This is a genomic window from Paenibacillus sp. JGP012 (assembly GCF_014203995.1).
Taxonomy (GTDB): Bacteria; Bacillota; Bacilli; order Paenibacillales; family Paenibacillaceae; genus Paenibacillus; species Paenibacillus silvae.
Map to the genome: position 1 here is coordinate 1 of NZ_JACHKG010000004.1, position 57,671 is coordinate 57,671.

Consider the following 57,671-nt stretch of genomic DNA (forward strand, 5'->3'; position numbering starts at 1 on the left):
TGCACGCAAGCGGTTGAACCGCCGTATACCGAACGGTACGTACGGTGGTGTGAGAGGTCGGCTACTCAACTAATGGGTAGCCTCCTACTCGATTCATGTTCAACTCTATTTACTTATCGTTAGAAGAGGAGTCCGAGCTAAATCGTTCAGAGATGCTCTTCTTGATCTTGCGCCGCCGCAACCAGCGTTTAAGCACACCTTCCTCTTTGCGTTCCTGCAATGTTTCCTTCATGCCCTGAATCATAAACTCGGATCGGCGCCTGTCGTCACGGCTAATTCTACGCAATTCTTTAATAAATTTGTCATCCATCATATTATGCCTCGCTCATTCAGTGTATTATCGCCATTATACCGAACATACGTTCCTTTATCAAGTTTTTCCATATAAATAATCCATATGACCCTTTTAGTGAAAAGAAGCACAGGGTTTTATTTTCAATTATGAGAAAATAGGATTGGAATTAAATAAAAGAGGGGAGCACTTCATGATGACAACACATCGTTCGGAAAAATCATACGTGCTTGCAGTAATGCATGGCTTGCTGGGGATTGGAGCTGTCGCTGGCGGACTAATGCTGGTGATTTATCCATCCGGAAAATGGTTGAATATGCCTGATTCTCTACTGAAGAATGCACCCTTTACTGATTTTTTGATTCCGGGAATGATACTGCTGCTGCTTCTTGGTGTGCTCCCTATTTATATTTGTATCTCTCTCTTGTACAGGTGCAAGTGGGTGCTAGGTGAGAAGTTGAACCTTTATCCCGAACGCTACTGGGCCTGGAGTTTTTCCTTGTATACAGGGCATGTTTTGCTTATCTGGATCGTTTTGCAGATGTTCTGGATTCAGAATGTTTCGCTCATTCATTTGTTCTATTTTGCCTGGGGGCTCGGTATCCAAACGGTAACTTTGCTGCCGGACATCCAACGGAGATATACCATACGGTGACGGTTCAAGACACTTTCTCAGAATAGTTGGCGCTTTTTCTATATTGACAAGGATATATGATGTCTGCATACTTACGATATAATCTTTATAAAGTATATTTATTAATGTCACTAAAGTACTGCATCAAGAAAGGAGAAATCCTGTTGGCAACCTGGTTTTTATTGATCATCTATTTGGCGTTTATCAGTCTGGGTCTCCTGGACTTTTGCATGAAACGCCCTCCCGCTTCGGTAAAGGAAATGCAGCAAGACTCATGGGGTATCAAATGGCTGTTGCCTATACAGGAACTACACTTCTTCCGCCGCTTTTTGGATTGCTCGCATCGAAAACAGGCATGTCATCTTTTCCCGGCGTAGTGCTATTGCTGCTGATACTTATGCTGATCTGTGCAGAAATGGTCAATCGTCCACTAATGAAACCACATAAATGAAGGAGGTGTGAGGCATGGCATACGTCATTATGGCTCTGATCATCTGGGCAGGTGTTTATGTACATATGACTTTGTGCAAGCAACCAATGGATGTTCAACCTGTCAAATCTATAGACGATCTGTTTGAATGAACATCATGCGTTGAAGCAATGTATTATGTTATGATTGAAGCACGATAACATGAATACGATTGCTTTGGTTATTGAACCGGGGTAGAAACGAGAGGCTTATGAAAAAAGCGAACGCTACAATGATGAAACACATTAACATGAATATTGTGCGTGAAGTCATGCAGCAGATTGAAACGGCAACGAAACCGCAGCTTGCTTCCCTAACGAATCTTAGCGTAGTGACCATTAATGCGCTCATTCAGGAGCTGTGTGAGGACGGTGAGCTGCTTCAGGATAAAATCGTTCCATCGAATGGAGGACGCCCTGCCCAGGCTTATCGATATAATTATAACTATAGGCTTGCTTTGGTTCTGTCCTTGAAAGAGATGAAAGGTCAGGAGCTGATCACGGCAGTAGTGATCAATCTGGAGAATGAAGTTCTGTTAAAAGAAGAGAGCCTTCTGAGCGTTTTAAATAAACAGCATGTGCTCGAGTTGATCGAGCGTTGTATTGCGGCGTATCCTTCCATTCATATGATCGGAATAGGTATCCCCGGACAGGTTGTGGATGGAGACATTATCGTAAGCAGCCATGACGAACTTATCCACTCTCATTTGATTCAGGAGATCGAAAGCAAGTCTGGATTGCAAGTTATTGTGGAGAATGATGTGAATTCAGCGATTAGCGGATATTGTAGCTTACATGAGGATACGAAGGAGAAGAGTGTGGCAGGCATTTATTTTCCCAATCGTTATCCGCCCGGGATGGGCATGATGCTGAACGGACACATTATACGTGGTAAAAACGGGATGTTTGGCGAGATCAAGTATCTCCCTGGTTCTCCTGATTGGAAAGGGGATATAAGTAACTCGGATTTCATAGAACAGGTATGCCGGATTTTGCATACAGTCAATGCCGTTGCTGCGCCGCACGAGATTGTGATTTATCAAGAGAGGGTGCACAGGGAAGAACTGCATTCGGCATGGGAACAATATGTGCAGGAACAGTCTATGCCCGCTCTGCCTGAGATCGTACATCAGAACTCATTTCAGCAAGATTTTGATGCAGGGTTAAGAGACATGGTTCTTGAAGCATTGAAGGTTTCCATATTATCCGAAGTTAAATAATCCGCAGAACAGGTTCTGTGGATTTTTACTTTTGAAGGGAGCAGAAGATCTGATCGAAACTTTGTATTGACATGAAACCAGTTACACGAAGTACGATCATGTGGAGGAGAGGATGGATTGCAGACACTTCATAAACAATATTAATAAAGATTATTTAATAAGTTTGATGCAGCATAGTGATCCATCGTCCTTTAATTTCCCTAAATAAATTCCTAATGGAGGCACTCAGCATGATTAAACTTGTTGTAACCGATCTGGATGGAACGTTTCTGAACAGTCAAGGCTCATTTGACATGCAATTGTTTAAAGAAGTTCATGAAGTGATGAAACATAAAGGTGTTACTTTTGTAGCGTGTACCGGAAAGCAGTGCGAACGTGTGGAGAAATTATTCGGTGAACATGGCAAAGGTGTTTGGATTCTTGGGGACAGTGCAGCCAGAATCAAGAAGGACGGGCAGGTAGTTCGAGAGTTTAGTATGGAGCGCACATTGGCATTGCAGGCCATCGAGGAGATTCAGTTGTTTGATCCTCAGATGACGATCATCGTATGTGCAAGTGATGCAGCTTATGTGCATACTTCCATTTCGGATGAGATGTATGACGTTGTGAAAAGCTCGTATGAGCAGGTTATCAAAACGGACTCTTTTGCAGGCATTAGCACTTCCTTTATAAAAATTACGGTATTCGATCCACACGGACGCTGTACAGCACTGCGAAAACATGTAGAACAGACCATGGAAGGGCAAATCTATATTGTTGATTCTGAACACCGATGGCTGGATATAACGGCGCTGCATACGCATAAAGGTGAAACGGTCAAAACATTGCAGAAGATGCTGGGAGTAACTTTCGACGAGACGATGTCTTTTGGTGATGGAGAAAATGATGTTGAGCTGATGGGGATTGCCAGATACAGCTTTGCAATGAGCAATGCCTGTGAGAATACGAAACGCGCAGCTCAGTTTATAACCAAATCCAATGACGAAAACGGTGTGCTGGTCACGATCCAGGCCATGATGGATTTACAGGAAGTGTATAGATGAGGGGGAGTCGCGATGCGTGAAGAAGAAAGAATCCTGAGAGGTATGCTGTTTAATCCGGGTGATCCGGAACTGAAGGAAATCAAGAGGAAAGCTCATCATCTCAGTCAGCGTTATAGCCAATCCTTTGAAGAACAGACGGAGGAAAGAGGGCAAATATTACAACAGTTACTGGGTGAGCTGGGGGAAGGCGGATTTATGCAGGGTCCCATTTTCTTTCACTATGGTGTGCATACCCGGATCGGCCACCACTTTTTTGCGAATTATAACCTGACCATACAGGATGATGCACAAGTGACGATTGGTGACTATACCAGCTTTGGCCCGAATGTCACCATCGTAACTCCCGTGCATCCCTTGATTGCAAGTGAACGGAGACAGATGGTGAATCAGCATGGTGAATTGAAGGCACTTTGTTATGCCAAACCCGTTACGATTGGCAATGATGTATGGCTATCTGCCAATGTTACAGTGTGCGGTGGGGTTACAATCGGGGACGGATGTGTCATTGGAGCAGGAAGTGTCGTTACACGTGATATCCCTCCGAACACACTCGCAGCCGGCGTGCCATGTAGAGTGATCCGCAGCATTACAGAGGCGGATAGCATGAGGCACTATCCAGACATTTTGGCAGATTGCCAAGTGCCAGAATGAAATAACGGGAAAAAGGCTGTCACCGATGGATCTGCATGATCCTGGTGACAGCCTTTTCGTTCAGAAGTTTATTTTGACGCGTGATAGTTGCTCAGAAATTCCTTCACTTTGGCTGGATCAGCCTTGAGTTCATTGCCTGTTTGCACAAGCGGGCTTACGGTAGAGTATGCTTTGATTTTGTTGTTTTTGTAAAATTGCAGAATCTCATCCTGATTAATGGAATACAGCACTGCTTTTCTCAGATCACTGCTCTTGGCCACTTCACGATTGGCTGTGTTGAACAGCAGATACGATACGGCATTGCTTGGAATGCTTTGCAGCTGCAATTTGCTGTCATTCTGGATAATGTCATATTTCGTCTCAGGCACCCCGTAATACAGGTGGATTTCACTGCTGCGAAGTGCAGAGAGGGCACTGTCGGCATCCGCGATGAAACGCACGTTTACCTGATCAATCTTCGGCGCGAAGTCAGAACCTTTGCGGTATCCCGGATTTTTCAGGAAGACACCCTCGTAGTCATTTTTATAAGAAAGAATGTAAGGGCCACTGGTATACAGCGTGTTGTTATAGCTTGCACCCTCGGTTACGGTGTTTTGATCCCCATAAGGGATATCCTTGTTCACATCGAAGGATGCGACATCATACGTATTGATGCTTTCCACTTGTTTCTTGGATACGATACCCGCCGATTGGTGTGCCAGATAATTCAGCACTTGCGGGAACGGTTCAGTGGTGGTTACCTTAACGACCTGGTATTTGCCTGCACCGTTATCAGCCTGATTTTTATCGCTCACAAGCTCTTTGATATCACTGTCCAGTCCTTGATTCAGCGCCTCAAGCACGGTTCCGCTGCCCCCGGATTGTTTCACGGCCTCCAGTGAGCTCAAGTCTGTGACCAGTTCCGCCTGCTTGATATGCTCATGCAGACTGTATGTGCGGTGGTCCGGCACCGAATCTTTATTTTTGGCACGGTCGAGGGAGAAGATGACGTCATCTGCACCTACACGCTCACCCGTATCAACAGCCTTTTTGTTCTCGATCTTGGCAAAATTGATGTCGTCACGAAGCACAAAATAATACTCCGAATTGCCATCTGCAATCGTAAAGTTACGGGATAGTGAACCATCCGCTGTCAGCTGGTCGTCATCCGTCAGGTTGACGAGACGTACATACATGTTCGTATTAATCTGGTTGATTGAACCGTCGTTTCCTTTGATCGGGTCAAGGGAAGTCAGCACCGACATAGCTTGTGTCAAAATCAACGGATCTTTACTGTTTTTGGAACTGTCCTTGAACTCAATCGGCTCCCACGCCAGCGCACGGGATTTGGACAGGCGAACGGTATCGACATTCAGAATGTCCTTGTTTACAGCCTGGCTTTTCAGAGAGATATAGAGTGGAGCGATATACGCCTGGTCTGTAACCAGACGGTCCTCCAGCTGTTTGTACGTTGCTTTGTATTCGTCTGGTGTCTGTGTTGCGGCCTGATCAATCAGCTTGTCAATCTCTTGGTCCGCAAGGATGCTGTAATCTCCACCTGTTTTGAAAAGAGAGCGAACCGCATAATCCGGGTTGCCCGTTACCGTTGTCCAGCTGGACACGGCGATATCATAATTCCCTGCGTCCTGCTGGGATTTAAAGCTGCCGTAATCCGGCTGCAGATTCAGCTTTACATTGAAGCCGTTTTTGGTCAGCTGATCGCGGATAATGTTGACATCATTCTCGGATGAGCTCATAGCGAGCAGCTCAATATCGACTGCTTTGGTTGACGTTTCCGAAGTGTCGGAAGGTTTGTTCTCTTCCTGGGATTCGGTCTTTGTTTTCACATTGCAGCCAGAGATCACAAGCACGAGAATGAGCAGCAAGGCGACAAGTGTACGTTTTTTCATGATAATCCCCTCCAATATGTTAATAGATGTGATGTATGATTTTTTTTTGAACTATTTCATTTACACAAAAAACGGAGAGGACAGAAAAAACCTGGAAAAGCGGAGCGGTCGCCTTTATCACCGGATTTTCCCCTTTAGAAAGGGGAATCAAAAAAATCTGGGGATAACAGCGATTGGAAGGTTATTCTGTCATCGGAGTGTCCCGTGTAAATTACTTTTTTAGTTCAACTGAATAAATCCATCTGTCACGCCTTCTCCAGCTTGGGATCAAGTGCATCCCGCAATCCGTCACCGAGAAAGTTAAACGAAAGCACAAGCAGAATGATCGCCAGTCCGGGGTAGATCGCCAGATACGAATGAGTCTCCAGATAGGTGCTGCCCAGCTTCAGAATGTTGCCCCATTCCGGAATGTGCGGCTCTACACCAAGTCCAAGGTAACTCAAGCTGCTGGTTGCAATGACGGCCCCGCCGATCGTGAGTGTGGATTTGATAATCATCGGTGCGAGTGCATTGGGAATGATGTGTTTGAAAATAATCGTACGATTGTTGTACCCAAGCGCACGCGCCGCCTCAACAAACTCAAACGTGGATACATAAAGCACGCTGGCCCGCATCGTTCTTGCATACGTCGGGATGGAGCCCAGACTCAGCGCTATAATCAGATTCACCGTGTTTGCACCGAAAGCGGCAATGATTGCGATGGCGAGCAGAATGCCCGGAATGGCATACAGAATATCCAGCAGGCGCATGATGATATTATCCGTGTGTCTTCCATAGAAACCAGAGAAGGCCCCTAGCGCCCCGCCAATCACGACCGGAATCAGTGTTGACATAAAACCGACAATCAAGGAAATCCGGGCCCCGAAGACGATTCTTGAAAACAAACATCGGCCGAAATCATCCGTTCCCAGAGGATAAGCCAGAGAAGGCGGCTGAAGCAGAGCTCCATAGTTGTTTTCCACAGCCATGCTGTAGTCGAACGTAAAGAAACTGCAGATCGAGATGGAAAACAGGAAGATGATGAAAAAAAGTCCGGACATCGCTGTCATATTTGGAGCAAGCCGCTCCCACAGATCATTCCAGAAATTTGTTCCCTGCTGCCCCTGTCTGCGCAACCAACGAAGGATCGATATGCCAAGCAGCAGAGCGAACAGATTGCCTGTAATCACGCTAATGATCATCACCAAACCTACAACCGTCATCCAGCGAGGGAGAGGTGAGGCCGCATCATAACGGGATATAATCATCAGTACAAGCAGATCAATCACCAGCATACACAGGAGCACCGCCATGGATGGCAGAAAGGTATCGGCAACATAAGGCTTGAACACGTTGAGCGCCGATACACCGATCACAAACAGCTGGGTTAACAGGGTGTATACGGCAAACGTGTATTCAATGCTCGTTCGCTTCCGAATCAAATGCAGGGCCGCGGTGGCGATAAAAATATTGCCTGTAAAAGCAGCCAGCGTTTGCACCCAGGCCAGCCTGCGTGTCAAAGCTGCTATTGCGCCATGATGTATCAGGTTATGTCTGATTCGAATGACGAGCAGACTTTGCATCAACGTGAAGAACAGATATACACCAGCCATCCCTGCTACTAAAGGCTGGATGGCCTGCTCGCTCCAGTCATAACTGTTGATCAGCAGCAGCAGAGTCAGCAGCACCGAAGTAATGCATGCAAAGCTGGCTTGACTGTATTGTTGCGAGGACTTGAGCCTGAAACGTGTTTCCTGTGTGAAGGAGTCTGATTTTGTCATAGTACACCTGCTTTAATATTGTTTCATTTTGGAGCGGACCCTTGGATCAATAAACGCGTAAAACAGGTCAACCACAACGTTCACAATAGAGATCGTGATTGCTGTGTAGATCACTCCGCCCATAATACTCGGAATATCAGGAATGAATTGTTTATCTACAATGTAGCTGCCGAGTCCGCTAATGTTGAATACCTTTTCTGTTACCGCTGCCCCGCCCAGCATAGCTCCGAATTGAAGCCCCACGACCGTAATAATCGGAATCAGTGCGTTGCGTACCGCATGTTTCAGCATGACGTGACGTTCACTTAACCCTTTGGCCCGAGCAGTCATGACATAATCCTCATGAATGACCTCCAGCGTGGAGGAGCGGGTCATTCGGGCCACCGCAGCCGTGAGTCCTGTACCAAGCACGATGACCGGCATAATCATGGACAGCCAGTTCTGCGGATTAAAGGTGGCGGGAAGCCATTGCATTTTAATTGAGAAATTCAGGATAAAAATGAGTCCCTGCCAGAAGTTCGGAATCGACAATCCAATCAGGGCGATGAACATAAACGTGTAGTCAAACCAGGAATTAGGCCTGATCGCCGATATAATTCCGATAGGTAAAGCAATAACCAGTGCCAGCAGCAGCGAGATCACGGCAAGAGTCAGTGTGATGGGAAACTTCCGGGCAATCGTGGCTGTTACATTTTCATTTCCCGCAAAAGATTTGCCGAGATCAAACGTGGCGACACCTTTGATGTTGTTCCACAGCTGTGTCAGATAAGGCTGATCGAGGCCATATACATGATTAAAGGCTGCAATCTGCTCCTGAGTCGCCGTTACGCCAAGAATATTGGCTGCCGGATTAAACGGAGACAGGTACAAAATCGTAAATACAAGTGTGGCTACACCCAGAATGACAAAGATTGTCATGAGCACTCTTTCAAATATGTACTTGAGATACGCATTGCCATACAGAAACAGGATGAGGTACATGAGACAGCCTGGAAGGATAGACAAAGTCAAAAACCAGGGCTTGGCAATCCACTGACCAAATGTATCATGCATTTCCAGGCGGTATCGCCCCTGTTTCTCCAGTTCGCGCGCCGTTCGTTCCTGCAGTTCCTTCTGAAGCGTTTCCTCAAGCCAGCTGTGAAGCTGCTGATTGAACGCTGCCTCACTGACCTCCTGTTTGAAGAACCGATGCTTTCGTCTTAATTGCTCTTCAAGCTCCAACCGCTTGACCTCAAGGGTGGAAGTGCTTCGCAGCTCCTGTTCAATCTGCTGTCTGACAGCGTCCCATTGATCCTGCTTTCGATCAGAGCGCCAGAGCAGATAAATGATCAGATTTATCGGTAACCCCAAAATCAGCAGTACATATCGGTACACGGGATGAAGCAGCATTTTGCCATAAATGAAGCTCAGATGTGCTGCCAAACGTGAGGTGCTTTGGCTTTGTACTCCATCAGTCAAACGATAATACCTCCTTTCACCGAAGGTTAATTGCATTATTCCGATCAATATAGTATATATTAGGTAGGGTATGTTTAAATGTCAAGGTATGGAATTGTATACATATAAACTGGTCGAATGGGCAAGAAAGGAAGGCTGTACACGTGGAGACTTTACTTCGAGTGAATGATTTGTCGGTCTCTTTTTACACAGGAGAGAGTGAATTTCAGGCGGTCAAGCAGGTAAGCTTTGAACTTCGGAAAGGGGAAACGTTAGGCATTGTCGGGGAATCGGGCAGCGGTAAAAGTGTAACCGCACGTTCCATTATGCGACTGCTTGCCTCGCCTCCTTCACAGATGAAATCGGGTGAAATTTGGTTTAAAGGTGTTGATCTTGCCGGGAAATCACAAAAGGAAATGGAACACATTCGCGGCCGCGACATCGGCATGATCTTCCAGGACCCGATGAGCTCGCTTAATCCGACCATCAAGGTGGGTCAACAAATCTCGGAGAGCCTGATCAAACATCAGAAGCTATCCAAAAGGGAAGCCAAAAAACAGGCCATTGCCATGATGGAACGGGTTGGCATCAAACAAAGCGCTATACGCTACAACCAATACCCACATGAATTTTCCGGGGGCATGCGTCAGCGGGTAATGATTGGTATTGCTCTTGCATGTCGCCCTGAATTGCTGATTGCGGATGAACCGACAACGGCTCTGGATGTGACCATTCAGGCACAAATCCTGAATCTGATGAAGGATATGCAGGATCAGCTTGGCACATCCATTATTCTCATTACACATGATCTGGGTGTCGTCGCGGGCATGTGTGACCGTGTTGTCGTGATGAAAGAAGGAGAGATTGTCGAGACGGGAACCACGGAGCAGATATTTGCTAATCCAAAGCATCCGTATACGATCCGTTTGCTGAACGCGCTGCCGCGTCTGGACGAGAAGAAAAAGCCGAAACCGGCTTCTCTGGTTCAACAAGAAGTACATGACGCCCAGCCCTTATTGGAAGTCAAATCCCTTAAACAATATTTCAATCTCGGCAAAGGCAATACATTAAAAGCCGTGAATGATATCAGCTTTCATATCCGTCAAGGGGAGACACTTGGTGTTGTAGGTGAATCAGGCAGTGGGAAATCAACCACGGGGCGAGCGATTTTGCGTTTGCATGAGCCGACAGGAGGAGATGTGCTCTTTAAAGGCATTCCGCTGCAGCGCCTCACACCTGCCGAGATGAAAACGATGCGAAGACACATGCAGATTATTTTCCAGGACCCGTATGCTTCCCTTAATCCTAAAATGAGAATTATGGATATCATCGGCGAAGCCCTGGATATTCATCAGCTTGCGGGCACTGCCCAGCAACGGCAAAAACGGGTGGAGGAGCTGCTGGACATGGTGGGTCTTGATCCATCCCATGCACAGCGGTACCCGCATGAGTTCTCGGGTGGACAGCGCCAGCGAATCGGTATTGCGAGAGCTCTGGCCGTGGAGCCGGAGTTTATTGTCTGCGACGAGCCGTTGTCGGCACTGGATGTCTCCATTCAGGCGCAAATCGTGCAATTACTCGAAGAGCTGCAGCAGCGTCTGGGACTGACATATCTGTTTATCGCACATGATCTGTCGATGGTGAAACATATCAGTGATCGTGTTGCGGTGATGTATAACGGCAAAATTGTAGAGCTGGCCGAGAGTGAAGAGCTGTACACCAATCCGCAGCACCCGTATACCAAAGCGTTGCTGTCAGCTATTCCGGTTCCTGATCCGGCCGTGGAGAAGAATAAACCACGTGTCGCTGCAGGGGAGCAAGACAAGGAAGGTGTGGACACAGGAGACCGATATCATCTGGAGCATTCCCGATGGGTTGAGGTGAAAGAAGGGCATTGGGTAGCCTTGTCAGGTTAAGTGATTGTTATTGTACAAAAAAACAAAGAGCCCCGGCGTGATCGGTTTGCATCATTCGCCGGGGCTCCTTGTTTTTATTTGAATTGAACCGACTTTTTAATGTTGTCGATCTCGGATTTGGTTTGTTCATCCATGTACGTGAAAATAAAGTTAAACGCATATCCCTCAATGATGGTGCTGTAATAATCCTGGGTAATCGTTGTTCCGTCGCCTGCATCCATCGTAATCTGCATCAGATCCATCTCTTTTCCACCAATGGTTTCTTTGGTGAAATCTTTGTATTTATAGGGAAAGCTGTTGTCTTCCATGAACTTTTTGGTGGCTTTCAGATAGTCTTTCCCTGTAAGAATGCCTTGCAGCAAGCTGACTTTCTCGGCAATAGCCATCGCGGAAGGGCCAACCTTGCTGCCATCGAGCGGGTATTGTGATGCCATAAGCAGATTCAGCGTTTTGGCTTGAGATAACTCCATCTGTTTCTTCTTCGTTGCATCGTCACCAGCAATCACTTCGGAAGTAGCGCTGGTCAGTTCATTCATGCCCTCCGCATCCTGGAACTGCCAAGCTTCAGGGAATTTCAATGATACGCCGAAATAATCATTGGTGTAAGAACCTTTCTGAGTTGTACCCAGCTCTACTTTTGACGTATCGTCGGATGCATTGCTCTCTTCGCTGGAAGTGTCAGTACTGTCTGTGCCAGTCTCGCTGGTTTTGTCCGTATCATCGGTTTTGGATGCAGCGTCATCGGTGCCTGCAGTCGTCGATGACGCTGCAGTGGAATTGTTGGATTTTGCATTGTTATCTGCCTTGTCTCCACAAGCAGCGATTATAAGCATTACCATAATGAGCATAGCGAATAAAGATGTTTTTTTCATAATAGACATACAAGCCCTCCTGAAAAGATGTGTGTGATTTTTTCTTTGTTGTGCGCAACAAAAGTGTGGCACATCCGTTCTCTATTTCCACCTATTAGGAAACTATAGGCGTCTCCTATAAATAAGACAATTGTACAGCCATTGAAACAGCTTCAGCGCTGGATTAAGCAGGTTATCCAATCGTTTTAATCACGTTGCCTTCCTGATCCTTAATCTGTGTTGGCACAATTTCGATCTGAAGCTTGTCCAGTGAAGGAAGCTCAAAGGAACTGGCCTGAGGACGAAGCTGACCTGCAAGCTCATCGACGGCCTGCTGATTTACAGTCAGCCTCACTTCTCGTTCGGTTTCAACGACAGATGGCTGGTCCCCGGCTTCAAAGACGATATTGACTTCAGGTCCGATCAGGGACAAAGTCGCTTTTTTGGCGATTCGACTGCGGAGAATGCTGCTCAGAAGTGTGGCCTGCTGGGCGCCCAATACAAGCTTGGCAGGCACATTTTTCTGTAACAGTTTTTTGCGTGCAGGTTCCCAGCTTAGTTGTTGTATGAATAAAAAGGCTGTGCTTGAACCGTCCACCTCAATGCCGCGCTGCGTTGCCTGAATCACGGAAGGAATATCTGCGTAGGAGTTTCTCATCAAATCCGTGACATACTTGGGCATATAGCTCTCACAGGCAGCCAGAAAACCACGGGTATTCCAGCTCTGGATCATCTCCAGTTCCCGACAGGTTATGCCGACCATTTGAATGAATTGCACAGCGCCGTTAGGTGTCATCCGTTCAGGCAAATCCGGGTCTGCTACGAAGGCAAGTGCAGTCAGCAGTGTATCGGAGTTCAGACAGATGGGACCATTAGCATCAAGATAATCACCAGGCTGGAACAGATTTCCGCTGTTAAACACATATCGTCCCATGTTCTGCAGCAGGTTTAGCGCCCATGCCGGGGGCTCCGTTTCATCCTCTGTGCGTGTCAGACGAAACGTCAGCTCGAATCCATATCCACTGCGAGACGTATCCTCAGCTTCTTTGTCATAGAGTTCCGAGAAGCCATACGTAACAAAATGCCAGTGCGGCATCGGTGTATCGACCGCGTAGGCGCTAATGCCATCCAAGGGATCAGGCCCGCCAAGCATATAGGGGATTGCTGTGCCGTAATGTTTAGGCTCTTGTTCTCCATATATTTGCTGCATCGCCTGGTCAATAGCATCCCAGCCGGAGGTATTTTCTTCATGTGACATCATCATTTCATTCCTTCCTGATTGTTCTTTGGCCTGAAGATCATTTAAAATTAAGTGTAACTGTTACAATAATGGCTGCAAGGAGCTTAAGGCTGAATTATATGAGATAGGACCTGAGGGGCACATCTCCCAAGAAGGGCAGGAATGTTACATGAGTATGAAAGATAGTTATTCATCTGTATTTAAACAGGAGCAATGGGACTCCTTCGCGCAGCTGTTTGACGAATGGTATACTCGGGTGCCGAACGAATGGAAAGAAGACGCACGAAAAAAAGGAATTCCAGATGATATAAGCAAGGTGCTCTTATGTGAAATGGAGGACTATGCGTTCAAGTGGATGGATAAGAAGGTTCCGGCTCTAGGGGACCAAAGTCCTGCAAGTTATCTGGAAACGGTAGAAGGAGCTAACGCGCTTAGGGCAGCGATTATGCAAATGCCGCGTTAATATGACTTGTTAGATGAGGTTGAATGCGGTCTGAAGCGACTTATTTTGATGGATTTGATTTTACAAAATAAATGTGTTACGCTTACATTACAAGAGCAAAACAACAGAATATGTTATAACATCTTTTGATGGATTGTAACTGTGAAGACAGGCAAAACCTAAACTGATGGTGAAATGTAGGCCCTTTTTTTCTGGTGCCATTTTACCCTGAGTTTAGGTTTTTCTTGTTTTCTGCTCTGTTTTGAGCCTGCTCTTGAACGATGAAAGACCAAAAACTATTTCGAAAAGAGGTTGTTATGATGACCACGGCAAAAAAAGGATTCCCTGAAAACTTCCTGTGGGGCGGTGCTACCGCTGCAAACCAACTGGAGGGCGCATTCGATAAGGACGGTAAAGGTCTATCCACAGCGGACATGATCGCTCATGTGCCAAAAGAAAAGCGTACGGGTGGACATGCCATGGAAATTTCCTCTTCCCGAATCGAAGAGATTCTCTCTGGCAAAATTGAAGAACGTTTTCCGAAACGCTTTGGCATTGATTTTTACCACCGTTTCAGAGAAGATATCGCACTGTTTGCTGAGATGGGCTTCAAAGTATTCCGTTTGTCCATTCACTGGGCACGTATTTTCCCGAACGGTTATGACCAGGAGCCAAATGAAGCAGGCTTGAAATTCTATGATGAAGTATTTGATGAGCTGCATAAATACGGTATTGAACCGCTTGTTACACTGTCTCACTATGAGACTCCGCTTGGCTTGACGCAAAAATATAACGGCTGGGCAAGCCGTGAAGTGATCGGACACTATGTTCGTTACGCAGAAACCGTATTTAAACGTTACAAAGATAAAGTGAAATATTGGCTGACGTTCAATGAGATTAATGTGATGGTGTTCAGTCCGTACACGGGCGGCGGCATTCTGATTGATAAAGTAGACAATAAGTTGCAAACAACGTATCAAGCACTACATCATCAATTTGTAGCAAGTGCGATGGTGACGAAGCTTGCACATGAGATTATCCCTGGCTCCCAAGTGGGCTGTATGCTTGCACGTATGGAAACCTATCCGGCGACTTGTAATCCGGTTGATGTTCAACTGGCTCAGCATGAGAATCAGCTTAACCTCTTCTTCACAGATATGCACGCTCGTGGTAAATACCCGAACTACATGGCGCGTTATTTTGACGAGAATAACATTGTCATTCAAAAAGAAGCAGGCGATGATGAGATTCTGCTGAACAACACCGTAGATTTCATCTCTTTCAGTTATTACATGTCCGTGACCAAATCGGCTTCTGCGGACGCTGCTGAAACTACAGGTAATCTGACGGGTGGTGTGAAAAACCCTTATCTGGAAGCTTCCGACTGGGGTTGGGAGATCGACCCGATCGGTCTGCGCGTAACGTTGAACAATTTCTGGGATCGTTATCAGAAGCCGCTCTTTATCGTAGAGAACGGTCTGGGTGCGTATGACAAAGTGGAAGAGGATGGTTCCATTCATGACTCTTACCGTGTCGACTATCTCAAGAAACACATTGAACAGATGAAAGAAGCAATCAAGGATGGGGTTGAGCTCATCGGATTTACCGCATGGGGCCCAATTGACCTTGTGAGTATGTCTACATCCGAAATGTCCAAGCGTTATGGCTTCATCTATGTGGATCTGGACGATGAAGGCAACGGAACTCTGGCACGCTCCAAAAAGGATTCATTTGAATGGTACAAAAATGTCATTGCGAGCAATGGTGAGCAACTGTAATTCTTTCGCTCTGGATGACACCTTTTCGAGTGCATGAGTGAGTAGATACACATCCGAAATAAACACCTGAAATATAGAGATATTCAGTGATGACATTCTTAGGATTGTTACCGCACAGGAGCGGGCAAAACCTGACTTAAAAGTGTGATATGAGCTTTCGCTTCATACAACCCTTTTGGTTGGCGCTTGTCCGCTTTTTACTTTGCAATCAACCATCATATGAGCTGGAGGGGTTCTTTTTGAAAAAGTGGAACAGAGGCGTTAAACATGTTTCTTGTATGTTGGCATTAACGCTAAGTCTGAGTATGATCTGGCCTGGGACAACAGGTGCAGAAAGCGCACAAGTGACGCAAATTCAGGCGAATACGTTTGTTGGTGATCCGGGTGAAATGGTCGAATCTTTTGACATTACGGTTGCAGACGTGGAAAAATACAAAAATCTGAAGGCGTCGGACTTCGATATTACAGGGAATTATGATGGATATCCGTTAAATGCTGCGGGAGAAATTGTGCAGGACAATTACGAAGATGATGGCATCACACTGTCCATTAAGGATGATACAATCCATATGGCCGTGAAACCTTTCAAATATCCTGGAGGTCTGAAATCCGAGTTTGCCGTAACCAGCAAAACCTATCCAGAGCTTTCTTTTGATCAAAAAAGTGTGAATCAGGTGAAAACACGTACGGTAGATGAGTTTGAAAAGGCACAATTTACAGCCAGCAACGGTGTAACGCTATCCTATAACCTGAAGCGCAGTCCTTCCAAAGAAGCGAAGCCGCTGATGGTTTGGCTCCACGGCGGAGGTGAAGTTGGAACGGACGGACGGAATCATCTGACTGCAAATCGCGGTACAGTAGTCTGGACGGAATCGGGGTATGATACTTCTGTACTAGCGGTGCAATATCCTGAGAACTACAAATTCAAAATTTACAACAATGCAGAGCAGTTGCCAATTATGCAGGCCTACTTTGAAGCTCAGGTTGAGTTGATCCAAAAGCTTGTTGCTGAAGGTGAAGTAGACCCTGACCGTATTTATCTGTCTGGTGTATCTAGTGGCGGCGGAGGTGCATTCCGCTTCCTGATGCAGTATCCTGATCTGTTTGCCGGAGCAATCATCGTTGCTGCCAAAGATACCGTTGCGGATTATACAGGTTCCGTTGACGCGTTCAAGAAAGAACTGAAAGGCATTGTGGATGTGCCAATGTGGATTATGCACGCTCAAAATGATCCAACAACGGATAGTCGTACCAGCTCACTTGCGTATCAGGCTTTGACAGAGATGGGAGCGAAGCAGGTACACTTAACGTTATATGATGATGCGTACATGGATAGCCAGAGGTTTTACGGTGGTTTGAAACACTGGTCCTGGGTACCTGCGTTCAACAACAAAGAGGTTATCGCTAGTTTGTTCAAATTTCATAAAGGAACGAATGAAGAGCAGGGCACAGGTTCATCCGAGCATGGTGTGCAACCGTCTGAAGCTGTAACCCGCGCACAGATCGCTGTGATACTGGCTGATGCTTTACAGCTTTCGGAAGGAACTGAGGATTATCCTTATGTGGACAGAGCTCCCGTCTGGGCTGCTCAAGCTGTTGCGAAGGTGACCAAGGCAGGACTAATGAAAGGCATCGGCAACCAACAGTTTGCCCCAGAGAGGGAAGTAACACGTGCGCAGATGGCAGTCATTGTAGACCATATCTTGGCTAATCAGGATTGGAAGCCTGCTGCTGATTCGGTGGAACGGGTGTTTGGCGATGTCAACAGCAAACACTGGGCATATGAAGCAATTCAGAATAGCGCCCGTGCAGGTGTAATGACGGGAGTGAGCAAAGGGAAGTTTGATATGAAACAAACCGTAACAGGTGCACAGCTAGAGCAAATCATGCAACGTCTCGAGCAAGTGGGGACAAAATAAAGCTCTGAACGGATAGATAATCAATGTTGAGAGGATGAATTCAAATGACAACACCATTTCCGAAGGATTTCCTGTGGGGCGGCGCAGTAGCGGCGAACCAACTTGAGGGAGCATATAATGTTGACGGCAAAGGTTTGTCTGTGCAGGACGTTATGCCGCATGGCATTACAACACCAAGAACAGAAGGCCCTACCGAAGATAACTTGAAATTGATCGGTATTGATTTTTATAACCGCTACAAAGAGGACGTTAAACTGTTTGCCGAGATGGGCTTCAAGGTGTTCCGAACATCGATTGCCTGGTCTCGCATTTTCCCCAAAGGTGACGAACTGGAGCCAAACGAGAAGGGTCTGCAGTTTTATGATGATCTGTTTGACGAGTGTCACAAGTACGGTATTGAGCCGCTCGTAACGATCTCTCACTATGAGACACCATTGCATCTGTCCAAAACCTATGATGGCTGGGTTAATCGCAAAATGATCGAGTTTTATGAACGTTATGTTACGGTGCTGTTCAATCGTTTCAAAGGAAAAGTGAAGTATTGGCTCACATTCAACGAGATCAACTCTATTTTGGAAGAGCCTTTCATGAGCGGGGGCATCTATACGCCAAAAGAAAAACTGTCCAAGCAGGATCTGTATCAAGCGATCCATCATGAATTAGTAGCAAGTGCGCTTGCCGTTAAACTGGGCCATGAAATTATGCCGGAAGCGAAAATCGGGTGTATGGTGCTGAGTATGCCAACGTATCCGCTCACACCTAATCCGGATGATGTGGTTGCGGCTATGCATGCGGAGCAAAGAAATGATATTTTTGCCGATATTCATGCACGTGGTTATTATCCGAAATATATTAATCGTTATTTCAAAGCCAACAATATCAATATCAAGTTTGAAGACGGAGACGCGGACATTCTTAAACATACGGTAGACTTCATCTCCTTCAGTTATTATGTAAGTATTTGCGAGACGGGTGACCCCGAGAAACGAAAAGAAGGCAAAGGAAACCTGTTTGCAGGTGTGCCAAATCCGTATTTGAAAGCAAGTGATTGGGGCTGGCAGATTGATCCGCAGGGGCTGCGTGTAACCCTCAATAAATACTGGGACCGTTATCAGAAACCGTTGTTTATTGTCGAAAATGGTTTGGGTGCCGTTGATGAACTCATTACGGATGAAAACGGAAATAAAACAGTGAATGATGACTACCGCATTCAATACTTGAACGACCATCTGGTACAAGTAGGGGAAGCTCTTGAAGATGGTGTAGAAGTGATGGGGTATACGTCCTGGGGATGTATTGACCTGGTAAGTGCATCAACCGCGGAGATGAAGAAACGTTATGGATTTATCTATGTAGACCGCAACAATGACGGTTCGGGCTCACTGGAGCGTTACAAGAAAAAGTCCTTCCACTGGTACAAGGAAGTTATTAGTACCAATGGAGCAAGTCTTCAAAAATAATGAAGTAATGATCAGAATGCCAAAATCACCTTGGATGAGCGCCTTTTATTTTGCACAGATGCACATTAACCGCTTTCAGAAAAACGTTGTCATTTGCAAGCTTGTATGGTAAGATAGACCTAAGGCTATTGAATACTGGATTGTTACTGTTCAATCAGGCAAAACCAGAGGCAGGTACACATTGTAACCTGTTTTGGGTTTTGCCTTTTACTACTTTGGCGGTGCAAGGTGATGTGGAGAAAATGAAAATTGAGAAGGTACTCAACAACAATGTGGTCACTGTAATAGACCCGGAAGGTAATGAACTGGTCGTTATGGGACGCGGAATTGCCTTCAAGAAGCATACTGGTGAATTGATCGACGAAAGTCTCGTCGAAAAAATATTTTCGCTCGAAAGCAAGGAAGTATCCCAGAAGTTGAAGACACTTCTGTCCGATATCCCGGTTGAATATGTGGAGTGCTCGGATGAAATTATTCGTTACGCCGAGACGGTACTTGGTGAGAAGCTTCATGAGAGCATTTACATTTCACTGACCGATCATATTCATTTCGCCATTGATCGGCATCGTCAAGGATTACAGATTCGTAATGCGCTGTTTTGGGAGATCAAGCGGATGTACCGCAAGGAATATGCGATTGGCCTCAAGGCATTGCAGATTATTGAAGAAACGCTGGGTGTGCTGCTTCCCGAGGACGAATGCGCCTTTATCGCGATGCATCTGGTTAATGCCCAGATGAATGGTGAGATGAGGGAAACGATCAGTATTATGAATATCGTGAAGGATATTTTGAATATTGTTCGGCGCAGCTTTGTCATCGAACTCGATGAAGATTCACTGAGCTATTACCGATTCCTGACCCATCTGAAGTTTTTTGCTCAGCGTGTACTGCAAGGTACGGCGATTGAGGACAAGGAAGAGGACAACCCGCTTCATGACCTGGTGAGCAAGCAATATCCGGAAGCACATGCATGTGCCGTCAAGATTAACGATTATACGCGCAAAATATATCATCGGGTCTTGTCCAAGGAAGAAGTGCTGTATCTCACCATTCACATTGAACGTGTTGTACGAAATGAACAAACAATTGAATAAATTTGGGATTGTTACTGCAAAAAAGGCAAAACCTAAACGTTGATTAATGATAAGCTTTTAAAGCTTGCATCATTATTCGGTGTTTAGGTTTTTTTTTAACCTTTCAATACACATAAAAGGAGCAAAACACAATGGATAAACAACAATTGTCCAAAGATATTCTGAAGCTTGTTGGTGGCGAAGAGAACATTGATCAAGTGACCCACTGTATGACAAGACTCAGATTTAATCTGAATGACAACAAAAAAGCGGACAAAGCAACGCTTAAAAATACACCAGGTGTTATGGGAGTAATGGAGAATGGCGGTCAGTTTCAGGTGATTATCGGAAACGATGTGCCTGTAGTTTACAATGCACTGGTAGGCAATATGTCCAAATCTCCGAATGCAGATGCATCGTCAGGTGCTACAAGCGGTGAGAAGAAAAAAAGAAATCCGATAAGTGCTTTGTTTGATTTTATCTCAGGTATTTTTACTCCAATCCTGCCAGCGATCACGGGTGCAGGTATGATCAAAGGGATTGTAGCCATTCTGGTCGCTCTGGGATGGTTATCCGATAAAAGCTCGACATACACTATTTTATCTGCCATTGGTGATGGTGCATTCTACTTCCTGCCAATCATTCTGGCAATCAGTGCAGCGCGTAAGCTGGGCAGCAATATGTTTATCGCGGCTGCACTCGCAGCCGGTATTATGCATCCAACAATTACGGCGCTGCTCGCTCAAGGAGACACAACGTTTATCGGCATTAAAGTGATTGCGGCAACCTACTCATCAACCGTAATTCCAATTATTCTTGCCGTGTGGATTGCGTCTTATGTGGAAAAAGCCGTTGATCGTATTACACACGCTTCGCTGAAGCTGTTAGTTGTACCAACAGTTACATTGCTGATTATGGTTCCTGTTACATTGATGACTGTAGGCCCATTGGGTACGGTACTTGGTAACGGATTGTCCGGCGGAATCTCATGGTTGTTTGACAACATGTCTATCTTTGCAAGTATTCTGATTGGCGGTACAATGTCGCTACTGATTATTACAGGTATGCACTATGCGCTGCTGCCAATCGTTGTTGGTTCGATGACAACACTGGGTTATGACTTCATCATTCCGCTGATGTTTGCAGCTAACCTTGCACAAGGGGGCGCAGCATTTGGTGTAGGTTTGAGATCGAAAAATAGCAAAACGAAGTCTCTGGCCTATTCTACAGGACTTACAGCGGTCATGGGGATCACAGAGCCTGCTATGTACGGGATTAACATGAAGTTCAAAAAACCGTTTATTGCAGCCCTGATCGGGGGCGCTATTGCGGGTGCGTTTATGGGTATCTTCAATGTAAAATCGTATGTTATCACTGGTCTTGCAGGTCTGCCAAGCATTGCCGCGTTTATCAGCCCGGCCATCAGCACACTGCTGTATGCACTGGCGGGTGGCGCAATTGCAATCGCGGCTGCAGCTGTACTGACGTACATTCTTGGTTTCCAGGAAGAAGAGGCTTCTGCCCCGGTAGCTGAGACTGCAGCACCTGTAGCAGAACCAGTCAAAGAAGCTGCTCCAATTGTAACAGAAGAAACAAAAGCACAAGATGAGCAAGTATTCAGCCCGATCACGGGTGAAGTTCGTCCGCTTAGCGAAGTCCCCGACCCTGCGTTCTCGGAAGAAATTATGGGTAAAGGTTTTGCAATTCAACCGACGGAAGGCCGTGTTGTTTCTCCAATCAACGGAACGGTATTCTCATTATCGAAGAGTGGACATGCCATCGGTCTGGTTAGTGATACCGGAGCTGAGATGCTGATTCATATCGGGATTGATACGGTGAAGCTAAAAGGTCAATTCTTCTCACCAAAAGTTCAGGCAGGAGCCAAGGTTTCTGTAGGGGATGTGCTGATGGAGTTTGACCGCGAAGAGATCGAAAAAGCAGGTTACACAACGATTACTCCAGTCATTATCACGAATATGCATCAGTATGCATCCATCGAATCTGCTGGCCGTACAGCTGTGAAGGAACAAGAACTGCTGTTCACTGCCAAAGCATAAAGCCATATAAGTTGAACTAAAGATTTTACACAGTCCACTCCGATGACAGAATAACCTTCCAATCGCTGTTATCCTGAAAACGACAAAGCAGCTGTTTCCTCGGATCATGTCTGGGGAAGCATCTGCTTTTTTGTGTTTGGACAAATTAGGTTTGAAGACAGACTATTAATGGAGAAATCTATATATTGTTATGTATATAGTAAAATTTGCAGCTAAAAATGATGGTCTCTTATCTCACTACAATTTTACCTTGACCTGCCAGCATACGCATCTCTCTGGACCATCGGTCCTGGGTTTCCTTTTCGACTTCAAGCTGCACGCCATAGTGCCATAATGTGTTTTTTTCCAACCCCCACCGGAGAGTACCTTCAACATACAACAAATCCTCAGAAAGTTTGAGATTAATTGCGATGCGTATGTCGTTATTTTCTACAGGCAGAGACAGCGGAAAAGCAATTTGGCAACCGGACCGGCTGATGTCGCACAATTCGGCCTGAATGGGCTTGGGTGGACCGTCCATACCGTTAATGCTCAAAATATAAATTTCGAAGGACATCGGTTCCTTCAGAGTATAGCGAAAAGGTTCTTTCCTATTGTTAATCGACATAGATTCCTCCATCAAATTTAAAAAAATTCAGTTATCGTTATATCGACAGTTTTGAACGAGAAATGAAGAGTGCTGCGACATAGATGGTTCAAGAGTTGCATTTAACGGGTGTTGTCGGATTGTTATAATGGAATGAAGAGAGGGTGGATGAGCATGCAAGGAAACTTTCACATGGATACCGATACAGCTACGCTGTGCTGCTATGACCTTGCAGCATTGGAGCATCGTCTGGAGGATACAGCGGACTGGTGGTCCATCCCTGAGGATGAACTGCAGGAGGTTAATGCAGGCAACTGTCTGTTTCTGAATCTGGGGGATGATGGATTATACGAAGTGCAGTGGCGTGTGCAGGAAGCGCCGTTGAAGTCGGAGCAAGGAATGTGCTTTTATTTTCAGGCTCCTTCGGGCAACGTTTATTTAGGCTCGGCAGATGATGTAAGCGGCGGGGAACTGGAACCGGATGAGCTGTCCCAAGGGATCTTTTTGCAACTAAAGCCTGGGAATTATGCCTGTACTGTATTCAAACAGGAGAAGCAGATCACGGTTACACTCTCGCCAAGTGTTCAGGGTCAGAACAGGTTACACGATTTGATTCGCATATAATAGATGAGTTAGCTTACATAGCGGATTACTGCAGGAAGGAGGATGTATATGCGGGACTGGTTAGGTACAGCGATGGTAGATGCATCTGTTTTGCATGAGCGGATGCGGGTATTGGCTGCATTGGATATCATTCTGTCCGAGGAAGCATGGCTTCGCGTACATCGCTATCGCTATAATATATTCCAACCGGATATGGCTTGGGGAAGTGTGGATAACGGTGCAGGAGATCATCTGCATGTGTTGTTTGCGAATACAGGCACGTTAATCAAAGGATTTGATCACGAATCACCCCTAAGCCCGCATAATCGCGAAGATGGTGAGATCTATCCAGGAATGTACGACGAGGTGCCGGAGAGCTTCATGAAGGTTTTACGGGAGCACGAGGATGCACTGAATCGGGAGGACGTTACGTTTTGTTTCTGGCAGGAGGGGCGAGCTCCGGGTTGGAAGGCAGGCAGCTGGATAGAGCTTGCCATGGCGGAAGAAGACGAAGAGTATGCCAGTGGCGGGTTTGAGTTTCTGCTGGGTTATATCGAGGCAACACCTGAAGGGTATATCGATTGGGCTGAAGGGTACTACGATATTCAGGAGATGTCTTTGACTGCTGTAACTGAAATATATAATAATACACCAGTCACTGCCGACTTGATTCGAAGACTGAATCCGAAGCGTGACGTGTTAGCTGCGATAAATGAATTGCAGCAATGTGGATGCACTGTGGAGCGAAGGGGAACGGATTGAAACAGAAGAGAAGGGAAGAGAAAAGTGGAATGAAATGAAATGAGCTGTCCCCAAGACGTTTGAGAGGGAGTGTATCTATGGGGTGGTTTGAATTGTGATAGCGTGTATGAATAACACAGGAAGGGAAGGGATTTTTTGTGGCGAGAACATCCAAAAGCCAAATCCCGGTACTTCTGTACCGATATGAAGGCCCGGCGAGGAATATCGGTTTTACCTTTTCCCCCTTATATTTGAATGAAGATACGTCCCAAGTTAGGCAGGAAGACATGCTGTTTATTTATGACGAGGATTTTGAGCATATACGGCCAGCGATCAGTCGTGTTTTTCCGTTAACAGACCCGTGGAGCGGAGAGATTCATGTTTCTTTTGATCCATGCTGGAGCAATCCGATTGTGAAAGAAACGTGGGATACGATTGTTGCGGACTTGAAGCAGGTGAACTGCGCTGATCCGGATTTGCAGGCATTTTTGGATAAACTCACCGTCTGGATTCGAAAGGTTCTGGATCATGCTGACGGCATTGAAGTGACAGGCAATCTGTAAATCATAGCAAAATTAAATAAATACAAAAAAGATGGGATACGTTCACGCGTGAAGTGTGACAGGATCTCATCTTTTATTTTTTCACGATATCTGACCTGCTGTTGCAAAAAAGATAAAATTATTGTCTTTTTGCAAGGATTGTATTGTCACAATGCAGGTTACAAGCTATAATCGAGTTGTTTTAAGGAACAAATTATAAAGGATGGTGATATTTTGAAGAAATTTTCTTTGCTTTTGCTCGCTGTTACATTATTGCTGTTGACCGTGTCCACGGCTCCTGCTACTTATGGTGCAGCCAGCTATCCGAACACAGGCACGAACGGTCTGACGGGTTTTGCAGGTAATGCCAAGAATGAGAATGGTGTATCCAAGGCGGCTACAACAGGCGGTCGTAATGGTCAAGTGGTGTATGTCAGTAATCTGAATGATCTGAGAACTCATATGGCGGGCTCCACGGCCAAGATTGTTGTGGTTGAACAAAATATTTTTTCCTCCAGCTTGCAAAAAGTTGAATTTGGTTCCAACAAAACATTGGTCGGTTCTTTTAACAATCACACATTAACAAACATTCACTTCAGATCCACATCAGGATCAAGCAACGTTATTTTTCAAAACCTGACCTTTAATCATTCAGCTAATATCAATGCGAACGATGATATCCAGATGTACATCACTTCCGGATCAAACTATTGGATTGACCATGTGACCTTCTCCGGCCACAGCTACAGTTCTGGCGGCAGCGATCTGGACAAGCTCTTGTATATCGGTGACCGGGCAGATTATATTACGATCAGCAATTCCAAATTTGCCAATCATAAATACGGTATTATTCTGGGACATCCGAATGATGGCAACAGCAGCTACAACGGTGTACCTCATGTGACGATGTCCAACAACTATTTCGAAAACCTGTATGTACGCGGTCCAGGGCTTATGCGTTACGGATACTTCCATATCAAAAACAATTATGCAAACAACTTCAACCAAGCAATCACAATCGGGGAGAAGGCCCGGATTTACTCGGAAAATAACTATTTTGGTGCAGGAGCCGAAAAAGGCGGCATTCTGGATGATAAGGGCAAGGGAGAGTTCACAGATACAGGCAGTACACCTGCTTTGAACAGCCCGATTTCGCCAAAAACGAATTGGAGACCAAGCTCCAATTACAGTTATCAGGTGGAGAGCGCAGCGTATGCACGTGAATTTGTTACGAAATACGCCGGATCATCCAATACTACATTGGTATTTGGTAAATAATAGAGGCAGGACCATTTGTCTCTAATTCGAAGAAAAGCAGAGTCTGTGTCATGCGAACTTACGCATGAACAGGCTCTTTTTTTCGGACGTTATATAGTATATGAACATAATATTATTTAAAATATTATATTCATTTGTATCATTTCCGACCGATATATATTTAAGTAGTCTGCTTTCATGTTTATGAAACTGGCAGCCTGCATTTGTTTGAACTTACATAAAAGGCGGGGTACGTATGAATCGTATTGACGAAATTATCTGGAAAAGAAACAAATTGATTACGATGATGTTATGGATTGTAGTGATATTTGGAATGGCGATTGCTTTTACAGCCCCCAAGTTGTTTGCTTCCAATGCAATTGTGATTATGTATGGCATCTGGCTGACTTATGCCAATGTCAAGAAAAAACATATTCATCTAATTCCGTGGATAAACGTTGCTCTAATCACCGCATGCGGCATTTTTGCCGGCTGGGGAACTGTGGATTCACTCACAGCTATAGTTATATCGGCTCTAATGCTTGTGTATCCGGATAAGCGCATATTTCTTAGCGGATTCTCGGTTTTGCTTGCAAACAGCATTTTACAGCTTATTATTGTATCTACAGCTACCCGGGGGCAGTTTATTGAGAACATTACTAATGTGGCCCTTTTTGCCGTGGCGGGGGTTATTTTAGGGGTAGTTTCTACATTGAATCAGAAGTTGTTTCAAGAGAGTGAGAAGAGATGGGATGAGGTAGAGAATTCGCGGAAGCGTGTAGAAGAAATGCTGGAACATGTAAAAAAATCGGTGACTGGACTTTCGGGGTATACTGAACAGCTCAAGCAAAAGGTTGATGCTACAGGCTCTATAACGAATGAAGTGACGCTTGGATTCAGCGAAGTTGCCAAAGGAGTTGAGTTTCAGGCGACAAGTATTGCTGAAATTTCCGAATCCCTTTCCTTGTCTGACCGTCATATTCAAGATGTGGCCGCCTATTCCCAGCAGATGAAGGAGCTGTCTGCGAGCATGGCCTCAAGCACACAGACAGGCAGTGAACAGATGGATGAGTTGAATGTGCAAATGCGGGATTTGTATACAGCTATTCATACAACCGCTGATGATATGCAGAAGTTCAATGAACAGAGTGAATCCATGACGATGATGCTGAACAGCATCTCCGATATTGCAACGCAAACGAACCTGCTTGCACTGAACGCGGCAATCGAAGCAGCGCGTGCAGGTGAGCATGGACGGGGATTCGCTGTAGTGTCGGAGGAAGTGCGCAAACTGGCTGAAAGCTCAGGTCAATCTGCCCATGAGATTACATCGATATTAACAGGTCTGAGAACACAAACACAGGCATTGACAAGCCGATTTGAAGGAATTCGTCAATCCCTGCAGCAAGGAAGAGAAAGCGTACAGACCGCGGGTGAAGTGTTCCAGTCCATTAATCATAGTTCGCAGGATGTGCTGGGTCAGGCCACCGAGATTGAGACAAGCTCGGCAACGATGAAGGCGTCCTCAACCCGGGTAGTGAATGAGGTTTCCGAAATCTCGAGTGTGACGCAGCAGTCGAGTGCGGCCACGGAGGAGATTTTGGCGAGCATGGAGGAACAGCGTAATCTGACACAGAATATGGTGGAGAGCTTTGGAGGGCTGGAGAGGCTGATCGTGGATTTAAGTGCATTGGTATCAGATCATCAGAGAGCCAGTGCAGCCGCGGTAAAAGAAGCCAAGCTCCGAAAAAAATCGGCAGAAGCCAAGGTCAGTCTGGAACCCAGGTCAGCCTGAGTTCAAGTCAGGTTGCAGAGCTTGTAAAGGAAACGAGCAAGTTTAATTTAATTCAGACAAGCTGGAAAGGAGTCCGCAAGTGCGCAAAGATGCTGCACTATGCGGGCTTTTTCTGGCGTCCAAAGGTCCCTTGTAGCGCTCTGTCTTTTTCGATAGAGTGAGGGTAGTGAGATACAAGATGAAGAAACGAGGGGAAGGACCCATGAATTGGACTGAGATCAGTAAATCCAAACATATTGAATATGTAAGCGAGGTCATCGCTTCATCTGCATTAGACCTGAATGAACGGGATGAGCGTGGACGCACACCGCTTATGCTTTTTCTGACCAATCGTATGCCGCTGGAAGGGATTCGCTGTCTGCTTCAGGCTGAACCCGATCTGGAATTGGAAGACAAGCTGGGGGATACGGCTTTGAAGAAAGCAGTCAAGTTCAAGCAGCCCGAAGCAATACGTTTGCTGCTTGAGTATGGTGCCAGACTGGATTCTCCTCACGGCATTTTGGCGACAGCCTGGAATCTGGCAAGAAAACACAATCCGAATCTTGCTGAACTGCTGCTGGATACACCGGGAGCCGTTCGTTTGAAGCTAACGGCTGAGGAGCAGCAGATCGTAGATGATATTATATATGAGGAGTCCTCAGCCAAGGCGTGTGAACGAATCCAAACGCTGGATTCGGCAGTGCTGATCCATGCCGTGGTGAGCGGATTTAATTGGGATGACAGCCCTGAGCCGATGGTTGAAGCGGCCAAGCATCCGAATTGTGTGGATATAACCCGGCTGGATATGATTGAACTAATGGAGGCGGATTACTGGCTGGAAATGGACTTGGCAGAAGTGAACAGCAGAGTGCACGGTCCAACCTATCGACATCTTGCGGAATTTTTAACCGGGAGAAAGGGGGGAATGGATCATGACACGTGAATCGTTTTACGAGCAGGTCCGAATCGTCGAGCAGCTGCAGCAGAAGTTAAGGGCAGACCATATTGAGCACTTTTATATCACTGAGCCTTCACAATGGAAGAGCCAGCAATTGGTTCTGGCAGGCAGCTTTGACTTTACCTATTATCACAATGTAGAAATTACATTTACGGGAGTGGAGTTTATTCTATGCCCGGGGGCGATATTCAGCGTGGACCAGTTTCGGCTTGCAACCGAAGAGGAGATTGTTCAGCTACATCCAGTGATGTATGGCTATGAACGAAACGGTATCGTGTTTTGCCTGGAAAATGAATTTGAGCATCAGCGCTTTTATATCGTTGCAAAACAGATGACCTATCACTTCGGTATGGTTTATTATTATGATCGTGCGAATCTGCAAGCAGGTGAGCGGATTGCTGATTTTGTGAAACACAGAGGAAGGATTCAGGAATAGGCCGATATGGAGGAAAAAAGAGTGATACATACACAGGTCACCTTCTATGATCGCGATTCAATCCAGGATATGACCTGGCCCGATACTACAGATGCGAAATACGCTCAGGCGTATCTTGAACCGATGATGATGCATGGAACCATTGAATATATGACGAATGTTCATACGACGCTGCTTCTTGCCCGTATGAATGAGCTTGTGCTTCCGGTGACTGTTAATGAAGAAGAGTATGATAACGCATATGTCTGTTCACCTTATACTCATTACGTCACGTATGCCAAGCAGGAACTGATCATGCTCCAGAAACCGATGCTGGAAAAAGGACTTTCCATGCTGCTCGGTATCCTCGGCCGGGGCATGAAAAAAGCGAAAATCAACAAGGTTGTACATGTGAACAACTGGCTGTTATCGACCAATCTGTATCCCGCCATGACTGGCGAACAGGCCGTTTGTATTCTTGAAGCCGTCAAGCAGCGATATCCCGGGCATACGGTGATCTTTCGTTCCCTGAGTGAACGGCTGCATTCGGATATTCTCAGAGAGCTTCAGGGCTCAGGCTGCCGTTCCATACCTAGCAGGCAAATTTATCTGTATGAGGCGAGTGACCCCAACTTTGGCAATGCCAAGTCTCGGTGGCTGCTCAAGCGAGATAAAGCGCTGCTGGACAAGCATGGTTATGAGCTGATTGCCGAAGCTGAAATGACAGATGCAGACATTCCACGGATTGTGGAGCTGTACCGAATGTTATATCTGGACAAGTATTCCTACGACAATCCCCGGTTCAGCGAACGTTTTATTGCTGCAGCAAAAGCGAGCGGAGCATTAAGGATCTACGGCTTGCGCAAGCAGGGGCGAATCGATGCTGTTATGGGTTATTTTTGCCGGAACGGCATGATGACCACGCCATTGTTCGGATATGATACAGACATTCCACAATCCGTAGGCCTGTACCGCATGCTGTCGGCCTGTCTCATTGAACAAGCTCGTGACAACGGTGTTCTGCTGCATGAGAGTGCAGGTGCAGCCCAGTTCAAGCGCAATCGCGGCGCGGAAGCGGATTTCGAATATTCCGCCGTGTATGACCGCCATCTGCCGCTGCACAGACGGTGGTGCTGGGCACTGCTGGATCATCTGCTGAATCGTATAGGTGTGCCGCTGATGCGGCGCATGAAGCTGTAAGCAACGCTGCGCTGCTCCGGCCATGTGAGTACGCTCATATGTATATCTTATTCCAGATGCTCGGCAAGCTGTACCTCGAACCCGTCCGGGTCTGCAATGTAAATAAAACGCAGGCGGGAGTTGGGCTGCACAGGTCCGCGAAGCAGGGGGATATGCATTTCTGCCAGGCGCTCCATTGCGATATCGAGGTCCGCGACTTCATATCCTATAGATATGCCGGCTTCAGGTTGAAGCACCTGCTCACTTCCTTCAATTAACTCCAGCAGGGTTTCGCTATTTAGCCCCAGGCCAAGCATGGCGATCTGCCGCCCGCGGCTTTCGAATCGGCGCTGCACGAGCATACCAAGCAGATGGTGATAGAAGTGAATCGATGCGTCCAGATTACGTACGCGCAGTGTAATCCAGTTGAGTTTGGTCAACATAATGGATCTCCTTTTTGGCATGGTTGGTGTCGGTTCATGTTTATTATACGCGAAGAAAGTAGAGTAGGCTAAAATATTGAAAAAATTTACAAATATATATATGTAAGCGTTATTTCATAGAGTATAATGTAAAAAACGAGAGGAGGCATTTAATGAATACGTTTAAAAAATGGAGTTCCACCGTGCTGGCAGCAACGCTGGTTATGACTATGCTGCCTGTCCAGCAGCCTGTATTTGCACAAGAACAGCAGACAGAGCAGACATTCAACCCGGGGGCTGCAGCAACGGTCAAACAGAATGGTAGTCCGTTTAACGCCGACTTTGAGGATGGCACACTTCAAGGCTGGGTTCCTCGTATCGGCAGCGAGAAGCTGACGGTCACACAGCAGGCAGCACACCAAGGTACATACAGCATGCTGGTTACGAATCGCGAACGTTCCTATTATGGGCCGAGTTTGCCGATGAAAGATCTGTTGAAGCCCAATACAACGTATAACATATCGGTGTATGTCCGACTTACGGAGAAGCCTGCTGCAGATCAAACGATTCAACTCACAGCCTACAAGAAAAACGGGGCAGAGAGCTGGAATATGCTGGACAAGGTGACCATTCCTAAAGACGAGTGGCAGCAGTGGCATAACATTACCGCAACGTTTCAATACAGTGACAATCCGCAGGAATTGAATCTGTTTATTGAAACGCCATATGTTTCCGAAGATGCGGTAGATACCTTGTCCTTTTATGTGGATGATGTGAAGATTGAGGAAGCGGGAGAGCTGGCTATTGAGACTGATATTGCTTCTTTGCAGGACTTGTACCAGAATGAGTTCCCAATCGGGGCTGCTGTGTATCGCTGGCAGCTCGAAGGGGCATATGGGCAATTGTTATCCAAACATTTTAACAGCTTGACGGCAACGTATGAGATGAAGCCCAAATTCGTATCCCCTTCGAAGGGAGTGTATGATTTCCAGGCTTCAGATGAATATGTGCAATTTGCAGAACAGCATAATATGGGCCTGCGTGGACATGCCTTGCTGTGGCATATTGATGCAGCGGAGTGGATGTTCAAGGATGATCAGGGTAATCCCGCAAGCAGAGACCTGCTTCTCAGCCGCATTCAGAACTATGTGGATACGGTCATGAAACGATATAAAGGCAAAATATATGCCTGGGATGTTGTGAATGAAGCGATTGCGGACAGCAACGGGGATGCCAACGGGATGCGCAAAAGCCCGTTCTATGAATTGATCGGTCCGGATTATGTTGAGAAAACGTTCGAATTTGCCCGAGCCGCCGACCCGGATGCGAAATTATATTATAACGAGTATTTTACAGAGGTTCCTGAGAAAAGAGAGCATATGTACCAATTGGTGAAAAGGTTAAAGGATAAAGGATTGATTGACGGTGTAGGTCTGCAATCTCACTATAACCTGGAATCTCCTCCAATTGCCGAAATTGAGAAAACGATTAATCTGTTCGCCGGGCTCGGACTGGATATCCAGATTACCGAGCTGGATGTAGACAGCGGTATTCCTTTTGGAGAGAAGCTGCCTCAGGACGTTGCAGTGAAGCAAGCCTATCGGTATAAGGAATTGTTCGACCTGTATCAAAAGCATAGTGATGTGATATCCTCCGTGACCTTATGGGGACTGCAGGATGAGAAATCGTATAACAATCAAGCCTTCCTGTTTGACTCGGCTTTGCAATCCAAACCGGCCTATTGGGGACTGGCGGATGCATCAAGCCTTCCTGTTTTGACGAATCGGGCCGTTACATTGTCCGGAACACCAAATATCAAAGCACCCAAGCAGGATGCGGTCTGGAACAAGGCCGTTGCTACAGCCTTAAAAGGCAATTCGGGTGCAGGAGCAACGGCGTTCCGAACGCTGTGGGATAACAACAATTTGTATGTTTTAATTGATGTGCAGGACACAACGAAAAATCCGCAGGACAAGGTAGAGCTGTTTGTTGATCTCAATAATGGTAAAACTCCTGTTTATGAAGCGGATGATCGTCATATCACGATAACTCGTGCAGGTACAGCGACAGGGGCACAGCCGAATACGTATCATGTGCGAAAGGTTGCGAACGGATATCAGGTGGAGGTATCCATTCCGTGGGCTAATGCACCAGCGGTACTGTCCCGTGAAATAGGGCTGGATGTGCGGGTGACAGATGCCGGAACAGGGGGAACGAATGCACACCAGATGTTGTACTGGAATGATCGTACATTATCTCAGCATTCGGATACGAGCAAATACGGCGTCATTCAGCTGGCCAATATGCCTAAATCTGCTAAAGCTCTGCAAGGAACCGTCACGATTGATGGTGAGAAGGATGCCAAGTGGAATAAAGCTGATCCATTCCAGATTATGCCTCTCAATCCAGGCGGGGGAGCCTTTGCGGAAGCTCGTGCAATGTGGTCCGGTCAAGACCTGTATCTGTTCATTGATGTAACCGATCCGAACATTATTACAAACGCCACCGATCCGTGGGATCAGGATTCGGTTGAAATTTTCCTGGATGAGAATCATCAGCGCACTCCTTTTTACCAGTATGATGATGCCCAGTTCCGAATCAGTGCAGATAATATGGCTACTTTTGCAGGCAGCGCTTCCCCAGGACGTCTCCAAAGTGCTGTGAAGAAAACGGCGAAGGGATATCAGGTGGAGGCGAAGATCAGACTGCAATCTCTTACGCCTAAGGCAGGGGATGTTATAGGATTCGAGCTTCAGGTTAACGATAATCAAGGGAATAATAACAAAAGTACAGCAAAATGGAATGACCTGACCAATGACAGCTGGAAGAATACTTCCCAGTATGGCATTGTGACGTTCTCCAAGTAAATATAAGCGTAACAGGATACAAGATTAAGATACGATTCTAAGTGATTGAACCTCGGGCATAAGCCCCAAAAAGCTGCGAGATGATCTCGGCAGCTTTTTGGGGTTGGAAATTAACGAGCCGGCTTGTTCTATTGGATCAGATCCACAGCGCCTTGTGGCACAAAAGCATCGACACCGTTGTACACAATAACACCTTCAAGTGCTGTCTTCTTGCCGTTTACAAGTGCCACGTTTTTGTAGATTTGCAATTCAAGCCTGGTGCTGCCTTTCGTAACGACAATTTTGGGATTTTTAACATCCGTCAAATCGAGCTTGTACGCTGCACCTTTCGCTGTAAATGCCTGTTTGGCTGGTACGAACAGCTGCTTGCTCACACTGTCCAGATCGAGATCGAGTACACGGGCCATGTATTTCGCTACATCTGTGTTATCAATAACCCCGAACGGGCGGTCATTGTTAGGTGCATAAGTATACAGCACAACGTCTCCGCCTGTGTGTCCGCCGGTTGTCCAGCCGATGCCTGCACGTTTGCTGATCATTGGGCCGACAACATAGTTCAGGCTGCCCGGTTCAGCGGCTTTGATCGCAGCAATTTCTTCAGAAGTCAGGTCCGAAATGCCGTAGTACTGCTTCATCACCGCTTTGATGTTGGTGCGTTTGGCATCCAGTTTGGCTTCCACGCCCTCACCTGTCAGCTTTGCTTTTTTCAGAGGTCCGATAAAGGTAGACAATGGCTCTTTATCATACGTGCCTGTAGTCGCAGCATTGCCAATCGTGAGGCCGCCGTTCTGATGGTCGGAGACGGCAACAACAGCGGTTTGTCCGTCGGCTTTGGCAAAATCCATGGCAACCTTGACGGCATCATCAAAAGCAAGCACGTCACTGATAATGCCAATCGGGTCATTGGCATGTGCGGCCCAGTCCACTTTGCTGCCTTCAACCATCAGGAAGAAGCCTTTTTCATTTTTGGAGAGCACGTCAATGGCTTTGGAGGTCATCTGCGCAAGACTTGGCTGTTTGGCAGGATCACGGTCCATATTGTAGGACAGCCCTGCTGGAGCAAACATGCCCCACAGCTTGTTTGAAGTAGAGGCTTTCATCGCTGCAGGTGTAGTTACATAATCGTAGCCGAGCGCTTTGATGGAGGCGACAAGGTTGTCACCGTCTTTGCGTCCTGCTGGCTCCAGATATTTGCTGCCGCCGCCCAAAACAACGTCCATGCCATTGAACACCTGCTGCTTGCTGAGTGCATCATAGTTTTTACGATCAGGATAATGAGCGGAGAAGTCTGCTGGGGTGGCGTGCATAATTTCAGATGTAGCTACAATTCCAGTTGATTTGCCTGCAAGTCTGGAAGCCTCCAGCACGGAAGCAACCGGTTTCTTCTCATCACCGGCAGCAATGGCCTTTTGCCCGGGCATAGTCGCTTTATCAGGTAATACACCAACATAACCCGTATGAGATTTGTGACCTGTTGCAAAGGCAGTTCCCGCAGGGGCAGAGTCCGCAATCGGCGCATCTGCGGAATGTGTACGAACCATACCGCTTGCCATGGAATCTATGGTCAGGGATGAGCCCTTATACCAACGAGTCAGGGCGGTAGCGTCATTTGCCATACCGTCAGGAATCAGAATGATAACATTTTTAATTGGTGAACCCGAAGTCGTTGACGTACTGTCTTCCACGGCCCAGGCTGCACTACTGCCTCCCAGCGTAGCTGTAACAATGGTGGTAACCGCGAGCATCATTTTGGCTGCACGGGTACTGAAGCGATTTAACATGAACATCCTCCTAATAGACGTGTATAGTGTAGTATCCAGAACCCAGTGTATACAACAATTGCTAAATGAGAGTTAGCATTGGGTTAATTAAATGTAAAAATTACGATTAAATACAAGGGTTGACATATAAGACTTGACATATATTGCTTGACATGCAGACAAACTGGACAAAATGATGAGCACTCTTGTATGTTAAGGATTAAATCAGACATGCGGGAATAAAGTCCAATGATTGTTTTGAGGTGATAAAGGATGAATGAATGGTCAGAAGCCGTTCACTGGTGGAATACACATCAGGTGAAGCTTATGGATATTCGCCATATGGTGCTCCAGCCGGGACAAGAGCTTAAGCCTTATATTTTCCCTGCCCGAGCTTTTGTGATTATTCGTAAAGGGGAGTTCGACATTCAGTTTGGCATGCAGAGGTTCACCTCGGTACAGCCTCTTGTTTTACATGGTGACAAAGGCATGACGCTCTGTATCCGTTGTTTGCAGCAGCCAGTGGAATATGATCTGATCCTATATAAACCTCAACCGGTTCCTATTATTCGTTCCAATACGAGTAATGGTGCCAGCGATGAAGCGAGCCTTATGGAAAACGATGTCTCCCAACCACCTGCTGCATATCACTTTGCGGTCACCTACCCAATGACGCTTCTGGCTATTGTAGAAAAAATGGCAGATTCCTGGAACAGCAGCAGGGAGCTGGACCGATTGCAGGTTACGGGGCTGTTCTATCAATGGGTACATGAACAGTTTCGGCAATGGGAGATGGCGCGCCTGCACCCGGTTGAAGCACTTGATCTGGCGGAGCAGATCGAAGCCTACATCCAGGAGCACTATACACACTCGATCGCAATGGAGAATATGGCTGCTCATTTCCATTACAGCACGCATTATCTGGCACGAGTATTCAAACGGAAGTATGGCTGCAGCCCGATGGATTATATTATTCAAACACGGATCAAACGAGCTCAAACCCTGCTGGCCGAGACGGACGCTCAGATTCGTGAGGTAGCTGAGAGCGTAGGTTACAAGGATCTGTATTACTTCAGCCGCATATTTAAACGAACGACAGGAGAGACTCCGGCACAGTATAAAATGCACAGTCATCGGCTCAAAGGTTCAAATCGTACGAACAAGAGGTTGGAATCGTTCATTGCTGACGGGAATGTGCGTCGTTATATTGATAATAACGATAATCATTATCAATACGACAGATGGAGTGTGAACGATTTGAATTTTGGTTTTAAGCCTTCAATGGCTGTCAGTTTATTGTTTAGTTTGTCTTTGCTGCTTGCAGCATGCGGGGCAGGTACAGATTCCCCGTCTGCATCGGGTACAGAGCCAGCTCAGGAATCGGTTCGCACGTATACAGATGCTTCTAATCGTCAGGTTGAGATTCCAGCGAAGCCTTCCAAACCTGTAGTCATTACATATGGTGGATATCTGTTGCCGCTGGGAATGAAACCGGCTGGAGTGAATACGGAGACACTGGAGCTGTATCCAGAAGAAATGGCCGGTGTACAGGATATTGGGTCAGGCAATGGCAATGTTGAGATAATCTCAAACCTGGAGCCGGATCTGATCATCGTGCCCGACTACACCAGCAAGGAAATCGTAGGGACCTACGAGAAGATTGCCCCGACTATAACGGTTGCCTGGGGCGGAGACCCGGATGTAGTGAATACGCTCAGAACGATGGGCGATATTATGGATCGCAAGCAAGAAGCAGAACAGTGGATTACAACGTTTGAAGATAAATTGAAGAGTATTCGCAGTGAATTAAACATCAATATTAAGCCTGGAACAACAGCGATGTCATTTGTTATCTATAATAAAGAGGTTTTACTCGGCGGTGAAGGCGGTACCCTTGGCAAGCTGATTTACGAGGATTTTGGCTTTTCGATGCCTGAGCAGTATAAACAATATTCGGATGGCGGAACGGTGCTCTCTCTGGAAAAGCTGGCTGACAAACCAGCCGATTACTTCTTTACCCAGATGGAAGACGATGAGATGGATCAGATGATGGAACTGTTTGAGGAACCTGTATATCAGAGTATACCTGCGATTAAAAATAATCGAATTATCAACGTCTCTCGCAACTATTGGAACTACGGTCCATATCTGGCCGATAAGGGCCTGGACAGCTTGATCGAGCAAGTTAAAAAGCTGCAGGAGTAACATTGACGTACCGAAATTTAAGTGTGAAAAAATATTGCTAACGCTTTCATTGTGTGTTAATATCACGATAATAACAGGATTGTAACCGTATTCAGGGCAAGACCTGTTCCAGTTCAAAACCTCATTATGCTCAGGGTTGTTACGAAATTGCAGGCAAAACCTGAATTGAGGGCGGAAGACCATGTTTTAGCGCGGTCTGATTGCCTTTGATTCAGGTTTTTTTATATTCTAAATCGCCTGAGGTCATGACCGAAATTGAAGTGCTCGTACATTTTTAACCGGAAGGAGGGTCATATTTTCGTTAGGCTGTTATAGAGAAATAGAAAACTCCAAACATTGGCATACTGTGCGAAGAGTATAACGGTGCCAATGCAGTCCTTTGAATCATACACGATTAGACAGCGAGGAGAATGAACCGATGAAAAAAATGAAGCGTTCTATTGCAATAGCAGCGATCCTAAGCTTGTGTGTGTCGGGTTTTCCGGCATATGCAGCAGGTAATACAAGTTCAGTGGTGTCTCCGGCCGTAGACAAGCTGATTCAGGCAGAGCTTATTCGAGGCAACGGTCAGGGGGTAAATGCAGCCTATTTGAATAAAAAAGCGACTCGTATTCAGGCTGCTGTGCTGTACCTGCGTTTGTCGGGATTGGAAAAAGAAGCACTCGCTTATCAGGGCACAGAAACATATAAAGATGCTGCGCAAGCTGGTAAAGTGCTCGGACCGGTGGTTGGTTATTTGAAGCAGCATCCTTACTTGGCTGGGCTGGCTGCGGATACAGAACATTTTGATCCTAACGCTCCGCTGACGGCAGAAGAATACGCGGTGCTGTTGCTCAAGGTCCTTGGTTATGACTCAGGTACAGATTACAAGTCGGGAGAAGCTTCTGCGTTTGCAGCAAGCCAGGGGATCCAATCTCTTCAAGGTAAAGAAAAATCGCCACTAACCAATCGCCTGATGGCAGAAGCGACTGCACAGGCACTACAAGCCCGGCTCAAAAACGGTACAGGAACGCTGGAGCAGCTCTGGTCGAAGCATTCACAGAATGGAGCGTTCAAACCTCAGACACTGCAGCAAACCAAATACGGTGCCATTGATGGTAAAACGTATGAGCAATTCGGTACACTTGGCTGGCTGGGCGTTCCATACGCTGCACCTCCTGTAGGCGAGTTGCGCTGGAAGGCACCACAGGAGCCGAAAGCATGGACGGGTACGAGAGAGGCGAAGGAATTTGCGGCTAACAGCTTGCAAATTTCCGGTAAAAGTACAGCAGGCAGTGAAGATTCTCTATATTTGAACATCTGGCGGCCAAACACAAGCAGTACAAAACTGCCAGTTATGGTTTTCCTGCACGGCGGCGGTAACATGACAGGATCAGGCAAGGATTTTCAGGGGGAACAGCTTGCCCGGAATACCAACAGCATCATCATCTCGGTAAACTATCGCCTAGGAGCCCTTGGCTTCTTCCAGAATGCTGCGCTGAAAACAGGCAATTCGCTTGACGATTCCGGCAACTATGGTCTGCTGGATGCCTTCCGTGCATTAGCGTGGGTTCAGGATAACATTGAAGGTTTTGGTGGAGACAAAGGAAATGTTACCCTTGCCGGACAATCAGCCGGCGCGCGTGATGTGCTGGCCACACTGATCTCTCCGCTGAGTAAAGGATTGTATCAGAAAGCTATTGCTTTCAGTGGAGGCTTGACCACCGCCTCGCCTGAAGAAGGGGAGCAGAAATCCGAGGATGCCATTGTGAAAATTCTCGTGCAGGATGGCAAAGCAGCGAATGCTGACGAAGCCAAAGCATGGATCGCCAAGCAGACACCGGCACAGCTCGAAACATATCTGCGCGCACTTCCTGCGGACAAACTGGTGACTGCATTTGGCGCAACGGCCATTCGGATGCAGCCATTCCCGCATCTGTTCCGGGATGGTACAGTGATTCCAAAAGAAGGTTTTGATGCGATTAACAATGGCAAATATGCCAAAGTTCCTGTGCTGCTGGGCAGTCTGGAAACGGAATTTTCGGGATTTGCTTTCGGTGATCCGAACTTCGCACCATCCATCAATGATGGAACGCTGTTTACGGATCAGACAAAAGCAGCGCAGTATGCAGCAGCACTCCAATATGGTAGCGAAGCGTACGCAGGCTTTAATGCGGAGCGTGTAGCGGAGAAACTGACCAGCGCAGCAGGTCAGCCGCCAGTGTATGCATATCGTTTTGCGTGGGGCACACAGCCTGGAGTCATCTCGGAACGTCTGCTGACACTGCTTGGTGCGCCGCATGGTGCAGACATGGACTTCTATACTGGACATGCGGATGGAATCGCAGCTTATTTCCCGGAAGGTTACTTCAGTGATGAGAACAAGCCTGGACGTGAGCAGTTGTCTGCTGCGATGGCAGCTTACCTGAAGCAGTTCTTATATACTGGCAATCCGGGTACAGGCGGATCGGCAGCCCTTGCTGCATGGACGCCTTGGACGAAGGATACGAAGGCACCGATCATGCGTCTGGATGCCAATAACACCACGGCCGAGATTGGCATGTCCTCTCAATATAATCAGGGCAAAGAAGCCGTGATGGCGAAGATGAAAAAGGAACTGCCTGAAGATACGTATAAACTGCTGACCGAAAAAGTGTTTGCAGGTCGTTTCTTCTGGGAGTAGGTCTGAATGAACAGGTAAATATACAAGACTAGTTGAACCGTCCAGAGAGCATCATTTCTGGGCGGTTTCTGATGTAAAGGGTTGAAAGGATTAGATAAACTAAGCTAAGATTGTAGATGAGAACTATTCTCAACGATTTTAAATCTAAATCCTTTCTAGGATTACGACCTATACAGGTGAGGTGAACATCATGCGCACTGACCATGCTTTAGCAGCAGTCTATCAGCATTATTTGACGATGGAACCTTTCAGTCAGCGGGATGAACATACATATCAGCTTTCAGCCAGAGCAGGTAGCGGGCAGATCAAAAGGGTAACGACCTACAGCGGAATTGAGATTTTATTCTCACAGGTTGAATATCATCAACCGTATCCTACGTATTTTGCCTCGGAGACTCCCATCGTGGAATTACAATTTGCTTTGTCAGGGGAGCGACATGTGGATATATCCGGTCAGGATTATTCATTATCCATAGGACAAGGTGCCCTTATTTTCATGCATGATTTTGAAGCGTGGTTCCATCCTCCTGCCAATGAGCTTTACACCTCCTTTTCGCTAGGAATTCCAGTTCCCCTATTTAATTATGCTGCCTCACAGCTCAGCACGATGAATTCCATTGGTTTTAAGCAGGTTTTAGGAGATCAGGTGTTCAAGCCCATCGTTTTTCAACTGGACAGCAGAATACAATGGATGATCGACAGTCTGATAGCGGCATTGAACAACAACGACAGATCATGCTTGCTAATGGAAGCTGCGGCCTTGGAAATATTAAACCGATTTATGATTCAACTGTTTGATCTTGCGCCGATTCCAGCAGGCTTTTCCAGAGAAGATATACGAAAACTGTATCTTGCTCGAGAGATTATGGAGGCCTCTATGGTGGACCCTCCATCGTTACTGTGCTTATCCAAACAGGTCGGTCTTAATGATTTTAAGTTAAAAAAAGGGTTCAAGGCACTTTTCGGAAGCACTGTATTCGAATATTTGCGTCAAGTTAGGCTCAATCATGCCATGAAACTGCTGCTTAATCAGGGGAATAACGTTACCGAGGCAGCTGTCACGGTTGGTTATAACAATATCAGCGCATTTTCACAGCAATTTCATCGTAAATTCGGGGTCAAGCCCTCAGAGGTTAAAAAAATATATTAATAATCCGTCTTGCGATAAACTGTTCCGTATGGAGGCAGTCTGAGTTCCCCCACACCATGTATACTTCAAGTGCAGTGGATACTGTACTGAATATACAGAGGAGTGTACAAGCATGAACAGGATCAAAGGAAGTATTTTTTTTAGTGTATTTGCCGCCATGCTGGGTTTGATGCTTATTGCTCCCATTATGCCGCCGCTTATTCGTGAGCTCGGGATGAGAGAAAGTCATTCTGGACTTATTATTTCGCTGGGCTCGATTGCTATGGCTTTGATGGCTCCGGTGTGGGGCAGAACCAGTGATATGAAAGGCAGGAAGCCCGTTATATTAATTGGCTTTATCGGCATGTCCATAAGTTGTACATTATTTGCAGTGACATTGTATGGTGGATTAAATGAGTGGATTACAGGTGGAGTTCTGCTTATCTTGCTAATAGTGATGCGCAGTCTGATCGGTATGTTCATTCCGGCTGTGCTTTCCTCTGCGCAGGCATATATGGGGGATGTTACAGAGGGCAAAGAGCGGAGCAGCGGAATGGCAATCATTAGTGCAGCGAATGGGCTTGGGCTTGTATTTGGTCCTGCCATTGCAGGTGCTTTCACCATTATTGGGCTGCTGTGGCCGCTATATTTTGGCATCGTTATGGCGGTGGCTGCATTTATCATCGCCCTGTGGTTTATGCCGGCAGCTAAACCTGTCATTCAGGAGAAACCAGCAAAGGTGACTCCCTTCCAACGGGGATTAGCGGTGTACCTTGCTGCCGGTTTAGTCACGATGGTTGGCATCATGACGTTACAAGTCATTGGCGGATTTTATTTTCAGGATCAACTCGCTTTATCCCCAGCTGCTACGGCCAGAATGGTATCGTTTGGACTTATGTTTTCAGGAGCAGCAATGCTGATTATGCAGCTTATCCAGATGAAGTGGCTGAAATGGCAACCACGCTCCATGATTTTGATTGGCTCGCTGTTTCTGCTTGTAAGCATGCTTTTGTTTCTCGTCTACAACCGACTATTCGTCTATTATTTCTCATTTTTCCTGTTTGGTATAGGTTCTGGCCTGATGATGCCAGGGTTTATGGCAGGTGCTTCATTGGCAGTCAGTAAGGAGCAGCAGGGTGGAGCCGCCGGATTGGTCGCAGGAGTTCAGGGGATATCTGCAGTCATTACCCCTATACTAACCACCACGCTGTATCAGGTGGATAAACATATTCCGTTTATGCTTGTAGCCGTACTGGTGGCTATCATGAGCGTCATGCTGTGGGGGAGTAGGAATAATCAATCCCGTGAAGCAGAAAAATCCGTTTCGTCATAGTCAGAGAAAGTCAGAAATAGGATAGATGCTGACATCCTTCCATGACGGGGGACGAATATGAAAGCAGGCAGGAACATCGGTAATCGAGTTTCTGCCTGCTCTTTTGTTATACATAATCTAACTACTCTTGACTTTCCCCTGCACGGGAGACTGTATACTCACATTAAGCTTTATGGATTGGAGATGATATCTTGTTCAAAATCAGTATGTTTGCAAAGCTCAGCAAGCTCTCTCTGAAAACGCTGCGCTATTATGACCAGATCGGTATCCTCAAACCGCGTAAGGTTGATCATGATACGGGATACCGATACTATGCAGCAGATCAATTGCTTGAATTGAATCGCATTCTGATCTACAAGGAACTGGGATTTACGCTGCCGCAGATCGCGCAGCTGCTTCAGGAAGACATATCGCATGAGCAGATTCAGGGCATGTTGAGGCTGAAAAGAAGTGAGATTCAGCACATGATTGACTTGGAGCAAGCGAGGCTTGCTCGTATTGAGGAGCGCATCCAGCTTATGGAGCAGGACCGGCAATGGGAGACAGCTCAGGAGATTCGAATCAAGGCCGAGGCAGCTCAAACGTTCTTGTTCTATAACGCAAGCGGTGGAGAAGAGCGTATTCCAGAGCTGCTGTGCCACCTGGAATCGTTGCTGACCAAAGACATATGTCAATGGATTCAAGGCCCACAGGTTGTTTTATGGCGAGATATGCATGGAAAAGAGGACGAGTTCGAGTATGAAATAGGCTACTACTTAACAGGTGAACCTGCTGTTATTCCCGAGCCGTTTCAGCTGAGAAATCTGCCGCCTGAACCGGTGATGGCTTCCATGGCGTTTCATTCGCATTCGAATTTTGATGTGGCGGCTTGTGTACATTTGGCGCGATGGATCGAGAAAAACAATTATCAGATCAAGGAGAACGAATCGGGTAGAGAATTATACTTGCCTTTATCCCCTCAAGAGGATGCACAGTACATTGAAATTCAGATCCCTATTATATGCTCGTAACGAGAGGACATGAACGGAAAACATATAGAAGATGGAGTGAGAACGTTTGAACAATAAAGGCACGATTTATATTCTGGCACTGGCTGTGTTTTTGATCGGCACGATTGAATACATTATTACGGGAATCATTGAGATGATGGCTGCAGAGCTCGGCGTATCCACGGCGGAAGCAGGGATGCTCGTCACGGTATTTGCTCTTGCAGCAGCTATCGCCGCACCGATACTGATTGCTGCAACCATTAATGTAGACCGCAGGAAACTGCTGCTGCTGACTTTTGGGATTTTTATTATCAGCAATGGCATCATGATATTTGATCTCTCCTATGAAGCGATGCTCTGGATACGGATCATTCAGGGAGCAAGCGGAGGCATGACAACCGTTGTGGCCATGGCTGCAGCAACAAGGCTTGTTCAGCAGGAGAAGAGGGGCAATGCGATCGGAATTATTCTGATGGGGCTAAGCAGCTCGCTTGTGCTTGGTGTGCCCATCGGCACATTTTTCAGTGAGATGTTTGGCTGGAGATTGCTGTTTGTTGTAATCGGTATCCTGAGTATTGTTCCGTTGCTGATTATTTATCGGAAGGTTCCATCCATCCGGGAGCAAGAGAAGGTTACGATCGGCATGCAGCTCTCGATGCTGAAAAATAAAGCGGTTTTGATTGCGTTGATGATGACCCTGTTATATGTGGGTGGATATGCAACCTTGTTCACGTATATTACACCTTTTCTGCAAACGACTTCTTCCCTTTCCATGACCGAAATTAGCTTGATCTTGTTTCTGGCAGGCATTTGCAGCTTTATCGGTTCCAAACTGGGTGGACAATTGGCCGATGCCAAAGGTTCGAAATTCACCATTCTCCTCGGGCTGGTGCTGCAAGGAGTAACTCTTCTTTTATTTGCGGTGACGGGCACACATCTGATCTTGCTGATTCTCGTTTTGATGATATTTATGTTGGCGACATGGAGCATCTCTCCTGCCCAGCAATTATATCTGGTCACGCTGGCACCTCGCAGCCCGGATATTGCCCTGAGTGTGAATACGTCATTTATTCAATTTGGCTTTGCATTAGGTTCCGGTCTAGGCGGACTTGTGATTAGTCAGGCTTCTGTTCTGACATTGAACTTGGCAGGTTTTGCCGCGGTCGGTATAGCTTTCTTATTAGCTATATTACAGTTTAGGGGAGCAAGCAAAAGGCAAATAGAAGCATCTGGACAGGAGATTCATGTGTGGTGAAATACGGTAAAGCATCTAAAATTGGTCAGATAAAGTCAGAAGGTCAAAAATAGTCAAATCAAATGAAAGAACGATCTATTTTCATGTATTGAACCAGGATGGCAGATTAACGTTTGATATCGCTTTTAATCGACTTTGAACCTTTGCAGCGTCATGAATACAATAATAGATGTAAGCAACAATTAAACCCAACCACATTTAAGGAGATGATGTTCATGTTTGATCTGATTCCATTTCGCAGAAGAAATGATGACCCGTTCGGACAGATGCTGAAATCCTTCCATGACATGGTTGACACTTCATTCCTCTCTTCGTTTGGAAGCAGTATGCAACCATTCCGTACCGACATTCGCGAGGAGGATGGCAAATATCTGGTCGAAGCCGAATTGCCTGGCTTTGCCAAAGAAGACATCGATATTCAGGTGCAAGGCAATGAACTCGTCATTCGCGCTAAACGCAACGAACTGGTCGAGCAGAAGGACGACGATAATCGAATGATTCGTCAAGAACGTCGTGCAGGGGAATTTGTCCGCCGCTTCTATGTCGATCATATTGATGAGGAAAATATCAAGGCACGGCTGGAAAATGGTGTGCTGAAGCTGGACATTCCGAAACGTCCGGGTGATGAGCAGTCACGCAGACGCATTCAGATTGATTGATGAAAATGAAGCTCTACAGCATGCTGTAAAGCCAGAATTATAGCGGATTCAGAAGAGCGGTGCACGATGCATCCATTAACATTGTAGATGAAGGGTAACGTTCCGAAAATATAACGGGAAAGCAAAGGGCTTGGCATTCTATAAGAATGTTAAGCCCGTTTTCTATGTCATGCATTTTTAAACGTCAGGAACCCTTCCTTAACAGGAAATTTAACACCAGTGTTGCAGTATGCGTCTACTTTTCTGCTGCTGCCTGCATAAGATCATAGATTTTACGTGTGGTATTGACATTTCTGATGGTCATATAGGAATACATTTTGGACCCCACCAGCTTATTCATGCCACTTCTGGAGGCTTCATCTCGGCTGACCGAATACAGGAGCGCTCCAGGCGTATAAATGAGCGTTCCGATCCCCGGCTTAAGCGGCAGCTTCTCCAGAATATCGACATTGTCAATTTCATCCCACAAAAAGAGAACATCACTTTTGGCCTGATCATCGTTTGTCCAAGCGGAAGGCAGCACCTGCATGACAGATGCCATCTCCTCCATGTTCCGTAGCAGTACTTTAATCTGCAAGCCGAAATCCGCAGCAATGGCCTGTTCCAGAAGTTTGGATATTTCCATGTGGGCATCGGTTCGTTCCTGATCATCGGCAAAGATGATATTGCCGGAATTAATGTAAGTCACGACCTTCTGCATCCCGGCCTGTTCAAACGTTTCCTTGAGCTGCTTCATCCCGATTTTGTTATTGCCACCTACATTTATGCCTCGCAGCAAAGCGACGTAAATCATGGATATATCCTCCTGACCATTCCTATCTGATTAACGTATACTCGTCATAAAGATAGATATTCTATAAGGTGTTTTGTGTTTTCTTCTCCAAGCAACTCCTCTAATTTTGGCTGCACCTCAGAAAGGTATTCCGGTTTCGTCTCATAGCTTTCTTCGTCCTTTACTTCTCCTGCATATGTACGTGCACTTTCGATCAGGATGGCAAGAGCGTTAAAAAAGTCTGCCAGAGAATGAGCGACAATTTTTGCTTCTCCACCCTCAAATGCAGCATATACAGGAGAATCTGGTGCCTCTGTGTCAACGATAACCGGATCATCATTCACATTGGCGATGACAACATGATTGGGCGGCCAGGAATCCGATTCCTCGTAAGGTTCCTGCAAACCGATCCAGCGAAACCCCAGCTGTTGACGATACAGATGCTCAGGGGCCACAAAAAAGAACAGAGCCGCATCGCCAATTTCCACAGCTGCACTCTTCATTTTCAGTGTTCCTTCGGCTTTAGCATCTACCATCTCGTAGTGGGAGTACAGGTATGCAAGCTCTGGTGAAAGGGGAATTCGCTGATCCACTTCTGGCTGAACCGGAAGCACCCGAGGCCGAAGATCGTGATTTTGAAAAAGTCCGTAGGCTTCATTATATAAATCTTGTTGTTCCACAAAACGGGTTAAGGCTGCATTCAGTGATTGCATAATAAGCCTTCCTCCTAATCAGTTTGTTATGACTCATGTTAGGGTTACGAGGGGCGACTGCCTTAGCTCTGGATGCCCGACCAGAACACATTCCAGGTAATAGCCATAGCTTGCTCGTACGATTGTCTTGTTTCGTACACGAGCTGTATATCAAGGCCATCCATTAGAGTGACAAAAGCAAGTGTTGCTTCTTCCGGGCTCAGGCGTATACCCTCATGACTGGCGAACAAAGCGGTCACTTCTTTTTTTAAGGTGCCAAGATATGTTCGGTATTGAGCCAATACAAAGTCATGCACTTCCAGAGGCGCTATAAAGGACAGTACGTACATAAAGGCGACATTTGGCTGTGTAAGGAATCGGTTTTTATGTTCCAGCAAAAAGGCGTATAATTTCTGCTCCAGCGTATCTTCCGCAGTGGAATAGCCCAAAAAATCCTGTACAAACTGTTGCTCCTCCTGCACAACTTCCTCGTATACTTCCAGCAGCAAATCTTTTTTTGAAGGATAATGATAAGCCAGCGATTGTTTACGGATACCGGCTTCTTCGGCAATCTGTGCCATCTTTGTCCCTTCGTAACCGAAACGGTTAAAATGTTGGATCGCGATCTCTTTAATTCGTTTTTTACTCAATGTGTACCCCCAGTGAACGATCTTCGTACTGCCTCTGCTTTAGAGAATATACCGAATATAACAAGATGTATATCACTAAAACAGCGATAGAGATAGTATACACTACCGTGTAAGAGAATGCAGATGCCACCATGCCCAGAACCAGAGAGCCGCCGCCGATCCCGAGATCAAAAAAATTAAAGAAGGAAGCCATTGCATTTTCATGCTCATGCTCTTCTACAAGATTCACACACCAGGTTTGAATAGCAGGAAAGATGGCACCAAAGCCAAAACCGTATAATGCGCCAGCAATCAGGAAATGTACCTGGTTCTGTGCGAGAATCAGAACGAGAAGCCCTGCAATAGCGAAAACCGCCGAAGGAAGCAGCACAGACCCTGGACCGAGACGATCAAACATGGTTCCTGAGAATAGTCTGACGACAAAGCTGGCAATCGCCACAATAAAGAAAAACCAAGCAATATTACTGAAACCTCTCTCAGCAGCAAACAAGGCGACAAAAGACATGATTGAACCGGCTGCAATGCCTACCAGCAGGATGAGCAATGAAGGAAATAGTACCTTTTTCTCAATAAGTTTCACTGAGGCAATGTGAGCGATTTGAGATTCAGAGTCGAAATCTTGCTGCGGTTTTCTGGACACAAATATGGTCATCAAAAGCGCTAACAGCAAGATGCACATCCCGCCCATGAAGAGGCTTTGATAATTGTATTGAAGAAGCAGGCTGGTTCCGATTAATGGACCAATGGATATGGCGACGGTTTCTCCAACCCCGAAATACCCCATGCCTTCCCCACGCCGGCTTTTCGGCATATTTTCCGTAGCAATCGTTGCAAAATAAGTCGTTGCCAAGCCAAAACCGAATCCGTGGATTACACGTAGCACAAGAATTATTCCTATACCTGACGAAAGGTAGTATGCGCCGGTAGCTAATGCACAGATGGCGATGCCGATAATCAGGAGAAACTTTTTGTTCATCCTCGCTGCCAGACCGGAGGTGAAAGGCCGAACTAATATGGCGGAAAACATAAAAATGCCGGTTACCAGCCCGATCTGCGAAGCATCGCCTCCCAGGCTGGAAACGAATAAGGGTAAGGTCGGAAGCAACATTTCAAAGGCCATAAACAGAAGTGCGTTGGCCAGCATGATAAAGATAAATGATCTTCCCCACAGTTTCTGAGATGATCTGTCTGATGTCAGGGTATGCATGAGATTCCTCCAAAAATATTATGTTGTCGCGCGACACGATGGATTGATTTTATCTGACGATGGTCAGATTGTAAAGGCGTTTTTTTTAATTTGAAATAAATATTTCATTCGTGGGGGATTACCTGCACTCCCACCTGAAGAACAGCAGGTTACAACAGATGGTGGTGAGGAGTTTGTTATCATTCTGGCGAATAGCGGAGAGGAGCAGGCGATCAGCATTGCAGAGCGCTACCGGTCACATGTTGCATTGGCAGATTGGGGGGAATATGACGTTACGGTGAGTATTGGCGCGGCAACGGTTTCTGCAGCCGACACGGAGCAATCCTTGTTTCAACAGGCGGATGATGCATTGTATGCTTCCAAGACGGGCGGACGAAATCGGGTAACTCATGCTTCCCGTTTAGTACAGCGTTAATATCGGTCGTGCGATGAAGCATAATCACAGATGCCGTCGGAATTATTCAAAGAAAAACGGATCGGCAGACAGCCGAGCATAGGCTGTGCCTGATCCGTTTGTTTGTTGTGCAGGCAGTTTGTTACGGTCTGGGGGCCAGATAGCCATAGGCTTTGGCCAGGGAGTTGTCTCGCAGGCGATAATCTGCCTTTAAGCTGTTCACAAACGCCGGATCTGCATAGCGTGAGTGTGCATCATTGCCTGATCCTTGCTGGTACGCTGTCCAATCAGGATAGATTTTATTTTTCCATACCCAAAGGGCGTCTTCTGCCTCACCTTCAGCATAATAAATATTGTGGTCAAACACATTGTTCTCGTTGCTCGTATATTCGTTGTAGATCAGCACGCCGGATAAGCCAGCGGCAACGATGTTGTGCAAGAAGAGGTTGTTTCTGGTTTGAGACTGGATCAGAAGCTGGCCGTTGCCTGCATGTAACGTATCATTGTTAGCAATTGTATTGTACATGATTGTGCTGTTCATCGTTGCTCCTCGATTGTTGTCTAACCACCCATGGCGATACCTGTCAGTCGGTTGGCATAAATCAGGTTGTCACGAACGGTAATGTTACGGGTGGAACGTCCGGCGTGCTCGGAGGCAATTTCGATGCCGATATCGTTACGATATACCTTGTTCTGGTCAATGATATGATCTTTGCCGCCGTCAACATAGATGCCGCCGGCAGCATTGCTGTTATTCGGAAGGGGAAGACCGTAAGATGGATTTCGGCTGGATGTGATGTTATAGATGGTATTGCCGCGCACGATGCCGTTTCTGGCCTGATCATACGTATCAGAACGAAACAAAGGGACACCTCCTTCAATAACGGCCTGGAAGCTAATTATACCAGATGCGAGAGGCTGTAATTTGCTAGACCCCAGATTTGAATGGCAGAATAAGCCATGTTATGCTTTAGAAAAATGATGGACATGGGAGAGGTGTTTGCAAAAAATGAACAGGTTATCTGCTAACGAATGGATTGACCGCGAGAATCATGCCTGGCAGGAGCTCAAGGAGCTTCTCGATCAGGGAGAAAATACATATACCTACGTCCCTGCACAGCCCGAACGGGGAGAGGATGCGCTGCGCAGGCTGCAGGTGAGCACACGCTCCTATCTGGGAGCGGTGGCATATGAGACGCAGGGCATTGTGGTAGATCATGGCTGGATTACGCTGCTGGGTGCCGGCGATGAACATGGACATGGCAGCTTGACCCGCTGGAATGGCTTGAGTGATGAGCCTGAGGTACAAGCGCTCGCGGGTATGATGGTTGTTGCTTACGATGTGGCAGGTGGCTTCTTTGCGCTAGACGCTGGCAAGTATGGAGGCACGGGCCAGATTTATTATTTTGCTCCTGATGCACTCGAATGGGAAGCGACAGACCTGTCCTATTCGGAGTTTATGACCTGGCTGGCCGAGGGAGATTTGCAGCTGTTTTACGAAACGTTTCGCTGGAAAGGCTGGCGGGAGGATACGGCGCAGCTGGGAGCTGGCCAGGTGTTTGCCTATTATCCCCCGCTGTGGACGAAGGAAGGCGGCGGAGAGAGCAGAAGCAAAGCGCCGATTCATATCGCTGAAGCCTGGAAAACTGTGCTGGAAGCCAAGTGACATGAAGACGGAGTCCGTGGAGTAGGAAGGTCGAGCGGTTACAAGTTAATGATCAACCTGGTGGCCCGAAGGAGGAGTGGATTGACATGAATGATGCAGATGTAATGGTGACCCGCATTCAGCAGCATTACGGTATTATTTTTCCACAAGATTATCTGGAGTTTATACATCTTCATGATGGTGTGTCTTTTGATCTGATGCAGGGTACGGAGGTGGAGGATTGGGATATTCGTTTTCATGCGCTGGATAATCAGTTTATTGTCAATAATGCTGAGCTGGTGGATGAAGTTAATCCTGATCCTCAGCGGATTATTCCGATCGCGTGGAGTGTAAGCAGCGGCAACAATTACTTGCTGGATTTTCGTCAGAACGAAGAGAGGCCCCCTGTGCTCTTGATGGAACATGAGATGGCCATGGTGCGTGAGGACGCCGAAAGTGAAGCGGAGACGAGTGAAGAAGCACAGCAGTTGATGGAGGAAAATGTACAGCCGATTGCTGCGCATTTCGGGGCATTTGCTGCGCTTCTCCAGCCCAGGTACTCGCTGGAATAACGCTTGAATCAACATTAGACCAAAGGCTCGCAAACAGATGCGAGCCTTTGGCAGTATATTTCATTTACATTAACGTGCAGATGATGCGGAATGCACCTCTCGCCGGGCCTGGGAAGCAGCTCTGATATGCCATATGGTGAGTGCAAGCGAAACGGCACATATGAATAACAGGCAGCCGTATACCACATGGTAGGCTTGTTCTACCGGGACGCCGGGTATGCCATGCAGTAACATTCCACACACAGCAACCGATACCGAACCGCCGAAGAACTGAATCAGCTGCAGCAGTCCCATGCCTGAACCGATCTGATGTTTGGGCAGTATACGTGAGGCTTCGTTGTTCAGGGAGGCCATAGATGCCGACAGTGCTGGAGAGAAGAATACATAACCGCCAGTGATGATCAGGGCCGACTGGTCAAGTCCAAGCATGAACAACAGGAGCACTGCAGCGAGCAGGCTTTGTCCGATCAGCATAAAACGCATATTGCCATAACGATCAATCCAGCGACCGACATAACGAGTGCAGAAGGCGGATATGAGCGCGCCAGGAGCGATCAGCAAGCCGATTGAAAGGGCAGAACGATGATACAGATCAGCAAGCACTAACGGCATGAGAAACAGGTTGCCGAGATTAACGACCAGCACACAGAAGCCAATGAGAATAAGGCGGGTGAAGCCTGGTGTTCGAAAGACATGCGGATTCACAAAAGGAAGACTTGCCTTGCGAATATACAGCATATGTGCCCCCAGAGAAACGACGCCTACCGTCAGCCATATCCATGAACGCTGTGTAATCGCCACCAGCAGGGTGGTTGCATTGATTATGGTGAGCATGGCACCAGTCAGGTCGAAGGGATTTTCACGGTTGACGGGTTCTCGTGGCAGAAAATAAAGCAATACTGGCAGGGCAAGCAGCACCAGTATAGTAATGGCAAACAGCCCGTTCCAGCCCCAATACTCACTGATCAGTCCGCCCACAATGGGGCCAAGTCCAAAAGCCATTGCACTGCCTGATGAGATAAGCGCCAGTGCGGCACCGCGTCGTTCAATCGGGATGTACCGGCTTGCAATGACCAGTCCGAGCCCCGCCATCACACCTGCACCTGCGGATTGCAAAATACGTGTTGTGAGCAGCAAGGCAAAGTTGTGTGCGAACAAACCCAGCAAGGATGAGCAGCCAAGAATCAGTAAACCTGCCGTCACCAGCCTGCGAATTGGAAAACGGTCGGACAGACGGCTGTAGATCACGGTCGATAAAGCATATCCGATGGAATAACTGGAGATGACCCAGGACCCCAGGTCGGATGTGATCTTCAGATCGCGAATAATAACCGGCAGCGACACATTAAACATGGTGGTATTCATCACCACGATAAACAAGCAGCAGGTCCAGAGCGGCATGACAATTTTATCTTTCACGTAACCATTCCTGTCTGTATATAGGGTAATCATGATTAAAATGAATTTCAGTTGTGTTCGGGCATATAAAATCGCCACAAAGCAATAGTTTATTTTACACTTCAATTGCTTATATGGCAATAATGTCATATTTTTTGACGGGAATAATCAGGAAATATACCCATATGGAAGAGTAAATAACGTTAAGCGAAGATTGGTTAGCCGATCACGAAATTCAATGTATTTTACACAGGGGGATAACGTACAATGGACAATAAATTCCGAGTTACTGTGGCTCTTTTTCTACTCCTGATCACGGTTCTACTGACGCTGAATTACATGGAGATGAGGGAGAGCAACCGATTGCAGCAAAAAATTATCGAGAACCTGTACAATGGTAATTAAATCATCCTACATCTCGACTGGAAACTAAATCCATATTTCGAAAATGAAACTGTGTGCGCCATCACACTTGAGCCTGCCCATGTCTGGTACGCTGAGTTTATAACGAAGAGCGTTTAAACCAGGTATGGAGGGATATTTATGTTTTGTTATCAATGTGAGCAGACGCCGAGCGGTGGCTGTAAAGTGATCGGGGTATGTGGTAAAAATGAAACGATTGCCAGCTTGCAGGATACGATGATCTTTGCGCTGAAAGGCATTGCAGCGTATGCCACACATGCACGCCAGCTGGGTTATTCCGATCCAGAGGTGGATCGAATCACACATGAGGCCTTGTATATGACCCTCACAAACTCCAATTTTAATCAGCAGGAGCATCTGGAGATGGCGATGAAGGTGGGCAATGCTGCCATTCGAATTATGGATGTACTGGATCGAGCGCATACCGAACGATTTGGTATTCCGCAGCCGATCACTGTCAGTCAGAACCGGATTGAAGGGCAGTGTATCGTGGTGACCGGTCATAATTTGTATGCGCTGGAGGAACTGCTGCGTCAGACGGAAGGCAAAGGCATCAACATCTACACTCATTCGGAAATGCTGCCAGCGCACGGTTACCCCGCATTGAAGAAATATGCTCATCTCAAAGGAAACATCGGTAAAGCCTGGTACGATCAGCGCAGACTGTTCGAGGAATTTCCGGGCGCCATTCTGGCAACAACCAACTGTGTGATGCCGATCAAAGGTACCTATGCGGACCGCTTTTTCTCCTATGAAGTAGCTGGCCTTGAAGGTGTAACCAAGATTACGGGAGAGGATTTCTCGCCTCTGATTGAGCGGGCATTGGCCTTGCCAGCGGCGAATGTGCAATCCGAGCAGGTGTTAACGACAGGATACCATCACGAGACGGTGATCGGACTTGCGCCAGAGATTATTCAAGCGGTCAAAGACGGACACATTCGCCGTTTCTTTGTCATTGCAGGCTGTGACGCACCGGGCAAGGGTGGCAATTATTATCGGGAGCTCGCAACATCGCTGCCAAACGATACCGTGATCCTCACCACGTCCTGCGGCAAATTCCGTTTCAATGATGTGGATTACGGTACGGTGGGCGATACTGGAATTCCACGGTACATTGATCTGGGGCAATGTAACAACTCGGGTTCAACGGTGAAAATTGCAATGGCCCTGGCTGATGCATTTGGCTGCACTGTGAATGAGCTGCCTGTCAGCATTGTGTTGTCCTGGTTTGAGCAAAAGGCGGTTGCCATCCTGCTTGGCCTGTTCAGTCTTGGCATTCAGGATATCCGAATCGGGCCCAAGCCGCCCGAGTTCATCTCACAAGGTGTTCTGGATGTGCTCGTCGATCTGTTCGGCTTGAAGCTGATTACGACAGCAGAAGAAGATATGAACGCTATGCTGGCTTTATCTTGAATTTGAATAGAAGCCAGGAACGAGAGCCTGCATCAGATGCAGGTTCTTTGCCTTTTTCAGAGGTGATTTTTGCGCGAAAATAAAGAAGAATCAGGATAATTAGTGTTTTAATCCTATTGAAGTTTTTTCATGGATATGTCTATATAAACTAGGGCGTGTCTGAAAACTCTGAAGGCGGCAGATTTTGCTGAATTTTCGTTCCAAGCCAGGAAGTTTTCCGCAGGCGTGCCGGGGCACGTCAAGGGAAAGTGACGCAGCAGGGGGCGAAAAGGCGGTAAAAGATGCACTTCAGTAGGTTTCAAGACACGCCCTAGGATGCATCATAAAACACGGTTTTACCGTAACGCAAGGAGCAGGTACATATGGAAGATAACAAGAAAGAAAAGAAGGAAGACGAGCAAAAGAGAGAACAGGAGCAAGCGCAAGAACAGCAGCAAGTAAAAGATCAGAAAGCAGGAAGGAAGTTTGAAGAAGGGAACGAGAAGAACGAAATGAACCAAGAGAAAGAGGTGCAAGCGGAGTTCCAGAACAATACACCTAAAGCGAATAGGGCTTCACGACTGCTGCATTTTGTTGCAGATGTTTTCAGGCCGTTAATGCCTGTTCTTCTGGGGGCGGCGGTGCTCAAATGTGTCCTTGGTTTGATTGTAGTTATCGACTCCTTTGGGGAGCAGGAAAGCTCTTTTATGAACAGTCAGACCTGGCTGATCTGGAACTCCATCGGTGACAGTGCTTTTTATCTGCTGCCTGTTCTGGTTGCTATAAGCACGGCACATCGTTTGCGCAGTAACCTGTATGTTGCAGGTGCTATTGGCGGAATGATGCTGTACCCGCAGATGGTGCAATTAATGGCGAGCGGTGAAGAGGTGCATTTTATGAAGGTGCCGCTTGTGTCACAGGCTCCTTTCTACTCGGCATCGCTGTGGGTTATTGCTGCAATTGCGATCGTGTCCTGGGTAGAAAGACATGTTGAACGCCTTAGCCCTGAATGGCTAAAAGGTATTTTTGCTCCGGCACTGGCTCTCGGTTTGATGGTGCCCGTTGTACTTATCGTGCTTGGTCCGCTTGGGGAGTGGAGTGGTGAACAGTTATCGGAAGGCATCAACTCGCTGCTCAGCGACTCACCTGTGCTTTTGTTAACGCTGCTGGGAGCACTAATACCTATTCTAATGTTCATGGGTATGCATTACTGGTTAATTCCGATTGCAATAAATGAATTGATGATGACGGGTTCCACCACTTTGCTTCCGGTCATGCTTGTTGCCTTCGTTGCTCAGGCGGGAGCCGCACTCGCAGCAGGTTTGCGCAGTGAGCAGACACAGTCCAGAAAAATGTCTTTTTGGGCAAGCGGAGCGGCATTGTTCGGCGTTACGGAGCCCGCAATGTATGCCGTTAATATGAGGAGCTGGGCAACATTTGGGGGAGCTATGCTTGGCGGTGCTTTCGGCGGATTGTATTTCGGCCTGTTGTCTGTCAAATCATTGGCTTTAAGTGGCACGGGCAGTCTGCTGGATCTTTCGTTCTACGTGGAAGAGGGAACGCTGAATATGCTGCAAACTTGTATAGGGATATTTATCGCTTATGCGATATCCGCAGTATTTGCGTATATGTTGATGAGAAGAAAGGTGCAGTAACAGGAGATGAAATGAAGCCCTGACTGTTCCGATCACGATATCGAGGCTGTTCCAAGAGGTCATATTATGATGACCTCGTAAGGAACAGCCTTTATTTTCGGTTAATTTTGATGATGAAGAATGAACACACAATGGAGAGCAGGCGACAGTTCACATCGCATTTTTATCGGTGATCCTGCTTTGCCTGAAATTTATATCCAAGACCGCGTACAGTCACAATATAACGATGAGAGTCAAGCGGATTTTCGATTTTACGTCTCAGATGATGCATATGCACCATGACTGTACGCACATCACTCCAGTTGTCGAGCCCCCATATTTGTTCAAACAGGTGATCAGTGCTGAAAACATGTCCGGGGCGTCCTGCCATCAGCAACAGAAGCTGCAGCTCTTTGGCAGGCAAGGATAACTCGTGCCCTCCCACGTAAACCTCATAACGATCAAAGTGGATATCGAGCCATCCATCTCGCCATACCTTTCCGTTCGAATCGCCAGAATGGGAAGGAGTTATTCGTGAAGACTTCATTCTCTTTTTGACCCGAGCTACCATTATATCTGGATCAAACGGCTTGGTAATATAGTCATCTGCGATTTCCAAGCCTTGAATAATATCTTCGGCCTCCTGCCGACTACTCAGGAAAATAACAGGCAGGTCTGTCTTTTCCCTGAGAAGATGAATCCATTCTGTTCCCAGCCCATCGGGAAGTACGATATCACACAGCACGAGATCAGGAGCATGCTCTTCGAACCGCTTGGCTGCATCCTTTAACGTATGCGCTACAGAAGTGCTGTAATGCTGATGATGTAAGTAAATCTGTACCAGTTCCGCAATATCTGTATCATCCTCCACGATGAGAATATGTCGTATGTCTTCACGGCTTGTCATGGGATGACAACCTTCCTTTCCACGCAGGTAATCGGCAGCAGAATTCACTGCCCGAGCCGGGCTTGCTGCTTACACCTATATCTCCCTGATGATAGTGCATAATTTCCTTGCAGATGGCGAGCCCGAGCCCTGAGCCTTTATGTTCATCCTGAACCGAGGGTGGACTGGCCTGTTCGAAACGTTCGAAGATTCGCTCCTGCCACTCGGGCAGGATGCCTATTCCTGTATCCTTGACACAGACGCATGCGACCCAGCCCGTTTCCGTCCCAGGCACTTCTGTTATACGCAGCTCCACTTGAATGATGCCCGCAGGCGAAGTAAAACGCAGTGCATTGGAAATCAGGTTGGATAACACCTGCTCCAGTCGAACCGGGTCCAAATGTACGATCCAGCCCTCATTCCCCTGTGATAGCATGTCTGATCCTTCAGGCAAATCCATCACGTACTGAATGCCGTGTGCCTGAACATCCGGTTCATATTTAAGGAACAGCTCTTGCATAAAAGGAATGATATAGACGT

The 57,671-nt window shown here is 46.7% G+C and carries 51 protein-coding genes and 1 pseudogene (1 of these 52 running past the window's edge); 34 read left to right on the plus strand and 18 right to left on the minus strand.

Translation table 11 applies throughout. From position 1 onward, the window contains the following. Nucleotides 1-109: 109 nt before the first annotated feature. Nucleotides 110-310 (minus strand): hypothetical protein, encoded by a 201-nt coding sequence (locus HNR77_RS06580; protein WP_184181938.1) that lies wholly within the window; start codon nt 308-310, stop codon nt 110-112. A 178-nt stretch (nt 311-488) separates the two neighbouring features. On the opposite strand from HNR77_RS06580, the gene HNR77_RS06585 reads away from it, so the two are divergent. The 5 genes and pseudogenes from HNR77_RS06585 (at nt 489) to HNR77_RS06605 (ending at nt 4,308) form a co-directional block, all read left to right on the plus strand. Beyond that, a complete protein-coding gene (locus HNR77_RS06585; RefSeq protein WP_184181940.1) occupies nt 489-947 on the plus strand; it encodes a hypothetical protein in 459 nt (152 codons plus the stop codon). A gap of 196 nt (nt 948-1,143) precedes the next feature. After that, nucleotides 1,144-1,377: pseudogene (locus HNR77_RS06590) on the plus strand (MFS transporter); the annotation flags it as partial. Nucleotides 1,378-1,630: 253 nt separating this feature from the next. Further along, the gene (locus HNR77_RS06595) at nt 1,631-2,614 is read left to right on the plus strand and encodes an ROK family protein (protein WP_260410365.1); all 984 of its coding nucleotides are present in this window, start codon (nt 1,631-1,633) and stop codon (nt 2,612-2,614) included. Nucleotides 2,615-2,844: 230 nt separating this feature from the next. Next, nucleotides 2,845-3,657, plus strand: coding sequence for a Cof-type HAD-IIB family hydrolase (locus HNR77_RS06600; protein WP_184181944.1), 813 nt, complete (start codon nt 2,845-2,847; stop codon nt 3,655-3,657). 12 nt (nt 3,658-3,669) lie between these two features. Next, on the plus strand, nt 3,670-4,308 hold the full coding sequence (locus HNR77_RS06605) for a sugar O-acetyltransferase (protein WP_184181946.1): 639 nt from the start codon (nt 3,670-3,672) through the stop codon (nt 4,306-4,308). A gap of 68 nt (nt 4,309-4,376) precedes the next feature. On the opposite strand, the gene HNR77_RS06610 is transcribed toward HNR77_RS06605, so the two are convergent. From HNR77_RS06610 to HNR77_RS06620, 3 genes are all read right to left on the minus strand, one after another. Next, a complete protein-coding gene (locus tag HNR77_RS06610; protein ID WP_184181948.1) occupies nt 4,377-6,197 on the minus strand; it encodes an ABC transporter substrate-binding protein in 1,821 nt (606 codons plus the stop codon). Nucleotides 6,198-6,442: 245 nt separating this feature from the next. Then, nucleotides 6,443-7,957, minus strand: coding sequence for an ABC transporter permease (locus tag HNR77_RS06615; RefSeq protein WP_184181950.1), 1,515 nt, complete (start codon nt 7,955-7,957; stop codon nt 6,443-6,445). A gap of 12 nt (nt 7,958-7,969) precedes the next feature. Then, complete coding sequence (locus HNR77_RS06620; protein ID WP_260410399.1) at nt 7,970-9,346, minus strand: ABC transporter permease; 1,377 nt, start codon at nt 9,344-9,346, stop codon at nt 7,970-7,972. A 173-nt stretch (nt 9,347-9,519) separates the two neighbouring features. Between HNR77_RS06620 and HNR77_RS30610 the strand changes: the two genes are divergently transcribed. Then, nucleotides 9,520-11,310, plus strand: coding sequence for an ABC transporter ATP-binding protein (locus HNR77_RS30610; protein WP_184182384.1), 1,791 nt, complete (start codon nt 9,520-9,522; stop codon nt 11,308-11,310). Between the two features lie 74 nt (nt 11,311-11,384). Here HNR77_RS30610 and HNR77_RS06630 read toward each other — a convergent pair whose 3' ends face one another. After that, nucleotides 11,385-12,191, minus strand: coding sequence for a hypothetical protein (locus tag HNR77_RS06630; RefSeq protein WP_184181952.1), 807 nt, complete (start codon nt 12,189-12,191; stop codon nt 11,385-11,387). A 163-nt stretch (nt 12,192-12,354) separates the two neighbouring features. Next, a complete protein-coding gene (locus tag HNR77_RS06635) occupies nt 12,355-13,419 on the minus strand; it encodes a suppressor of fused domain protein (protein ID WP_184182386.1) in 1,065 nt (354 codons plus the stop codon). 151 nt (nt 13,420-13,570) lie between these two features. On the opposite strand from HNR77_RS06635, the gene HNR77_RS06640 reads away from it, so the two are divergent. The 6 genes from HNR77_RS06640 (at nt 13,571) to HNR77_RS06665 (ending at nt 22,130) form a co-directional block, all read left to right on the plus strand. Further along, complete coding sequence (locus HNR77_RS06640; protein WP_184181953.1) at nt 13,571-13,864, plus strand: MbcA/ParS/Xre antitoxin family protein; 294 nt, start codon at nt 13,571-13,573, stop codon at nt 13,862-13,864. A gap of 299 nt (nt 13,865-14,163) precedes the next feature. Next, complete coding sequence (locus HNR77_RS06645; RefSeq protein WP_145406279.1) at nt 14,164-15,621, plus strand: glycoside hydrolase family 1 protein; 1,458 nt, start codon at nt 14,164-14,166, stop codon at nt 15,619-15,621. A gap of 239 nt (nt 15,622-15,860) precedes the next feature. Next, a complete protein-coding gene (locus HNR77_RS06650; RefSeq protein WP_184181955.1) occupies nt 15,861-17,540 on the plus strand; it encodes an S-layer homology domain-containing protein in 1,680 nt (559 codons plus the stop codon). Between the two features lie 44 nt (nt 17,541-17,584). Then, nucleotides 17,585-19,000, plus strand: coding sequence for a glycoside hydrolase family 1 protein (locus tag HNR77_RS06655; RefSeq protein ID WP_145406230.1), 1,416 nt, complete (start codon nt 17,585-17,587; stop codon nt 18,998-19,000). Nucleotides 19,001-19,242: 242 nt separating this feature from the next. Further along, nucleotides 19,243-20,094, plus strand: coding sequence for a BglG family transcription antiterminator LicT (gene licT / locus HNR77_RS06660; RefSeq protein ID WP_111272041.1), 852 nt, complete (start codon nt 19,243-19,245; stop codon nt 20,092-20,094). A gap of 131 nt (nt 20,095-20,225) precedes the next feature. Continuing rightward, complete coding sequence (locus HNR77_RS06665; RefSeq protein ID WP_184181957.1) at nt 20,226-22,130, plus strand: beta-glucoside-specific PTS transporter subunit IIABC; 1,905 nt, start codon at nt 20,226-20,228, stop codon at nt 22,128-22,130. Nucleotides 22,131-22,359: 229 nt separating this feature from the next. On the opposite strand, the gene HNR77_RS06670 is transcribed toward HNR77_RS06665, so the two are convergent. Continuing rightward, nucleotides 22,360-22,737 (minus strand): PilZ domain-containing protein, encoded by a 378-nt coding sequence (locus tag HNR77_RS06670; RefSeq protein WP_184181959.1) that lies wholly within the window; start codon nt 22,735-22,737, stop codon nt 22,360-22,362. Between the two features lie 153 nt (nt 22,738-22,890). Here HNR77_RS06670 and HNR77_RS06675 point away from each other — a divergent pair, with 153 nt between their 5' ends. The 8 genes from HNR77_RS06675 to HNR77_RS06710 all read left to right on the plus strand — a co-directional run bounded on the left by HNR77_RS06675 (nt 22,891) and on the right by HNR77_RS06710 (nt 30,206). Then, entirely contained in the window at nt 22,891-23,340 is a 450-nt protein-coding gene (locus HNR77_RS06675; protein WP_260410366.1) for a DUF6386 family protein, read from the plus strand. A 48-nt stretch (nt 23,341-23,388) separates the two neighbouring features. Then, nucleotides 23,389-24,081 carry a hypothetical protein gene (locus HNR77_RS06680; RefSeq protein WP_184181963.1) on the plus strand — a complete coding sequence of 231 codons (693 nt, stop codon included), beginning with the start codon at nt 23,389-23,391 and terminating at the stop codon, nt 24,079-24,081. Nucleotides 24,082-24,218: 137 nt separating this feature from the next. Next, a complete protein-coding gene (locus HNR77_RS06685) occupies nt 24,219-24,623 on the plus strand; it encodes a hypothetical protein (protein WP_184181965.1) in 405 nt (134 codons plus the stop codon). 213 nt (nt 24,624-24,836) lie between these two features. After that, complete coding sequence (locus tag HNR77_RS06690) at nt 24,837-25,880, plus strand: pectate lyase family protein (protein WP_184181967.1); 1,044 nt, start codon at nt 24,837-24,839, stop codon at nt 25,878-25,880. A gap of 235 nt (nt 25,881-26,115) precedes the next feature. Further along, entirely contained in the window at nt 26,116-27,654 is a 1,539-nt protein-coding gene (locus HNR77_RS06695; protein WP_184181969.1) for a methyl-accepting chemotaxis protein, read from the plus strand. Nucleotides 27,655-27,856: 202 nt separating this feature from the next. Then, on the plus strand, nt 27,857-28,576 hold the full coding sequence (locus HNR77_RS06700; protein WP_184181971.1) for a DUF4274 domain-containing protein: 720 nt from the start codon (nt 27,857-27,859) through the stop codon (nt 28,574-28,576). After that, nucleotides 28,566-29,027, plus strand: coding sequence for a hypothetical protein (locus tag HNR77_RS06705; RefSeq protein WP_184181973.1), 462 nt, complete (start codon nt 28,566-28,568; stop codon nt 29,025-29,027). Before HNR77_RS06700 ends, HNR77_RS06705 begins: the two co-directional genes overlap by 11 nt. A 21-nt stretch (nt 29,028-29,048) precedes the next feature. Then, the gene (locus HNR77_RS06710) at nt 29,049-30,206 is read left to right on the plus strand and encodes a GNAT family N-acetyltransferase (protein ID WP_311768587.1); all 1,158 of its coding nucleotides are present in this window, start codon (nt 29,049-29,051) and stop codon (nt 30,204-30,206) included. A gap of 47 nt (nt 30,207-30,253) precedes the next feature. On the opposite strand, the gene HNR77_RS06715 is transcribed toward HNR77_RS06710, so the two are convergent. Next, nucleotides 30,254-30,628, minus strand: a complete 375-nt coding sequence (locus HNR77_RS06715; protein WP_184181977.1) for a VOC family protein — start codon at nt 30,626-30,628, stop codon at nt 30,254-30,256. A gap of 152 nt (nt 30,629-30,780) precedes the next feature. On the opposite strand from HNR77_RS06715, the gene HNR77_RS06720 reads away from it, so the two are divergent. Beyond that, complete coding sequence (locus HNR77_RS06720) at nt 30,781-33,474, plus strand: endo-1,4-beta-xylanase (RefSeq protein WP_184181979.1); 2,694 nt, start codon at nt 30,781-30,783, stop codon at nt 33,472-33,474. Nucleotides 33,475-33,602: 128 nt separating this feature from the next. Here HNR77_RS06720 and HNR77_RS06725 read toward each other — a convergent pair whose 3' ends face one another. Continuing rightward, a complete protein-coding gene (locus HNR77_RS06725; protein ID WP_184181981.1) occupies nt 33,603-35,255 on the minus strand; it encodes an alkaline phosphatase in 1,653 nt (550 codons plus the stop codon). 252 nt (nt 35,256-35,507) lie between these two features. On the opposite strand from HNR77_RS06725, the gene HNR77_RS06730 reads away from it, so the two are divergent. The 7 genes from HNR77_RS06730 (at nt 35,508) to HNR77_RS06760 (ending at nt 45,466) form a co-directional block, all read left to right on the plus strand. Then, on the plus strand, nt 35,508-37,439 hold the full coding sequence (locus HNR77_RS06730; RefSeq protein ID WP_184181983.1) for an AraC family transcriptional regulator: 1,932 nt from the start codon (nt 35,508-35,510) through the stop codon (nt 37,437-37,439). Nucleotides 37,440-37,857: 418 nt separating this feature from the next. Beyond that, nucleotides 37,858-40,101 (plus strand): carboxylesterase/lipase family protein, encoded by a 2,244-nt coding sequence (locus HNR77_RS06735; protein ID WP_184181985.1) that lies wholly within the window; start codon nt 37,858-37,860, stop codon nt 40,099-40,101. A 190-nt stretch (nt 40,102-40,291) separates the two neighbouring features. Continuing rightward, the gene (locus HNR77_RS06740) at nt 40,292-41,251 is read left to right on the plus strand and encodes a helix-turn-helix transcriptional regulator (protein ID WP_184181987.1); all 960 of its coding nucleotides are present in this window, start codon (nt 40,292-40,294) and stop codon (nt 41,249-41,251) included. 112 nt (nt 41,252-41,363) lie between these two features. Next, entirely contained in the window at nt 41,364-42,563 is a 1,200-nt protein-coding gene (locus HNR77_RS06745; protein ID WP_184181989.1) for an MFS transporter, read from the plus strand. 191 nt (nt 42,564-42,754) lie between these two features. Beyond that, the gene (locus HNR77_RS06750; RefSeq protein ID WP_184181991.1) at nt 42,755-43,573 is read left to right on the plus strand and encodes a MerR family transcriptional regulator; all 819 of its coding nucleotides are present in this window, start codon (nt 42,755-42,757) and stop codon (nt 43,571-43,573) included. 46 nt (nt 43,574-43,619) lie between these two features. Next, nucleotides 43,620-44,807, plus strand: a complete 1,188-nt coding sequence (locus tag HNR77_RS06755; RefSeq protein ID WP_184181993.1) for an MFS transporter — start codon at nt 43,620-43,622, stop codon at nt 44,805-44,807. A gap of 215 nt (nt 44,808-45,022) precedes the next feature. Then, nucleotides 45,023-45,466 carry an Hsp20/alpha crystallin family protein gene (locus tag HNR77_RS06760; protein ID WP_184181995.1) on the plus strand — a complete coding sequence of 148 codons (444 nt, stop codon included), beginning with the start codon at nt 45,023-45,025 and terminating at the stop codon, nt 45,464-45,466. Nucleotides 45,467-45,701: 235 nt separating this feature from the next. Here the strand turns inward: HNR77_RS06760 and HNR77_RS06765 are convergent, their stop codons facing one another. From HNR77_RS06765 to HNR77_RS06780, 4 genes are all read right to left on the minus strand, one after another. Further along, nucleotides 45,702-46,259, minus strand: coding sequence for a DUF1697 domain-containing protein (locus tag HNR77_RS06765; protein WP_184181997.1), 558 nt, complete (start codon nt 46,257-46,259; stop codon nt 45,702-45,704). Between the two features lie 44 nt (nt 46,260-46,303). Beyond that, nucleotides 46,304-46,951, minus strand: a complete 648-nt coding sequence (locus tag HNR77_RS06770; RefSeq protein WP_184181998.1) for a hypothetical protein — start codon at nt 46,949-46,951, stop codon at nt 46,304-46,306. Between the two features lie 62 nt (nt 46,952-47,013). Next, nucleotides 47,014-47,580 carry a TetR/AcrR family transcriptional regulator gene (locus tag HNR77_RS06775; RefSeq protein ID WP_184182000.1) on the minus strand — a complete coding sequence of 189 codons (567 nt, stop codon included), beginning with the start codon at nt 47,578-47,580 and terminating at the stop codon, nt 47,014-47,016. After that, complete coding sequence (locus tag HNR77_RS06780; RefSeq protein ID WP_184182002.1) at nt 47,573-48,787, minus strand: MFS transporter; 1,215 nt, start codon at nt 48,785-48,787, stop codon at nt 47,573-47,575. The genes HNR77_RS06775 and HNR77_RS06780 overlap by 8 nt, the downstream gene beginning before the upstream one ends. A gap of 106 nt (nt 48,788-48,893) precedes the next feature. Between HNR77_RS06780 and HNR77_RS06785 the strand changes: the two genes are divergently transcribed. Then, nucleotides 48,894-49,202, plus strand: a complete 309-nt coding sequence (locus HNR77_RS06785; protein WP_184182388.1) for a GGDEF domain-containing protein — start codon at nt 48,894-48,896, stop codon at nt 49,200-49,202. 121 nt (nt 49,203-49,323) lie between these two features. Here HNR77_RS06785 and HNR77_RS30190 read toward each other — a convergent pair whose 3' ends face one another. Together HNR77_RS30190 and HNR77_RS30195 are read right to left on the minus strand one after the other, a co-directional pair. Next, nucleotides 49,324-49,722, minus strand: coding sequence for a hypothetical protein (locus HNR77_RS30190; RefSeq protein WP_260410369.1), 399 nt, complete (start codon nt 49,720-49,722; stop codon nt 49,324-49,326). Nucleotides 49,723-49,742: 20 nt separating this feature from the next. Then, nucleotides 49,743-50,045 (minus strand): right-handed parallel beta-helix repeat-containing protein, encoded by a 303-nt coding sequence (locus HNR77_RS30195; RefSeq protein WP_260410370.1) that lies wholly within the window; start codon nt 50,043-50,045, stop codon nt 49,743-49,745. Nucleotides 50,046-50,190: 145 nt separating this feature from the next. Between HNR77_RS30195 and HNR77_RS06795 the strand changes: the two genes are divergently transcribed. Further along, a complete protein-coding gene (locus HNR77_RS06795) occupies nt 50,191-50,847 on the plus strand; it encodes a DUF2625 family protein (protein WP_184182004.1) in 657 nt (218 codons plus the stop codon). Nucleotides 50,848-50,933: 86 nt separating this feature from the next. Then, nucleotides 50,934-51,398, plus strand: a complete 465-nt coding sequence (locus HNR77_RS06800; protein ID WP_260410371.1) for an SMI1/KNR4 family protein — start codon at nt 50,934-50,936, stop codon at nt 51,396-51,398. Nucleotides 51,399-51,467: 69 nt separating this feature from the next. Here HNR77_RS06800 and HNR77_RS06805 read toward each other — a convergent pair whose 3' ends face one another. Next, nucleotides 51,468-52,817: an MFS transporter gene (locus HNR77_RS06805; protein ID WP_184182006.1), complete on the minus strand. Its 1,350-nt coding sequence runs from the start codon at nt 52,815-52,817 to the stop codon at nt 51,468-51,470. 246 nt (nt 52,818-53,063) lie between these two features. Between HNR77_RS06805 and HNR77_RS06810 the strand changes: the two genes are divergently transcribed. From HNR77_RS06810 to HNR77_RS06820, 3 genes are all read left to right on the plus strand, one after another. Then, nucleotides 53,064-53,201 (plus strand): hypothetical protein, encoded by a 138-nt coding sequence (locus tag HNR77_RS06810; protein WP_184182008.1) that lies wholly within the window; start codon nt 53,064-53,066, stop codon nt 53,199-53,201. 138 nt (nt 53,202-53,339) lie between these two features. Then, nucleotides 53,340-54,632 carry a hydroxylamine reductase gene (gene hcp, locus HNR77_RS06815; RefSeq protein ID WP_111272013.1) on the plus strand — a complete coding sequence of 431 codons (1,293 nt, stop codon included), beginning with the start codon at nt 53,340-53,342 and terminating at the stop codon, nt 54,630-54,632. A 362-nt stretch (nt 54,633-54,994) separates the two neighbouring features. Beyond that, on the plus strand, nt 54,995-56,266 hold the full coding sequence (locus tag HNR77_RS06820) for a PTS sugar transporter subunit IIC (protein ID WP_184182010.1): 1,272 nt from the start codon (nt 54,995-54,997) through the stop codon (nt 56,264-56,266). A gap of 163 nt (nt 56,267-56,429) precedes the next feature. On the opposite strand, the gene HNR77_RS06825 is transcribed toward HNR77_RS06820, so the two are convergent. After that, complete coding sequence (locus HNR77_RS06825; protein WP_184182012.1) at nt 56,430-57,152, minus strand: response regulator transcription factor; 723 nt, start codon at nt 57,150-57,152, stop codon at nt 56,430-56,432. Beyond that, on the minus strand, nt 57,139-57,671 hold the end of the coding sequence (locus HNR77_RS06830; protein WP_260410372.1) for a sensor histidine kinase. 1,666 nt of this gene lie beyond the right edge of the window; the window shows 533 of its 2,199 coding nt (coding positions 1,667-2,199); the start codon falls outside the window, past its right edge; it ends in the stop codon at nt 57,139-57,141. Before HNR77_RS06830 ends, HNR77_RS06825 begins: the two co-directional genes overlap by 14 nt.

What these genes read in the sequence shown, in the direction of transcription:
- HNR77_RS06580 (WP_184181938.1), bottom strand. Translation starts at nt 310, where the DNA reads ATGGATGACAAATTTATTAAAGAATTGCGTAGAATTAGCCGTGACGAC.
- HNR77_RS06585 (WP_184181940.1), top strand. Translation starts at nt 489, where the DNA reads ATGACAACACATCGTTCGGAAAAATCATACGTGCTTGCAGTAATGCAT.
- HNR77_RS06595 (WP_260410365.1), top strand. Translation starts at nt 1,631, where the DNA reads ATGAAACACATTAACATGAATATTGTGCGTGAAGTCATGCAGCAGATT.
- HNR77_RS06600 (WP_184181944.1), top strand. Translation starts at nt 2,845, where the DNA reads ATGATTAAACTTGTTGTAACCGATCTGGATGGAACGTTTCTGAACAGT.
- HNR77_RS06605 (WP_184181946.1), top strand. Translation starts at nt 3,670, where the DNA reads ATGCGTGAAGAAGAAAGAATCCTGAGAGGTATGCTGTTTAATCCGGGT.
- HNR77_RS06610 (WP_184181948.1), bottom strand. Translation starts at nt 6,197, where the DNA reads ATGAAAAAACGTACACTTGTCGCCTTGCTGCTCATTCTCGTGCTTGTG.
- HNR77_RS06615 (WP_184181950.1), bottom strand. Translation starts at nt 7,957, where the DNA reads ATGACAAAATCAGACTCCTTCACACAGGAAACACGTTTCAGGCTCAAG.
- HNR77_RS06620 (WP_260410399.1), bottom strand. Translation starts at nt 9,346, where the DNA reads ATGCTGCTTCATCCCGTGTACCGATATGTACTGCTGATTTTGGGGTTA.
- HNR77_RS06630 (WP_184181952.1), bottom strand. Translation starts at nt 12,191, where the DNA reads ATGTCTATTATGAAAAAAACATCTTTATTCGCTATGCTCATTATGGTA.
- HNR77_RS06635 (WP_184182386.1), bottom strand. Translation starts at nt 13,419, where the DNA reads ATGTCACATGAAGAAAATACCTCCGGCTGGGATGCTATTGACCAGGCG.
- HNR77_RS06640 (WP_184181953.1), top strand. Translation starts at nt 13,571, where the DNA reads ATGAGTATGAAAGATAGTTATTCATCTGTATTTAAACAGGAGCAATGG.
- HNR77_RS06645 (WP_145406279.1), top strand. Translation starts at nt 14,164, where the DNA reads ATGACCACGGCAAAAAAAGGATTCCCTGAAAACTTCCTGTGGGGCGGT.
- HNR77_RS06655 (WP_145406230.1), top strand. Translation starts at nt 17,585, where the DNA reads ATGACAACACCATTTCCGAAGGATTTCCTGTGGGGCGGCGCAGTAGCG.
- licT (WP_111272041.1), top strand. Translation starts at nt 19,243, where the DNA reads ATGAAAATTGAGAAGGTACTCAACAACAATGTGGTCACTGTAATAGAC.
- HNR77_RS06665 (WP_184181957.1), top strand. Translation starts at nt 20,226, where the DNA reads ATGGATAAACAACAATTGTCCAAAGATATTCTGAAGCTTGTTGGTGGC.
- HNR77_RS06670 (WP_184181959.1), bottom strand. Translation starts at nt 22,737, where the DNA reads ATGTCGATTAACAATAGGAAAGAACCTTTTCGCTATACTCTGAAGGAA.
- HNR77_RS06675 (WP_260410366.1), top strand. Translation starts at nt 22,891, where the DNA reads ATGCAAGGAAACTTTCACATGGATACCGATACAGCTACGCTGTGCTGC.
- HNR77_RS06680 (WP_184181963.1), top strand. Translation starts at nt 23,389, where the DNA reads ATGCGGGACTGGTTAGGTACAGCGATGGTAGATGCATCTGTTTTGCAT.
- HNR77_RS06695 (WP_184181969.1), top strand. Translation starts at nt 26,116, where the DNA reads ATGAATCGTATTGACGAAATTATCTGGAAAAGAAACAAATTGATTACG.
- HNR77_RS06700 (WP_184181971.1), top strand. Translation starts at nt 27,857, where the DNA reads ATGAATTGGACTGAGATCAGTAAATCCAAACATATTGAATATGTAAGC.
- HNR77_RS06705 (WP_184181973.1), top strand. Translation starts at nt 28,566, where the DNA reads ATGACACGTGAATCGTTTTACGAGCAGGTCCGAATCGTCGAGCAGCTG.
- HNR77_RS06715 (WP_184181977.1), bottom strand. Translation starts at nt 30,628, where the DNA reads ATGTTGACCAAACTCAACTGGATTACACTGCGCGTACGTAATCTGGAC.
- HNR77_RS06720 (WP_184181979.1), top strand. Translation starts at nt 30,781, where the DNA reads ATGAATACGTTTAAAAAATGGAGTTCCACCGTGCTGGCAGCAACGCTG.
- HNR77_RS06725 (WP_184181981.1), bottom strand. Translation starts at nt 35,255, where the DNA reads ATGTTAAATCGCTTCAGTACCCGTGCAGCCAAAATGATGCTCGCGGTT.
- HNR77_RS06730 (WP_184181983.1), top strand. Translation starts at nt 35,508, where the DNA reads ATGAATGAATGGTCAGAAGCCGTTCACTGGTGGAATACACATCAGGTG.
- HNR77_RS06735 (WP_184181985.1), top strand. Translation starts at nt 37,858, where the DNA reads ATGAAAAAAATGAAGCGTTCTATTGCAATAGCAGCGATCCTAAGCTTG.
- HNR77_RS06740 (WP_184181987.1), top strand. Translation starts at nt 40,292, where the DNA reads ATGCGCACTGACCATGCTTTAGCAGCAGTCTATCAGCATTATTTGACG.
- HNR77_RS06745 (WP_184181989.1), top strand. Translation starts at nt 41,364, where the DNA reads ATGAACAGGATCAAAGGAAGTATTTTTTTTAGTGTATTTGCCGCCATG.
- HNR77_RS06760 (WP_184181995.1), top strand. Translation starts at nt 45,023, where the DNA reads ATGTTTGATCTGATTCCATTTCGCAGAAGAAATGATGACCCGTTCGGA.
- HNR77_RS06765 (WP_184181997.1), bottom strand. Translation starts at nt 46,259, where the DNA reads ATGATTTACGTCGCTTTGCTGCGAGGCATAAATGTAGGTGGCAATAAC.
- HNR77_RS06770 (WP_184181998.1), bottom strand. Translation starts at nt 46,951, where the DNA reads ATGCAATCACTGAATGCAGCCTTAACCCGTTTTGTGGAACAACAAGAT.
- HNR77_RS06780 (WP_184182002.1), bottom strand. Translation starts at nt 48,787, where the DNA reads ATGCATACCCTGACATCAGACAGATCATCTCAGAAACTGTGGGGAAGA.
- HNR77_RS30190 (WP_260410369.1), bottom strand. Translation starts at nt 49,722, where the DNA reads ATGAACAGCACAATCATGTACAATACAATTGCTAACAATGATACGTTA.
- HNR77_RS06795 (WP_184182004.1), top strand. Translation starts at nt 50,191, where the DNA reads ATGAACAGGTTATCTGCTAACGAATGGATTGACCGCGAGAATCATGCC.
- HNR77_RS06800 (WP_260410371.1), top strand. Translation starts at nt 50,934, where the DNA reads ATGAATGATGCAGATGTAATGGTGACCCGCATTCAGCAGCATTACGGT.
- HNR77_RS06810 (WP_184182008.1), top strand. Translation starts at nt 53,064, where the DNA reads ATGGACAATAAATTCCGAGTTACTGTGGCTCTTTTTCTACTCCTGATC.
- hcp (WP_111272013.1), top strand. Translation starts at nt 53,340, where the DNA reads ATGTTTTGTTATCAATGTGAGCAGACGCCGAGCGGTGGCTGTAAAGTG.
- HNR77_RS06820 (WP_184182010.1), top strand. Translation starts at nt 54,995, where the DNA reads ATGGAAGATAACAAGAAAGAAAAGAAGGAAGACGAGCAAAAGAGAGAA.
- HNR77_RS06825 (WP_184182012.1), bottom strand. Translation starts at nt 57,152, where the DNA reads ATGACAAGCCGTGAAGACATACGACATATTCTCATCGTGGAGGATGAT.